Origin of the sequence: Streptomyces sp. NPDC057623 (assembly GCF_042800355.1) — a bacterium.
Taxonomy (GTDB): Bacteria; Actinomycetota; Actinomycetes; order Streptomycetales; family Streptomycetaceae; genus Streptomyces.
On the sequence record NZ_JBHVGZ010000043.1, the window covers coordinates 1 to 55637 of the forward strand.

A 55637-nucleotide genomic window follows, 5' to 3' on the forward strand; every position below is an offset into this window, starting at 1 on the left:
GTCCGGGGAGGTATCCGGCCGCCAGTGGGGAAGCTCGCGGCCACAGAGTGCTAGATAAACGGCCGCCTACGGGGAGTATCCACTGGCCGCCGTCACGGGTGGTCTGAGCCGGCACCCCTCGACGGGGGAAAGATGCTGATCACGTGCGTGGTGACCTCACGCGCGCACGGAGATAGGCCACGACGAAACCGGCATTCGCGCGTGAGGTTGCCACGCTGGGCGGGGTCCAGGGGCGCGCTATAGCGTCCTTGGTACCACCGGCCTCAACGCTCGTATTGGCAGGCACCTAAGCGTCAACTACGGGCAATCCAACGCGTGCAGGACGAACAGTGCCCTAGTCTTGTGTCATGGGCCACAACGAGCGTCCCTCACCCCCCTGGCGGTCTTTTCGTACGCGGGAGCTTCAGGAAGATCTAAACAGGGCGCGAGATGAAGCGCGTTCACTGGCGGCGGGCAGTGCGCCCCAACTGTGGCGCGTACCCCCTCGCAATACGGCGTTCACCGGCCGTGAGCCTGCTCTCGTTGAAGCCCTCCGGAACCGGGATTGGAAGGCCTGGCTAGAGTCCGTCCGATCCCTTCGGACGCAGTCCGATACACCTCCGTTTAAGCAGCACCTCATTCGGCTGCTACTTAGGATCGCCAAGCTGGTTACGGCTCTTCGCGCGGCGCTGCGACCGCCCACGCGCGTCGGCGATGCCGCTGATCACACTTCTTGCGGACGCATGCGACTAGCAGCCCCCCGGGTCCCCCGGGCGCCCGGTCTGCTCCCCTCCCGGCTTGAACGCCAAGGGTGGGGCGGCTCACACATGTGCCTTTCGGGAGAGGCTCAAGCGGCCTAGTCGAGCCGCCCCCGGGTTGTTAACCGGAGGGCGCATCAGTGTCCCAGATCTTCGAACTTCTGCCAGGGACCCCTTGGTGGGCTATCTGGCTTCTTGCCTTCCCTCTCGTTTGCTCCTCGTGTCTGGCGATGATCATCAGGCTCCTCGTTCCTCGGCCGGAGGATCGCACTGAGCTGTGGCGCATCGTCCTGGAACACCGACGGAAGCGAAAGCGGTAGCGGCGGTGTTTTGCCACGGCGAGCGGTGTCGGCCTTGCTGTATGGACCAGCAAGTAAGCGGGCGGAATTGGCGCTCGTGCTGAGGGGAGTGTGGGGCTTGTCGGTCGTGTGGCTCGCCTCGTGACTGACCGAGCAGACGACAAAGCCCCCTGCGACGAAACCGCGGGGGGCTTCTCTGTTTGGTCCGGGGTGGCTTGCGGTGTCGGGCGGCTGGCCGTCCGGACGGGACCGGCCGGAGGCCGCATGCCCGGCCGAGGCGGCCAGGGCCGCCCGGCGCGCCGAAGGCGCGCCCTTGAGCAAGTAAAGAGAAGTTGGACCGATCAGGAACGGCGGCGGACGGTGCGCTTGGCGGCGGCCTTCGTCGGCGTCACGGGGAAGGTGAGCTGACAGGCGGCGGCGGGTGCCTTGAGCTCCTCGCACAGCAGAGGGCGGTCCTGGTCGGCGTCGGCGGTCACGCGGTAGGCGATCAGCAGAGGGCTGGAGTCGCTGATACCGAGGGCGGCGCTCTCGTCCGGGTACGGGGTGCGGGCGGTGACGTGCTCGGTGAAGGACAGGCTGAGGCCGGCGTCGGCAAGCTGCCGGTACAGGTCGGCTACCTCGGCGTCGGGCTGCTCGGCGAGTGTGGGCACGTCGGCTGCGGTGGCGAGCGGGATGAGGACACGGTGAGCGATGCGGGCGCCGGTTGCCGGGTCGTAGAGCATGCGGTCGACGTTGATGGCGTCCTGGTCCTGCTGGTCCAGCAGGACTGCCGGGGGTCCGTCCAGCACGATCCGGCTGACAGCGGGAGCTTCCGTCTGCTTCGTCTCCGGAAGGCTCCAACTCCCCTTTGCCGTACGCTGGATGGACCGTTCGATGCGGGTGGCGGGAAGGACTCCGCTGACAGCAAGAACGATGCTTCCCTTGCCCTGCTGTGACTCGACCAGCCCCATGCGGCGCAGCTCGGCCACGGCGGAGCGCGCGGTGTGCTTGCCGACCCCGTACATCTCCACCATCTGACTCTCCGACGGCAGAAGGTCGCCCGCCTGGTAGCGGCCCTTGCGGATGTCGTCGGCCATGCGCTGAGCCACCTGCATGTACATGGAGGGGGCGCGTTCGATGTGCTCTCGGGCTGCCATGGCTGCTGTCCTTCTGCGTCGTCCAACGCGGACTCGACACCTGCGGGGCGAGTCGTCGTGCCGCGTTCCTTGTCAGTGGGTCGTGCTATAGGGCGCGTGGTGCACTCATGAGGATAAGTGGTTGGTCGACTGGCGCATAGATCGGAACCACTCATCCGGATAAGCGGTTGACTTGATTCCGTCGTTCGGGTGATGATGGGCCGTCTCAACCCATCCGGACAAGTGGTCCGATGGGTGTGTTCTGGGATGAGGTGAACCCCCTTGGAAAACAAGCCGATCGATGTGGCACGGCTGGGCGCCATCCGCTGCCTGATCGCTCCCGAACCGCGTACGACACAGGAAGGTGATCAGCGCAGGGACCGTGAAGGAAACCCGCTGTGGATCACGGGTCTGGTCGTCCGCCAGCAGGAAGGGCGGCGGCTGGAAGAGATCCACGTGACGACCGTTGGTCAGCCGCAGGGCCTCACAGAGGGCGGTGAGGTCAAACTCACGAACCTGTGGGCGCGTGACTGGGCGCTGGAGGGCCGGACCGGTACCACCTACCGGGCCGACTCGATCACACCCGCGACGGGCTCCGGCGGCGGCTCGGCCACGGCAGCTGCGGCGGCTGCTGGTCCGCGCGGGAAGTCGTCGGGCGGTGATTCCTGATGGAACGCTACTTCTGGCACATCAGCGGCCCTCAGGGCGACGGGCTGGCCTGCGTGGTGTGCGGCGCTAGCTTCCTGGACACGCGAGTGACGTCGGTGCAGGTGGGCCGCAACCCGGCCGATGAGTCACCGGTGTTCGCCTGCAAGAAGCCGTGCGCGGTGGTGCTCGCCGAGGATGCCGAACGGATGGCGCGTCAGATGCGGACGGCGGCCGGTCTGGACGACGCGGACGTGCCCGACGGTGATGACGATCCGGTGTTCTGCGTCGACGGTCACTTCGGCTCGCTGCTGCGGGACCTGCGGACGCTCGCCGGTACTGAGGCGCTGCTGACCACGTCCGACGACGTCACCACCATCCGGTTCCTCCTCTCCCTGACGGCCCGTCACGCCGAGACGGCCATGATGCGCGCGCGGCTCGTGCTGGCGCGCACCAAGGCGCCGGACACGAAGGACGGTGACGCCTGATGCCCGCCTCTCTGGTGGTGTGGATCCTGACGGCGCTGATCATCGTGGGCGTGCTCACCCAGAAGTGGTGGGAACCGCGTCTGGAGGCGCGGGGTTTCCCGGTACGGCGGTGGCCGTGGCGCTGGTGGCTGGTCGGCTACCCGGCAACCGCGCTGCGGATCGTGACGACCTGGCGGCGGCTGGCCTACCTCAACCATCTCTCGGTGAGCATGGCGCCGGACCGTCGGGTGATCGGCCGTGACCTCGTGGTGCAGGGCCAGGCCCTCAAGCCGAAGCCTCCCCGGCTGTCCTGGCCCATGCCTACGGCTACCGGGCTGAGGCTGCGGGTGTTGCTGCATCCGGGGCAGACTCCGGCGCCGTTCTACGCGGCGGCCCGCGCCATGGAACACACATGGCGCGTGCACAGTGTGCGCGTCACCTCGCCTCGTCGGGGACAGGTGGTCATCGACGTCACGGCCAGGGATCCGCTCGCCGAGGATGCCCCCTCCGTCCGTTCGCCGGCACACGTGCTCCTCGCCGCTGACGTGGGCGTTTCCGAGGACGGCGGTCCGTGGCTGATCGACCTGCGGCGCACTCCCCACTGGCTCGTCACAGGGGCCACGCAGTCGGGAAAGTCGTCCCTCCTGGCGGCCCTGGTGCTCGCGCTGGCGCCTCAGCGGGTTGCCCTGGTCGGCATCGACTGCAAGGGCGGCATGGAGCTTGGGCTGTTCGGCGGACGCCTTTCCGCCCTGGCGGTCGACCGGACACAGGCGCTCGGCGTGCTCTCCGGCGTGGTCGACGAGATCCAGGCACGCATGAAGTGGTGCCGCTCCTGGGACAAACGATCGGTCTGGGAACTGACCGAGGAACAACAGCCCGTGCCCCTGGTCGTGATCGTCGACGAACTGGCAGAGCTGTACCTGACGGACGGCTCCCGCGAATCACGGGACGAAGCGGAGCAGTGCGGAACCCTGCTGCTGCGCATCGCCCAACTCGGCGCGGCCCTCGGCGTGCACCTGGTCGTTGCCGGGCAACGCGTCGGCTCCGATCTCGGTCCCCGCGTGACCGCGCTGCGCGCTCAGCTCGGCGGCCGCGTCGCCCACCGTGCACATGACGCGGCGTCGGCCGAGATGACCTTGGGCGACATCAACCCGGACGCCGTGATCACCGCGCAGAACATCACCGAGGACGAACAGGGCGTGGCCGTCGTCGCCATGGGCGGCCGGTGGATGCGCGCACGCTCCCGCCCCCTCTCCACCGCCGAGGCGGCCGAGATCGGCCGGACCGATCCGCCCGTGAATCCGTTCCTGACCCAACCCGACCCCGTGACATTCGAGAAAGGGGGAGTAGCGGCATGACACAGACACATATCTGGGTGATCGACTCATTCCTGTTCCTGTACGTCGTCCTGACTTCGCGGTCACGGGAAATCCGGGCCTATCAGGCAACGCTGATCGCCCTCTTCGGGTTTCTTCTCGCAGGAACGCCGTTCTCCTATCCCGTCTGGGCCATCATCCAGGCCATCGGAAGCCTCTTTTTCGGCTGACACCGAAAAAGAACACCAGGGGCGGCACAAGGTCACCTCGAAACACTCTCAAAGGAGCAAACGCAATGCAGATCCGTCGTAACCTCGCCCGCTCTCTCGCGGCAAGCGTGCTAGGCCTGAGCGTTATCGGGGCCGGTATAGCCATCGCCCCGACCGCTTCGGCTGCTTCCCTGCCGAAAGATTGCCTGGAGGTCTATCAGGTCAACAAGAAGATGACGGAAGCCGTGCACCTTCGCAAGGGGCCTGGAAAGAAGTACACGTCTCTCGGAATTCTTTCCAAGGGAACCCGCTTCATCAACTACTGCACAAAGGACTTCTATTGGTACTACGGAAAGGTCACCAGCGGCCCCAACAAGGGACGGAAAGGCTGGGTCACCATCGCCTACATGAAGGACGCATGACTGCGTTGACTGCCATGCGGAAGTCAATCAAGCGGCACGGGTGCTCCGCTTCTGGCTGATCAAAGCTGAGTCGCATTCATAGCTGAGACAAGTCAAAGCAGGAGTTGACCGATGACCGCCGTTCCCGTACCCCGCGAAAGGGGGCCACCGTGTACCCGATATCAGATGAGGCGCGGCGCTCAGTCCTCAATGAGGCTGAGCGTCTGCGCCTTCTCTCTCCCACCGAACGCGACCTTATCCGGCTCGTCCACGAACCTGGATTCCCGCGCTGGCTCGAACAGATCAAATCCATTGGCGGCTGCGCCCACCCGATCTACCTCGCCGGACACACCACCACCCGTGACGCGGTCACGGGCGAGGTCCTGAGGCACTACGACACAAGCGACGAACCCGGTGGCCGTATGCCGGTGCGCTGCCGCAACCGGCGAGAGACGCGCTGCGAACCGTGCTCCTACCTGCACGCGGGCGACACCTTCCACCTGGTCCGCTCCGGCCTCCTCGGCGGCAAGGGCGTCACAGCCGACGTGCAGCGTCACCCCCGGCTCTTCGTCACCCTCACCGCTCCCTCGTTCGGCGCCGTGCACCGTGCGAGCGGCCCTGACGGGGCCCTATGCCGCCCTCGACGGGATCGCGGATTCTGCGAACACGGGCGGCCTCTCGGCTGTGGCCAAAAGCACGACGACACTGATTCTGAGGTGGGTCAGCCGCTGTGCCCGGACTGCTACGACTACGCCGGACACGTCCTGTGGCACGCTTCCGCCGGCGCACTATGGAACCGCTTCTGCCGCACGCTTCGGCGCCATCTGGCAACTGCCGCAGGAATCACGCAAACCCGTCTGCGCGAACACCTGACGGTGTCCTTCGCGAAAGTCGCCGAATACCAAAAGCGGGGGGCCGTCCACTTCCATGCGGTCATCCGCCTCGACGGGCCTGACGGCCCTTCCTCGACCCCGCCCCCGTGGGCCACGACCGAACTCCTCGATGGCGCCGCGCGGTCGGCCGCTGATCAGGTAGAGGTGCGCACACCGTATTCCCCGGCAACCGGTGAGCGCGTCATCAAGTGGGGAAAGCAGCTCGACGTTCACCCGATCCGCAGCGATGCATTCACCGAATCATCGGCAGTGACCGACGACGCCGTTGCGGCGTACGTCGCGAAATACGTCTCCAAGAGCGTCGGCGACGCGGGCGGCATCGACTACCGCATAGACGACTTCGAAAGTATCCGCCTGGCCCCGGTGAATGCCCACCTGCGCGCTCTCATGGCTGCCTGCTGGCGCCTGGGCGGCCTGCTGGAACTGGAGGACTTCAGGCTCCGGGCCTGGGCTCACACGCTTGGCTTCCGGGGCCACGTCCTCACCAAATCCCGCCAGTACTCCACCACCTACGGAGCACTCCGCGCGGTCCGGGCCGACCACCAGGGCGGCGGCCTGCTCGCCCTGGAGGACACAGATACCGTCACCGAATCCGCCTGGCGCTACGTCGGCTCCGGGCACACGCCGGCCGAAGCGGACTTCGCAGTCGGCATAGCCGAAGACCTAGTCAGCCTCCGCGAGATCAGAAGGGACATGATCGCCGAGGGGTGGAAGTATGCCGTGTGAGGACGCGGGTTACTCCCATTCCAATGATGCGATAAACGATTCTGAGGACGGGGCGATAGGGGTGACCCCCGACGCGAGGTCGGGGGTATGGGCCGGAAGGTCTGCTGTCCCGATAGACGAATGGGTTCAGGTTCAGCTAGCAAATGCGCCTGAACCGGGTCCTATGCAACGTCGGAGTTTGAGGGCGATTCTTGGTCTCGACTCTGAGTCTTAGCATGCTTTTCCTTGCGCCAAGAGACTTGCAAGAGGTTGGGATCGAATGGGGCCTTGTCGCCTCGTCCTTCAGGCACTGGCAGAACCACAGAAGATGTGAGGACCTGAGCGATGGCTTCCTTCTTCTCGTCCAGTTCCATTTGGTGCCACTTGTTTCGACTCCAGCCACGAAGGAGATTCCTCTTTGCCTCTGTCCTGAGGTGGTCCAGCTCCTCTTCCTCCAGCGTTTTGATGTTCCTATTGAGACGCGTGATCATGTCATGTACGTCGTCCCAATCGGACTCTCCTTTTACCACGGAGTCTTTGATTTTCTTCCGCTGACTGACGAGCTCGGACAGCTTCTTCTTACCCCGCCATGGTGTGATCTTAGGCTTGGTTCCCGAAAAGTGCTTGTCCAGATAGGACAGTACTAGTTCCTCAAGGTACGCATCTACGGGTGCTACACGGCGGCCAACACCCTTGCAGTTGGCGTCACCGCATCGGTAATAGTCGCCATACTTGGCATTCTTTCCGGTGGCTTTATTGCCGGTCAACTTTGAATAGCACACCTCATCGAGGTCATTGATTCGCCCGCAGCGAAGGATCCCTGAAAAAAGGTACTTTCCAACCCGGGTGTCCTCGCCCTCTGTAGCTTTGGCAGTGTGCGGATTGGCCATTCCTCGGTGCAAGCGGTTCGCGCGCACGTCGGCCATGATCTGTTTCCAGGTTTCGTAGTCGACCTTGTCAGCCTCGGAGTCGGCGTACTCCCACTTGCCTAGTTTGGGCTTTCCTGTATCGGGATCTTTAACGAGTTCCCCGTCAAGGATCCGGCCGCCCCACCAGGCGGGATTGGTGACGGCTCCCTTGACGCCTTGTTCGGACCATTTTCCGCCCCGAGCGGTGAGAATGGGGTTCCCGTTCTCATCTTTCTCCCGGTTGATCCAGCCTGTGATATGCCGCCAAGAACGGCCGTCCTGCCGCTTCTTGATCATCTTGATCAGGTGGGACCATTCGTTGGGGTTCTTGATTTCGTTGTTCAGGCGGCCTTCTCGTTTGTCTGCTCCGAGCCAGCCGAACCGGCGAGGGCCGCCAGGGACGCCCCCTTCCTCGGCCCGGTCCTTGGCGTTGCGCTTTGTCCTCTTCCGAACCTTGCGAACTTCTGCCTCGCCCGTTCCGGAGGTCACCAGGCCGGCGATGATCGTGCCGTCATCGTCTACGAGATTCAGGGGGGTCTTGTCTTCGATGAAGGTCCCTGTCCCGTTCAGGACCAACGCGTCCTGGAGGGCGACGAAGTCACGGGGGAGTCGGTATACCCGCTCGCGTTCCACCGCGACACAGCCCTTGAGCGGGATACCTGTCTCTTCCTCGTGACCGTGGGTGATGTCTTTGATCATTTGGAGGAACGCGGGACGGACGACCTCGCGCTTGGCTGCGGTGATGTTGTTGTCCTCGTAGCACACGACGACGGCGCAGCCGTGCAGGGCTGCGTTACGTGCGTTGTTTTTGTGCTGGCGGCTTACGCCGATCGCGTCACCCTTCAGCCGGTCGGCAGAGATGCGGGCCATGGACGCGATGGGCGTCCTCCCGCCTAGCCACTCCTCAACCGAGCCCCCCTGTGCCAAGTGTGCTTGCAGCTCAGGAGCGACGTAGGAGCGGGAGAACGTCTTTGACGGCCGTGCCGGGTTCCTGGTGTCGATCATGCGTCGGCATCGTAGTGCACCGTGATTAGTGATGCTACGATTCGTCGTATTTCGGCCGGTGGATCAGGCATATCTCCAGCTCACCGTCTACTGGTGAGCGCCGCCACAGGACGCAGCCGGCCGCCTGGACGGTGAGGTCGTTCGCGTGCGTCACCGGGGATGCCTCCTTCTGCTCGGTGGCCCTGATGCGGGGGTGCCTAGGGGGTGCCCACCGTCTGCCGCTGCCAGCACTGCTGGAACGCGAACCGCGCGGCCTCCACCTCGTGCCGCTGGTCGGCGTGCAGTACACCGAGGGCGTACGCCGTCGCCGGCGCGATCCTCGGGGTGCGGGCCGCCTGGGCCGCGGCGGCCGCCGCCTCGGAGGCGTCGCGGTGCCGGTTGAGGGACTGGCCGGTCCCCAGCAGCCGTACGTCCACCGGCTCGCTGTCGCCGTGCAGGACCTCGCGGGCGTAGCGGTGCAGGCGCAGCAGCAGGCGGACCTGGTGCCAGGGCGCGTCCTGCGGATGCGGGGCCGGGTCCGGGGACAGGCCGTGGATCAGGGCCTCCGCGTTGTAGGGGTGGCCCGCGGTCACCAGCGGCAGCGCCGTCACCGCGTCGGTGAGCCGCTCCTCGGCGGCGGCCGCGAGCGGGCGCAGGTCGGCGACGGCCGCGGCCGGGGTGAGGGGGACCTCGCTGGCCAGTACGGCGATGTTGTCGGCCACGGCGTGGAAACGGGAGGAGCCGAGCGCCTGGAGGGCGGTGCTGTGCGCGCGGGTCCGGGCGAGGGTGAGCTGGCGGTCGAGCAGGGCGCCCGCCTTGGCCGCGCCCACGGTGAGGTTGCCGCGGTCCGGGGTGGCCGCCGGGTGGGTGGGGGGCCCGGCGGGGGACGGTGCCCCCTTCTGCGGTGCGGGGACCCCGTCGGTCACGTCGGCGATGTCGGCGACGCCCGACTGCGCCGGCAGCACCGTGGCCCCCGACAACCGGTGCAGTGCCAGCAGCAGGCGTTCCAGGCGGGCCGCGTACGCGTGTTCCATGGCCAGCGTTCCCGACACCCAGGCCAGTTCGGGGCGGATCGCCTCCGACCAGTCGGTGTCCACCAAGGGGCGGAACGTGTGCAGGCTGGCGCTGATGCGGCGGGCCGAGCGGCGCAGGGCCCGGGCCGCGTCGACGGACTCCGCCGAGCCGCCCGCGGCCGCCCCCGCACCGGTCTCCCGGTGCAGGCGCAGGGCTCGCAGGAACTCGGTGGCCTGGGCACGCAGGTAGCCCGCGAGGGCGTCCCCGGTCACAGCCCCGGCCATGGGGTCCGTCGGATCAAGGTGTTGCTGTGCCACGCCGGCGCCTCCGGGCGTCTATGAGCATCTCCTGGACGTTGCGCAGGGGCTGGCCCTCCGCGTCCGTCGCGTGCCGGGTCCACTCGCCGTCCGGGCCGAGATGCCAGGACGCGGTGGTGTCGGACATACCGGTCTCCAGGAGCCGGTTGAGCGCGGCGCGGTGGGCCGGGTCCGTGACCCTGACCAGGGCTTCGATACGGCGGTCGAGGTTGCGGTGCATCATGTCGGCGCTGCCGATCCACACCTCGGGTTCGCCGCCGTTGCCGAAGCCGAAGACCCGGGAGTGTTCGAGGAAGCGGCCGAGGACCGAGCGGACGCGGATGTTCTCCGACAGTCCTGCCACGCCCGGGCGGATCGCGCAGATGCCGCGGACCCAGATGTCGACCGGGACGCCCGCCTGGGACGCGGCGTAGCAGGCGTCGATGAGCGCCTCGTCGACGATGGAGTTGGCCTTGATGCGGACGTGGGCGGGACGCCCGGCACGGTGGTGCTGGACCTCCTTGTTGATCCGCGAGATCAGGCCGTCGCGCAGGGACTTGGGGGCCACGAGCAGCCGGCGGTACGTCTCCCGGCGCGAGTAGCCGGAGAGCCGGTTGAACAGGTCGGACAGGTCCGCGCCGACCTGCGGGTCGGCCGTCAGCAGACCCAGGTCCTCGTACAGCCGTGCCGTCTTCGGGTGGTAGTTGCCGGTGCCGACGTGGCTGTAGCGCCGTAGCGTCTCGCCCTCCTGGCGGACCACCAGCGACAGCTTGCAGTGGGTCTTCAGGCCGACGAGGCCGTAGACGACATGGCAGCCGGCCTCCTCCAGCTTGCGCGCCCACTTGATGTTGGCGTGCTCGTCGAAGCGGGCCTTGATCTCGACCAGGACGAGGACCTGCTTGCCGGCCTCGGCGGCGTCGATGAGCGCGTTGACTATGGGGGAGTCGCCGGACGTCCGGTACAGGGTCTGCTTGATCGCGAGGACGTCCGGGTCGTCGGCCGCCTGCTCCAGGAACGCCTGCACGGACGTGGAGAAGGAGTCGTACGGGTGGTGGAGGAGGACGTCCCGGTTGCGCAGGGCGGCGAAGATGTCCGGCGCGGACGCCGACTCCACCTCGGCGAGATCGCGGTGGGTGCCCGCGACGAACTTCGGGTACTTCAGTTCGGGCCGGTCGATGGAGGCGATGCGGAAGAGACCCGTGAGGTCCAGGGGGCCGGTCAGCGGGTAGACCTCGGCCTCGCTGATCTTCAGCTCGCGCACCAGCAGGTCCAGGACCTCCTGGTTGATGTTCTCCTCGACCTCCAGGCGCACCGGCGGCCCGAAGCGGCGCCGCATGAGCTCCTTCTCCAGGGCCTGGAGCAGGTTCTCGGCGTCGTCCTCCTCGACCTCCAGGTCCTCGTTGCGGGTGACCCGGAAGGCGTGGTGCTCCAGCACCTCCATGCCCGGGAACAGCTCCTCCAGGTGGGCGCCGATGACGTCCTCCAGCGGGACGAACCGGCCGGGGGAGGCCTCCAGGAAGCGGGAGAGCAGCGGCGGCACCTTCACGCGGGCGAAGTGCGGGGTGCCGGTGACGGGGTTGCGGACCCGTACGGCCAGGTTCAGGGAGAGCCCGGAGATGTAGGGGAACGGGTGCGCCGGGTCGACCGCCAGCGGGGTCAGGACCGGGAAGATCTGGTGCCGGAAGAGGGTGAAAAGGCGGGCCTGCTCCTTCTCCGTGAGCTCGTTCCAGCGGACCAGGTGGATGGCCTCTTCCGCGAGGGAGGGGGCGACGTCCTCGTGGTAGCAGGCGGCGTGCCGGGCCATCAGCTCGCGGGAGCGGGCCCAGATCATCTCCAGGACCTCGCGGGGCTGCAGGCCGGACGCGGACCGGGTGGCGACACCGGTGGCGATACGGCGCTTCAGACCGGCCACCCGGACCATGAAGAACTCGTCCAGGTTGCTGGCGAAGATCGCCAGGAAGTTCGCCCGTTCGAGGAGCGGGGTGTTGGGGTCCTCGGCGAGTTCGAGGACCCGCTCGTTGAACGCGAGCCAGCTGCGCTCCCGGTCCAGGAACCGGCCCTGGGGCAGCTGGACACCTTCGATCTCGGTGACCTCGTACGCGTCGAGGTCGGCGTCGATGTCCGGTTCCAGATCGGAGACGACCGCCGAGACCGTGTGCGGGCGGTGCGCCGCTATGGAGCCCACGGAGGGCTGCGCGTGCTGGACCTTTGCCTGGGCGTTGGAGGACTGGCTCATGTGCCCATTGTTCCGCGTTGCGAGCATTACGGGCGCGTCGGAAGCGGCGGGCGGGAGCGTGATCGGGAGGCGTCGGGCCTCCCCGTTCCCCGCGTTCCCCTCAGGGGGCGGCGAAGGCTCTGGCACGGCGGGCGTCATTGACTGAGCGTCGCAAGCCCGTCTGAACCAATGGTTACGGAGACATGGCGTGCGGGATAGCGGGGGGCGGCTCGCGGGCGTCTACGTGACGGGTCGTCTGTCCGGCCCGTACGTCCCTCCCCCCGTGGAGGGACGTACGGGCCGGAGGCCGGGGTCACGGCATACGGCGGCGCAGCAGCCGGAAGGCGGCGAATGTCGCCACCGCGGCCACGGCGAGCAGGATGCCGGTCTCGACGTACTGGAGGGGCCAGAAGTGGGACCGGGGGTGGTACGTCGCCCGGGTGAGGCCGTCGTTCCAGCCCCTCTGCCAGGCCGAGCGGGGTAGCTCGAAGCCGCCCGGTTCGACGCGGGTGACCGTGGGCCAGAGGTCTGCGCGGTAGCGCTCCAGCACGTTGTAGAGGAGCAGCGTGGCTGCGAAGCCCACGCCGGCGGCGGGCAGCGCCCGGCGCCAGAGCAGCCCGGCGAGCGCACCGAGGGCGAGCCCCGCGAGGGGGTAGGCGACGACAGTCGGCCCGGTGACGATGAAGACGTCCGAGTAGTACCAGTCCCCGCCCAGGTCGGGGCCGTCGTGTTGCCGGGCCCACAGGTTCAGCAGGGCGACTCCGCCGGTGCCGGTGGTGAGCAGGACGGCCGGGACGGCGAGCTTGGCCGCCAGCCATCGCGCCGGGGTGACCGATTGGGTCCAGGCGAGCTGAGCGGTGCCGTTCTCCAGCTCGCGGGCGATGAGTGCGCCGCCCGACCAGGCGGCCACGGGGAAGATCACGAACGACAGGCTTGTGGCGAGCAGCCCGATGAAGAAGGTGTACGTGTCGGTGGTGGCCGCATCGATGGACGCGCAGGAGGGCAGGCCCTCGACGGCGACCGGTTCGGCGCACCCGCCCATACCCCTGCGCGCCTCGTCGCCGATGGCGTACATCCAGACCAGGCACCCCGACGCGACGGCCAGGGCGAGCCCCCCGAAGACCAGGGCCGTGCGGTGCAGCCGCAGCACGGTCCAGACCAGGCCGCTCGGCCCGCGCCGGGTGCGGGTGGCCGGGGCGGTCGCGGCGCTGAGCGCGGTGGTCATACGGCGGCTCCGGTGCGGCGCTTGAGCAGCCGGAAGGCGATCGCGACCGCCAGCGCCGCGACGGCGAGGGCGATGCCGGTCTCCACCAGCTGGAGGGGCCAGAAGTGGGAGGACGGGTGGTAGTCGCGGTAGAAGCCGACGATGTCGTGCTCGGCGAGGCACTTGGTGTCGTCGACGCAGATGGGGTCCGCGACGCGGGCGCCGGTGGAGGTGAGGGCGCCCTCGTCGACGACCATGCCGATGTACGCCGGGTACTCGTGCCTGTTCGTGAGCGTCTGCAGCGGCCACAGGTACGGGCGCAGCGTGCCGAGCACGGTCGTCAGGAGCGCCAGGCCGACGACCGCCAGTCCGGCGGCGGGCAGGGCGCGGCGCTGGAGCAGGCCCGCCAGGACGCCGACGGCGAGGCCGAGGAGGGCGTAGGAGATGCCGAGGGTGCCGTTGGCTTCGAAGGTGGTGCCCTCGTACCAGCTGCGCGAGCCCATCGCCGTTCGCAGTTGGCCGTCCGCCGACCACAGCGTGCGGTGCAGCAGCGTGAGCACGAGCATGCCGGTGGTGAGGAGGGCGGCCGGGACGGCCAGCTTGGCGGCCAGCCAGCGGGCCGGGGAGACGGACTGCGTCCACGCCAACTGGGCGGTACCGCTCTCCAGTTCACGCCCGATGAGCGCGGCGCCCGCCCAGGCGGCGGTGAGGAACGGCGCGAGGCCGAGGAGTCCGGCGCCGACGCGGACGGCCGTGTCGTACATGCTGTAGGCGGGGCCCAGGGCGTCGCAGCCCAGGCCGGGGTCGTTCGTGTCGCAGTGCAGGGTGCGGTACTCGGACCAGGCGGCGTCCGCGCCCGGACCGTACGCCCACAGCAGTGCTCCCGCGCCGACGGCCACCAGCAGCACCCAGAACCACAGCGCCCAGCGGTGCAGCCGCAGCATCGCCCAGAGCAGGCCGCGCGGGCCCCGGGCGGGCGTGACGGCGGCGGACGTCTCGATGGTCGTCACGGCGGTCATACGGCGGCCTCCCGCACGTCGTCGAGGCGCAGGGCCGGAGCCCCGGGGACGCGCAGGTGTGCCAGGACCAGCTCCTCCAGGGTCGGGACGGTGCTCTGCCAGCCGTCGCCGAGGGCGCCCTCGGGCCGTACGAGAGCGGTGACCTGACGTCCTGTCGTACGGGACTCGACGACGGTGTGCGGGTCCAGGGACGCGTCGGCCCGGCCCGTGACGAGGCGGTGCGCGGCGAGCACGTCGTCCAGCGGGCCGGAGAGGCGGACGCGGCCGGCGCCGAGCAGCAGGAGGTGGTCGCAGGCGCCCTCCAGCTCGGCCACGACGTGCGAGGACATGACAACCGTGGTGCCGTGCTCGGCGGCGTCGGCCATGAGCGCCGCCATCAGCTGGTGCCGGGCGAGCGGGTCGAGGTCGGCCATCGGCTCGTCCAGGAGCAGCAGTTCGGGGCGCTTGCCGAGGGCGAGCGCGAGGGCGACTCGGGTGCGCTGGCCGCCGGAGAGCGTACGGATCTTCGCGTCCGCGGCGAGGTCGCCCTCGGCGACGATCCGCTCGGCGACCCGGTCGTCCCAGCGGCGCGGGTTCAGCTCGCGGCCGAAGCGCAGGGTGTCGGCGACGGTGAGCTGGGGGTGCAGGGGCTTGTCCTGGGCGACGTATGCGAGCCGCTCGCGGACGGCCGCCGGGGTCTGGCCGAGGACGGTGATCGTGCCCTCGGTGGGCCGCAGCAGTCCGGCGGCGAGGGACAGCAGCGTCGACTTGCCCGCGCCGTTCGGCCCGACGACGGCGCACACGCTGCCCGCCGGGAGGCGGAAGGCGCAGTCGTCCAGCGCGGCCGTGCGGCGGCGCCCGAACCTCCTGGTCAGCGCGGCCGCCTCGATGGCGGTCTCGGTCATGAGTCGTCCCCCTTGAAGTACGTGTCCAGTACGGACGTGAAAAGCGCGTCGACGTCGTCGCGGTCCAGCCCGGCCTCGCGGGCCCGTGCGGCCCATGCGTCCAGGTCGGTGCGCAGCGGCGAGTCGGCCGGTGCGGTGTTCAGCCCGCGCCGTACGAACGTGCCGAGCCCCCGGCGCGCCTCGACCAGGCCCTCGCGTTCCAGTTCGCGGTAGGCCTTGAGGACGGTGTTGGGGTTGATGGCGGTGGCCTCGACGACCTCACGGGCCGTGGGCAGCTTGTCGCCCGGCTCCAACAGGCCCAGGCGCAGCGCCTGTTTGGTCTGCTGGACGATCTGGACGTAGGTGGCGACGCCCGAGCGCCGGTCGATGCGGTACTCGACCATCCGTTCCACCACCCTTTCACTAATTGAGTAGTGAAAGGGTGGTGCAAGAGAAGGGGCGGCGTCAAGGTCGCCGCCCCTTCTGGGAGCTATCTGCGCTTTGAGGGAGTCCCTTTGCTCCGAAGTGTCAGGTCTCCGTGCGGTACATCAGGTCCGTCTCGTACGTCGTGAACCCGAGTCGCTCGTACACCGACACCGCCGCCTTGTTGTCCGCGTCGACGTAGAGCATCGCCGTGGGCAGCCCCTGTGCCGCCAGATGCCGCAGGCCGATCGTGGTCAGCGCCTTGCCCAGGCCGCCGCCCTGCGCTCCCGGGCGCACCCCGAGGACGTACACCTCGCCGAGCCCCTCCTCCGCGTGGACCTTCGTCCAGTGGAAGCCGATGAGCTCGCCCTCCCGTTCCGCCAGGAAGAACCCCGCCGGGTCGAACCACGACTCGGCCTCGCGGTCGTCGAGGTCGCGCTGGGCGAGGGAGCCCTGCTCGGGGTGGTGGGCGAAGGCGGCGGCGTTCACGGCGAGCCAGGCCGCGTCGTCCTCGCCGGGCACGAAGGCGCGGACCGTCACGCCCTCGGGGAGCACCGGGTCCGGCAGCGCCAGGTCCGCCAACGGGCGCCGCATCTGGCGCAGTTCGCGGAAGAGGGTCAGGCCGAGGACCTGGGAGAGGTGACGGGCGGCGGAGTGGCCGCCGTGGGCCCACACCCGCAGCCGCTTGCCGGACGCGGCGAGGAGGGCCGAGCCCAGCGCGCGGCCGTGCCCGTGGCCGCGGTGCGCGGGGTGGACGACCAGTTCGGCGGCCGGGGCCTCCACCGGGTCGGTGTCCTCCAGCTGGGCGTATCCGACGAGTTCGCCGGCGGCGGTCAGCAGCAGATGCGACACGCCTTCGCGCTCGCCCCCGCGCAGCTGGAGCCGTCCCTGCTCGGACACCGCCTGCTGCCCGTCGTTCCGGGCGGCCTCCGTGAGCAGTTCCCGTACGGCCTCGGTCTGCTCCGGGGAGAGCGCGGAGTGGGTCTCGATGGAACGGGTCGGGAGGGGAGGTGCGGTGTCGTCGCTGGTCATGCGTACGAGGGTAAGGCGCGGTTCGGGCAAAGTCCCGGCACAGAAGCAATCAAGGTGTAACCGGGAACCCCCTGTCGCGCTACGCGCGTTGACTCTAGGCTGCCGCCCGACGGGGCCATGTCACTCACGACTCACAGGGGGGCGGATGTCAGCCACATCCCACCAGCACCACAGCAGACGCCGTACGTACGCGTTCGTCGCGGCCGCAGCAGGACTCGCCACCGTCGGCGCGCTGGCCGCGGCGCTCCCCGCCACGGCGACGCCGGAGAGCGCGGGCAAGGGCGGTCACGGGCATCAGTTCAGCCGCTACCAGGACGTCCAACTGCTGTCCTTCAACGACCTGCACGGCAACCTGGAGCCGCCGGCCGGCTCCTCCGGCCGGGTCACCGAACTGCAGCCGGACGGCACCACGAAGACCGTCGACGCGGGCGGCGTGGAGTACCTCGCCACGCATCTGCGCCAGGCGCGCGAGGGTGAGAAGTACTCGATCACCGCGGCCGGCGGCGACATGGTCGGCGCCTCTCCGCTGATCTCGGGCCTCTTCCACGACGAGCCCACCATCGAGGCGCTGAACAAGCTCGACCTGGACGTGACGAGCGTCGGCAACCACGAGTTCGACGAGGGTGCCAGGGAACTGGCCCGCCTCCAGAACGGCGGCTGCCACCCGACGGCCGGCTGCTACACGGACAAGAAGTTCAAGGGCGCCGACTTCCCGTACCTCGCCGCGAACGCCCTCGACGAGAAGACCGGCAAGCCGATCCTCAAGCCCTACTGGGTGTGGAAGAAGAAGGACGTCAAGGTCGGCTTCATCGGCGTGACCCTGGAGGACACCCCGGGTGTCGTCTCCGCGGAGGGCGTGAAGGGCCTGAAGTTCAAGGACGAGGTCGAGACGATCAACAAGTACGCCAAGGTGCTCCAGCGCCAGGGCGTGAAGTCGATCGTCGCCCTCATCCACGAGGGCGGGGCCCCGGCCTCGGCGTCGTACAACTACGACTGCGACGCGCCCGGCGCGGGCGACGGTATCTCCGGCCCGATCGTCGACATCGCCAAGAACGTCACCCCGCAGGTCGACGCGCTGGTCACCGGCCACACGCACGCCGCGTACGTCTGCACGATCGACGACCCGGCGGGCAAGCCGCGCATGGTCACGTCGGCCGCGTCCTTCGGCCGCCTCTACACCGACACGACGCTGACGTACGACCGCTTCACCGGCGACATCGCCCGTACGGCCGTGAAGTCGGCGAACCACGTGGTCACCCGGGACGTCCCCAAGGCGCCCGACATGACCCGGCTGATCGACAAGTGGAACACCCTCGCGGCGCCCATCGGCAACCGCGCGATCGGCTACATATCCGGCGATATCGGCAACATCGGCACCGAGTCCCCGATCGGCGACCTGATAGCCGACGCGCAGCTGGCGCACGGCAAGGAACTGGACCCGGAGACGGATCTGGCGCTGATGAACCCGGGCGGCGTCCGGGCGCCGCTGACCTACGCGGCCAAGGGCGGTGAGGGCGACGGCGTGGTGACCTACGCCGAGGGCTTCACGGTGCAGCCGTTCTCCAACACGGTGAACCTCCAGGACTTCACCGGCGCGCAGCTGATCCAGGTGCTCAAGGAGCAGGTGAGCGGCACGAACGCGGCGGCGCCGAAGGTCCTCCAGCCCTCCGCGGGGCTGACGTACACGCTGGACCTGACGAAGTCGGGCGCCGACCGGGTGGTGACGGACTCCATCAAGCTGAACGGTGCGGCCATCGACCCGACGGCCACCTACCGCGTCGCCACCAACAGCTTCCTCGCGGGCGGCGGCGACGGTTTCCCGACGCTGGGCCAGGGCACGAACGACCTGGTCGGCTCGGACGACCTGACGGCGCTGGAGAAGTACCTGACGGCCAACTCCTCGGCCGCGAACCCGATCGCGCCGCCGGCGGCGAACCGGATCACCGTCGTGAAGTAGTTCAACGCGGTAGTGGGTGAACCGGCGTGAACTAGATCGCAAACCTCCGGTAGAGGTTGCGGGTGGGGGGTGTGCGCATGGTCGGATGGGCCGATGCGTTCCCCCCACCACATAACGACGCATTCCTACCCAAACCCATACGAGGAGCTCGGCAGACTGGACGACCGTCCGACGGGCGACGGCCCGCTGGACGACTTCCTTCACGAGGACATACGGGAAGACCCGGACGGCCGTCCGGACGAGGCGGAGGCCCAGGACGATCCCTGGGCCCCGCCCAACCACCGCCGTAACGGGCGGCGCCGACGCCGAGGCCGCTTCTCGGGGCTTCCGCTCGCGATGAAGGCGGTGGTCGGCGTCCTCGTCCTCGCCGCCTTCCTCACCCTCGCCGACCGCTGGGCCCTCCTCTACGCGGAGCGCAGAGCCGCGGCCACCCTCAAGGACCGCCTCGACCTGGCCGCGGCCCCCGAAGTCGAGATCGGCGGCTTCCCCTTCCTGACCCAGCTCGCCGACGAGCGGCTGGACTCGGTGAAGGTGACGGTCCCCGACGTGGCCGCCGACCGGATCTCGCTCGCCCAGGTGACGGCGACGGCGTCAGACGTACGACTGGACACCGACGGCCCGACCTCGGTGCGCGGCGCCGACGTCCCCCGGCTGGAGGGCGACGTCCTGCTCTCCTTCGCCGACCTGAACCGCGAACTCGGCGCCTCCCAGGTCACGTTCACCGGAGAGGGCCGCGACCGCGTCCGGGCGCGCGGCACCCTGCCGGTCGCCGGACACGACCTCAGCCTGCGCGCCGAGGCCCGGATCGTGCGCAACGGCGACCGCGGCATCGCCACGCACATCGGCGGAATGCGCCTGGACATCGGCGACCTGGCCACGTACCGCCCCGGCGCCCGCACGTCGGAGGGCCTGCACCTGAGCCGCACGTCGGCGGCCCGCCTGGCCCACGAGACCCGCAAGGCGAAGGCACTGCTGTCGATCCCGTCGGTCGTACGGCGCCTGGGAGTGCCCGACGCGATCGTCCGCGAGGCCCTGCGCAACGAGTCCAAGCTGACCGATCTGACCGGCACTCCGCGCTTCGTCCGCCAGGCCATGCGGCTGAACCTCATCGACCTCGCCCTCGACCACCCCCAGCTCCTCAAGCTCCTGGGCTTCGACCCGGCCCTCCTCGACGCCCTTCCCCGTCTCACCCGCCCGGTCCTCGCCGACCAGCTGTCCCTGGGCTTCCGCCTCCCGGAACCGCCGAGCGGGCAGGTGCGGTTGCGGGATGTGCGGGTGGAGGAGGACGGGATCAGGGTGCGGCTGGAAGGGTCCGGGCTGGCCATCGGCGGGAAATAGGTCCGGCGGGTCCGGAAATAAATCCTGTGTGAATTCCGGTTCGGTTCCCGGGTCCCCCTGAAAATCAGTCTCAGGCTCAATTCATCGAGGTCTCAGCCAATTTGGCTTTTCTCGGCTTCCGCGTCCCGTAATGTTTTCCATGTCGAAAGCGAACGACGCGAAAGCGAAGACAGCGAAGAAGGAGAGCCTCATGAGCTTCCACAAGGTCGCCCCGGTGAAGAAGACCCGCAAGCCCGCCGCCCCGGCCCCGGCGCCGAAGAAGAAGGCGGCCAAGAAGGTCACTCCGAAGCGTCGACCCATCGGTCATCGGAACTGACAAAGAATTCACCCAGGTAAATCCGAGTAACTCACAGGAAAGAGAAAAGCATGAGCTTCCACAAGATCGCCCCCGTCAAGAAGAACAACTGCAAGACCGGCGCCCCGGCCGCCAGGAAGCAGAAGGCCCCCGCCGCGCCGAAGAAGGGCGCGCCGAAGCGCCGGCCGGTCGCGCACAAGGGCTGAGGCCGACGGAAGAGGCGGGGTCACCGGAGCGCTCGGGCTCCGGGGCCCCGCCTCCGTCATGTCCGGGAAAGGGACTTGAGCATGAGGGAAGTGCGTACGGCCTTCCGGCGTTTCTGGCCGCTGACGCGTGGGGACCGGAAGTGGCTGGGGGTCATCGTGGCCTGTGTGGTGGTCGCCGCGCTCGCCGAGACCGCCTCGATCCTGCTGTTCGCGGAGCTCACCGACAACGCGCTCAAGGCCGGTTCGGTGGCGGCCTTCTGGGGCCCGGCGGCGGCCTGGCTGGGCGTGGCCGTACTGGGCGCGCTCGTCGGCTACCTCGGCAACTCGCTCGCCACCTGGACCGCCGAGAGATTCGTGCTGCGGCTGCGCGCGAAGGTGTTCCGGCACGTGCAGGACATGCCGCCGCACTTCTTCCAGAAGCACCGGCAGGGAGACCTGGTCGAGCGGCTCACCGGAGATGTCGAGGCCATCGAGGAGATGGTCGTCTCGGGCGTGGTCGGCACGGTCGCGGCGGCGTTCTCGGCCCTCTTCTACTCGGCGGCCGCCCTGTATCTGCGCTGGGACCTGGCCCTGGCGACCTTCGTCCTGGCACCCCTGTTCCTCCTCACCGCCCGCCACCTCGGCGGCCGGATCCGCAGCGCCGCCCAGGACGAACGCGTCGCCGACGGCGCGATCACCTCGGTGGTCGGGGAATCGCTCGGCAACGTGGTTCTCACCCAGGCCTACAACCGCCGCCGCGACGAGGAGAAGCGGCTCGACCGTGAGGCGCGCGCCTGGATGAAGGCGTCCGTGCGGGGCGCGCGACTCAGCGAGATGTACGAGCAGTTCGTCGAGGTCGTGGAGACGGTCTGCGTCCTGGCGGTCATCGGCCTCGGCGTCTGGGAGATCTCGGCCGGCCGTATGACCCTGGGCCAGCTCCTCGCCTTCGCCGCGTTCATCGGCTACCTCTACCCACCCGTCCGCAGCCTCGGGCAGCTGGGCCTCACCCTCACCGCCGCCACCGCGGGAGCCCAGCGTCTCGGCGAGATCCTGGACGCCGAGCCGGCCGTGGCGGACCCCGCCGTGCCGGTCGCCCCGTGGCCGGTCCGCGGCTGGGTCGGCTTCCACGGGGTGTCCTTCCGCTACCCGGGGGCGGCCCGGGAGTCGCTGACCGGCCTGACCTTCACGGCCGGCCCCGGTGAGCTGGTGATCATCACGGGCCCGAGCGGTGCGGGCAAGTCCACGACGGCCAAGCTCCTCACCCGCTTCTACGACCCGGCCGCGGGCGCGATCACCCTGGACGGAATGCCGCTCACGGACCTGTCGCTGGAGTTCCTGCGCGAGAACGTCGCGCTGCTGCCCCAGGAGACGCTGATCCTCAACGGCACCGTGCGCGAGAACATCGCGTGCGGCCGACCGGGCGCGAGCGAGGCGGACATCGAGCGGGCGGCGCGTGCGGCCGCGGCCCACGACTTCATCGCCGCGCTGCCCGAGGGATACGGCACGCACATCGCCCCCGGCACGGCGGCGTTGTCCGGCGGACAGCTGAAGCGGATCACGATCGCCCGCGCGATGCTGCGCGCGGCGCCCGTCCTGGTCCTCGACGAGCCGACGGCCGGCCTCGACTCGGTGGCCGCCCGCCAGGTCGTACAGCCGCTGCGGCGCCTCATGTCCGGCCGTACGACGATCATGATCACCCACGACCTGAGCCTGGCGCCGGACGCGGACCGGGTGCTGGTCGTGGACGGCGGACGACTGGTGGAGGCGGGCACGCACGCGGAGTTGGCGGCGCGGGGCGGGACGTATGCGCGGCTGGCGGGGCCGGGGCCGGGAGCGGTGGCGTGGACGGAGGAGACGCTGGTCCTCCGACGCTGACCGCGGCGCCCGGCCGGCCCCTGCCCGCCAGGCGTCAGACGAGCCGGTTGACCCGCTGGGTCGTCAGGTCGTAGCGGGCGCCCACGACGGCCAGCTTGCCGGCGTCGACCATCGCGGCGAGGTCGGGCTCCGCGGCGAGGCGGGCGCGGACGGCTCGTACGTTGGCGTCGATGGTGGAGGCGATGCGGGCGTCGCCGTCCTTGGTGTGGTCTATGTTCGGGGCTATCTGGTCGGCCAGGTACTGGATGTGGGCCGGCAGCCGTTCACCGGTCTGGTCCGCCTTGACGGCGGCGGTCACGGCACCGCACGACTGGTGTCCGAGCACCACGATCAGCGGTGCCCCCAGTTCCAGCGGTCCGTAGGCGATGCTGCCGAGCACCGCCTCGTCCAGGACCTCGCCGGCGGAGCGCACGACGAACAGGTCACCGAGGCCCTGGTCGAAGACCAGCTCCGGCGGGACACGGGAGTCGATGCAGCCGAGGACGACGGCGAAGGGGTGCTGACCCGACGTCAGGGCCGTCCGTACGTCGGGCGACTCGTCGGGGTGTCGCTCACGGAAGGTGCGCCAGCGCTGGTTGCCCGCGGCGAGCTCACGCAGGGCTTCGGCGGGCGTGCTGGGGCGGCGACGACGCGAGGCGGGAGAAGGCGTGGGGGCGGCTGAGGCGGGAACGGCGCCGAGGGCTGCGGTGGCCCCCAGCGCCGCGGTCCCGGTGAGCCCGAACCGCAGGAGTGCGCGGCGGGCAGGAGAGGGAAGGGCGAACCGCTTGTGGGCGGATGCGGTCGGCTGGGCGCCGACGGCTCTGTCAGAGTTCACGGGGTGGAACGTACGCCCGAAATTCGAACCAGAATCTCACCTTGCGGAATCATGGGCGGGCGCGGGGGATCAATGGTTGATCGATTGACTTCTCTTGACGATTCCCCACGCCGGCCTTGACGTTGAGCGGACGAGCGGCGGCCCGCAGGACTCAGGAAGCCGTGGGAGTCCAGTCGCCCAGCCAGTCCGCGACCTCCTGCCCGGTGGCCTGGGCGTCGGTCAGTTGCGGACGGTTGGAGCTCGCGGAACCAGCACCCGGGCCGGTGTTCCTGTACTCGGCGAAGCGGTCGTCCTTCCAGGAGAAGCCGCCCATGTCGGACCACGGGGTGGTCTTGACGGCCGCGCTGAGGCTGGTGTTGCGGACCGTGGTCTGCGGATCGACGGTCGTGTCGCCGCCGGGGTGCCAGTTGCGGCCGAGGAAGAAACTGCCGTTGCTCACGTCGCCGTTGACGGTCGAGCTGGTGATGAGGATGCCCTTGCGGTTGGCCTCGGTGCTCGGCGCGGTGACGTACCCGGCGGACGAGCCGTCCCAGCGCTTGCGCAGCGTGACGACGGACTGGTCGATGACGGCGCTGGCGCGGCCGAAGATGAAGTCGACGTTGCCGAGGACGTAGGAGTTCTTGACGTAGACGCGGCCGAGGGCGCCCTTGGCGGCCGTCTCCATCTCCAGGGTGTCCTGGTCGCCGGTGATGATGAGACCGTCCAGGAACACCTTGTCGGCCTGGGTCAGCAGGGCCACCGCCTGGTGGCCGGAGAGGGACTGGTTGGCGCCCTCGTTGAAGTCGTTGGTGACGCTGAGGTTGCGCACCTGGGTGTCGTCGGCCTTGACGCTGAGCGTGGCGCTGCCGGGCGTCCCGTACGTGCCGCCTCCGGGCTTGGTCATGCCGGCGGCGTGCCCCTCGACGATGACGGTGTCCTTGCGGCTGGCGCCGGTGCCGACGATCGTCACATGCGGCTTGTTCGACGGCACGGTCACGGCCTCGCGGTACGTGCCCGGCTTCACCTGGATGACGACGCGGGAGGGGTTGTTCGCCGGTACGGCGTTGATGGCGGCCTGCACGGTCGAGTACTGCCCGCTGCCGTCCTTGGCGACGGTGAGGGTCGTCGCGGCCTTGGTGCTCACGGTGGAGCTGCTGGTCGTACCGATCGAACTACGGGGCCCCGCACCGGACTTGAGAAGCGAGGGCACGTTCGCCGCCGGGTCGAGCGTGTACGCGTAGTACGTCTTCGGGTCGAAGGCCGTGCCGCCGCTCTCGTTGCGGCCACTCGTCCCCGAGAAGACGTTGCCGCGCTGGACGAGCGTCGCGGTGCTGTCCTTGGTGACGGGGTTGTTCATGCCCTGGAAGTAGGAGTTCTCCAGGACCATCGCCGTCCTGCCGCGCGAGTAGTTGCCGTACGACGACTTGATGTCGGTGCCCGCCACGTCCTCCAGGAAGTTGTTGTAGAGGTGCGCGTGGGCGGCGTTGTCGGTGGACGGGTTGCGCTGCTCGGTCTCGCGGATCCAGTTGTGGTGGATCGTGATGTCCGTCTTGACGTTCTCGGTCCAGCCGATGCCGAAGGTCTTGTTGTTCTGGCTCAGCTTGTTCCAGGACACGGTGACATTCGTGCTGTCCTTGCGGACGTCGATGAGCCCGTCGGCCATGTGCCGCAGATCGTTGTGGTCGATCCACACATGGTGGGCGCCGTCCATCTGGATCGCGTCGAAGTCGTGGTCCTTGTCGTTCCAGATGCCCTGGTACGCGTCGCGGATGGTCAGGTTCCGGATGATCACGTTGTGCACGCCGGAGCCGAGGAAGAACCCTCCGCCGACGATGTGCCCGGACGTGCCGGACCCGACGATGGTCTTGTCCGACTGGACCTTGATCTCCTTGCCGACCGGGTTCATGTTGATGGTCCCGGCGACGACGATGACGTACGGCTCGGCGGCCGTCGCGTACTTCTCCAGGTCGGCCTGCGTCCTGACGGTGACGGTCTGCCCGTCCCGTCCGCCGTAGGTCCCGTTCTGGCCAAGGGAGTTGACGGAGGCGAAGCCGTCGGCGGTGGCGGTCGCCCAGGCGGGGGCGGCGGCGGTCGCGGCGGACGCCTGCTGGGCGCCGGAGCCGAGGAGGCCGAGGTCGGTGCCGTAGGCGAAGACGCCGGAAGCGGTCAGGGCCAACGGCACTCCGGCCGCCAGGGCCCTCCTGCTCCTGCGGTGACGGGCCTTGCTGTGCTGCTCACTCATGCGGCGATCCGTTCCGTGCGGGGGGATGGTCCGAGGGACGGTTGCCGCCGCGGGCGGAAGGGTTGCCGGGGTGCCGGGCTTCTCTGGGCCGGGGAAGCCCGGCGCGGGAGCCGGCGCGAGCGCCCGGCCTGATTGGGGGGAGTGTCGGGCCGGGCGCCGCACCTCTACTGTCGCGCCACACGCGTCTTGCCCACCTCGGCCGAATGGCCGGGCCTGCCCTGCTTCCCGCCTTGCTCCTCGGCCGAACGGCCGACCCGGGGCCGGGCGGTTGAGGGAGAGCCGGGGCGGCCCGACCCCGGCGGGTTCAGCCCGTGAGACGGGCCCGGCGCAGCAGCTTCAGCCAGTCGTCGTACTCCACCAGGTCGGCGTCGACCAGGGCGAGCCGAACGTATTCCGCCGGAGTGGCCAGCCGTTCCAGGAAGAACGCCTCCAGCCCCGGTGCGAGCAGCTCGAAGCGCTCGGCGTCGGGCCATTCGAGGTGTTCGGCCGGGATGCCGAGGACGCCGCCGCCCGCGCGGTCGAGGTAGACCGGTGTGTCGCCGACGAGCCCGACGCAGAACAGCTTCTCCGGGGACAGCGGCAGCGGGGAGTCGACCACCGGACGGCAGTAGAACTGGTGCTCCACGGCCTCCTCCAGGCCGAACAGCTGAACGGACGCCTCGCAGCTCGCGCCGTCCAGCACACGGCAGAAGTCCAGGAACTCCCGTGGTACCCCGGCGGCCTCCGCCTCGGCCGCCGTCCCCTCGTCGATCGTCCCGCCGAGCATGAACCGGAACAGGTCCGTGCTCCCCGCCAGCGCCAGCCGCAGGGCGTCCACCGTCGTGCGCAGTCGGGACTGCGGGCTCGTGCCGGTCACCCTGCCCACCCTAGGTGCGGCCGAGCCCCGGCTACGGCGCCTCCGGCGGCGGCGTCGGCGCCCCCGGCAGCCGTACCGTCGCCACCGTCCCGCCGCCCTCCGCGCGCGCCAGCGTCACCTGGCCGCCCGCCTGCTCGACCGTACGGGCCACGATCGACAGGCCCAGTCCCGAACCCGGCAGCGCACGCGCGCTCGGCGAGCGCCAGAAGCGGTCGAAGACATGGGGGAGTTCGTCGGCCGGGATGCCGGGGCCGTGGTCGCGGACGGTGAGGACACCGTCGTTCAGGGCGACCTCGATCGTGCCGCTCTCGGGGCTGAACTTCACCGCGTTGTCCAGGACGTTGACCACCGCGCGCTCCAGCGCCGCCGGTTCCGCCCGTACGTACCAGGGCTGGAGGTCGGCGCTGATCGTCAGCTCCGGGCCGCGCAGCCGTGCCCGGCGCAGGGCCGACTCGACGGTGTCCTCCAGGGAGACCACCTGGACGCGCTCGCCCCGTTGCCCCTCCGAGCGGGACAGTTCCTGCAAGTCGCCGATCAGCGAGGCCAGTTCGGTCATCTGCGCCTTCACCGAGGCGAGCAGAGCCTTGCGGTCCGCCTCGGGGATCGGCCGGCCCGTCTCCTCGCTGCGGGTGAGGAGTTCGATGTTGGTGCGCAGGGAGGTGAGCGGGGTGCGGAGCTCGTGGCCGGCGTCCGCGATCAGCTGCTGCTGGAGCTCGCGGGAGCTGGCCAGGGCGGACGTCATGGAGTTGAAGGAGCGGGAGAGCCGGGCCACCTCGTCCTCGGAGTCGTCCTCCACCGGGATGCGGATGTTCAGGTCCTCGGTGCGGGCGACGTGTTCCACGGCGTCGGTGAGTTTGTCCACGGGGCGCAGACCGGCGCGGGCGACGGCGAGTCCGGCGGCTCCGGCGCCCACGACTCCGATGCCGGAGACGATGAGGAGGATGAGGGCGAGTTCGTTGAGGGTGGACTGGGTGCCGGTCAACGGGGCTGCCACGAGGACGCCCACCGGCTTCCCGTCGGAGGCGTCGACGCCCAGGTACACGGTCAGCGCGCGGACCTTGTTGCCTTCCTCGTCGGTGCCGTTGCGCTTGGTGCCCTGGCCGTTGTGCTCCGCGGTCCTGAGCAACTCCCTGTCGGAGTCGGTCACCTTGACGGTGCCCCGCGAGAACCGGCTGACGCAGGGATCGCCCTCCTCCTTGACCAGCTGGATGTAGTTGATCCCGAACCGGCCTCCCTCGGAGCCCTGCTGCGGGGTCCGGGAGCAGGTGCTGATGACCGAGTCGAGCGTGTCCGGCTTGCGCACCATCTGCGCCAGGTCCTGGTCGACCTGGTCGTACAGTTTCCCCTGCACGATGAACCAACAGGTCACCGAGACCGCCGCCACCGCGAACGCCACCGCCGCGGCAACCAGCAGCGCCAGTCGCGACCGGATCGGCAGCGACCGATACCGCCGCAGAACCCTGTTCACTCCGCCCCACCCTGCCGCAGCACATACCCCACACCCCGCACCGTGTGCACGAGCCGCGGCTCGCCGCCCGCCTCGGTCTTGCGGCGCAGGTACATGACGTACACGTCGAGGGAGTTGGACGAGGGCTCGAAGTCGAAGCCCCACACCGCCTTGAGGATCTGCTCACGCGTCAGGACCTGGCGCGGATGCGCCATGAACATCTCCAGCAGCGTGAACTCCGTACGGGTCAGCTCCACCGGCCGCCCACCGCGCGTGACCTCCCGCGTCGCGAGGTCCATGCGCAGGTCCGCGAAGGTCAGCGCCTCGTCCTCCGCCACCGCGCCCGCACCGGCCGCCGCCGCGTAGGAGCTGCGGCGCAGGAGGGAGCGGACGCGGGCGAAGAGTTCGTCGAGTTCGAAGGGCTTGACCAGGTAGTCGTCGGCCCCGGCGTCCAGCCCGGTCACCCGGTCGCCGACGGTGTCGCGGGCCGTCAGCATGAGGATCGGCGTGGTGTCACCGGCGCCGCGGATGCGGCGGGCGGCGGTGAGGCCGTCCATGCGGGGCATCTGGATGTCCAGGACCAGCAGGTCGGGCCGGTAGGCGGTCGCCTTCTCCAGGGCGTCGGCGCCGTCGACCGCGACCTCGGTGTCGTACCCCTCGAAGGCGAGGCTGCGCTGGAGTGCTTCGCGCACGGCCGGCTCGTCGTCGACGATCAGGATGCGCTGGGGGTCACGGTCGCCATCGGCGGGGCTCATGGGCTCGGGATCCTCGGGTGCGGTGGGACAGGGGCTGGGAGAGGAAGGGCTGAGCGGGCTCGAACGCTCTCAGCCTCGCACGTTCTCAGCCACGGACGGTACGGCGGCGGGTGCGGGCCGCGGTGGCCCGGCGACCGGCGCTCCGGCGGACGGTCGCCAGCTCCGGCGCCCGGGAGGAGGCCGTCGGCGCGTGCAGGGCGCCGGCGACCGCGAGGGCCAGGGCGATGTCGGCCGGACCGACGCCGGTCGTGGCGTGCTCGACCCGGCCATGGTGCTTGATCATGACGTACTCCCGCTGGTGTCTCGTGGTTCAGTCGGTGGAACCGGCCCGCAGCTTCGCCAGGTCGGCCTTGACGGTGTTGATCGGGATGGCGAAGCCGAGGCCCACGCTGCCCGCGTCGGACGAACCCGAGCCGGCGGCCGAGTACATCGCGGAGTTGATGCCGATGATGTTGCCGTTCATGTCGATCAGCGCGCCGCCGGAGTTGCCGGGGTTCAGGGACGCGTCCGTCTGGAGTGCCTTGTACGTCGTCGTCGACGAACCGGTGTCGCCGTTGAACTGCTGGCCGCCGAACTCGAACGGCCAACCGCCGCCGCCCTGCTGCTGTTGCTGCTGGCCCTGGCTCTCGTCCGTGGAGACGGTCACGTCACGGTTGAGCGCGGACACGATGCCGCTGGTGACCGTGCCGGTCAGGCCCTCGGGGGAGCCGATCGCCACGACCTGGTCACCGACCTGGACGCCGGCGGAGTCGCCGAGGGTGGCCACCGTCAGCCCGGAGGCGTTCTGGAGCTTGATCAGCGCGAGGTCCTTGCTGCTGTCGGTGCCGACGACCTCGGCGGTGTACGTCTTGCCGTCGCTGGTCGTCACCTTGACCGAGGAGGCACCGGAGACGACGTGGTTGTTGGTGATGATCTCGCCGTCACTGGTGATGATCACGCCGGAGCCGGTGGAGGACCCGGCGTTGGACTGCGCGTTGATCTCGACGATGCTGGGGCTGACCGCCTTGGCGACCCCGGAGACCGTGCCCTTCTGGCTGGAGGGGACGACGTTGGTGCTGGTGGAGCTGGAGGTGGCGACGGTGTCGTTGCCGGTCAGCTCCTGTATGCCGTACGCCGTTCCGCCCCCGATCGCGGCGGCGACGATCGCCACGGCGGCGAGCAGGGCGACCGGGCCGCGGGGCCGGCGCCTGGCTTTCGGCGGCTGGGCGACGGGCTCGGTGAGGAGAGCGGTGGGGGCTCCGCCGCCGGTGGCGCCGCTCCCGTCCCCGGCATCGGCCTGCGCCGACGGCTGGTAGGCCGACTGCTGGTACGCCGGCTGGTAGGCCGGCGGGGGCGGCCACTCGGGGTTCACGGGAGAGGAGGCGTGCTGCTGGGCGCCCTGGTACGGGTTCTCGTTATCGCCGCTGCGGCGGAAGCTCTCGGTCATGGACATGAGCTTGTCGCGTGACCATGAGAGCTTCCTGAGTGCTCCCTGAGAAGCCCGGCAGAAGCTCGTATGCCCGATATAAAGGTCGTTCTCGCGGCTCGCCGAGGTCTCTCAGACGGGCCTCATAAAGGCCCGCCGGTCCTCATGCACAGCCGCAGGACCGCCGTACGACCAGGCGCGACGGGAAGACCTTCAGCCGCTCACGGCGCGAGCCCGCCACCCGCAGACCGTCGTCGAGGACCAGGTCGACCGCGGCCCGTGCCATCGCCGACCGGTCCGACGCGATCGTCGTCAGCGGCGGATCCGCCAGTGCCGCTTCCTTGATGTCGTCGAAGCCGGCGACCGCGAGCTGCCCCGGCACATCCAGGCGGAGTTCCCGCGCCGCGCGCAGCACACCGATGGCCTGGTCGTCGGTGGAGCAGAAGACCGCCGGCGGGCGGTCGGGCCCGGACAGGATGTCGAGCGCTATGCGATACGCGTCGTAGCGGTTGTACGGCGCCTCGAAGAGCCGTCCCTCGGTGGGGATCCCGGCCTCTGCCATGGCGCGCCGCCAGCCCTCGACGTGGTCGGAGACCGGGTCGCCGACCGTCGGGGTCTCCGCGATGCCGCCCACACAGGCGACGTACTCGTAGCCGTGCTCCAGGAGGTGGCGTACGGCGAGCTGGGCGCCGCCCAGGTCGTCGGTGACGACGGCGACGTCGTCTATGGCCTCGGGCCGCTCGTGGAGGAGGACGACCCGGGCGTCCCAGGCCTCGATCTCGGCGGCGGCCAGGTCGTTCAGGGCGTGCGAGACGAGGATGAGCCCCGAGACGCGCATCCCGAGGAACGCCCGCAGATAGTGGACCTCGCGCTCGCCGACGTAGTCGGAGTTGCCGACGAGGACCATCTTTCCGCGCTCGGCGGCGGCCCATTCGACCGCGTGTGCCATCTCGCCGAAGAAGGGCTGGCGGGCGTCCGGCACGATCAGGCCTATGAGGTCCGTGCGCCGCGAGGCCATCGCCTGGGCGACCCGGTCGGGCCGGTACCCCAGCTCCTTGATCGCGGCGAGGACACGCTCGCGCGTGGCCGGGGCGACCGGCCGGGGTCCGTTGTTGATGACGTAACTGACAACAGCAGTCGAAGTCCCTGCCAGCCGCGCCACGTCATCCCGAGTCACCTTGGCCACGCGCGGAGTCTACGCGGATGGACCCGCTCTGGGCAGGGCGTGAAGGAGCTTCCCACTGGCTGGACGGTCGCTCTTCTGTGCGAAAGCAATGCCGAGGGCGCCCTGCCCGAGCGCTCGCCGCGTCTTTCTAGGCCTCGGCCCGGATCTCGACGCCGTCCAGGGCGGTCGTCTCGTCCGCATCCTCCGGCTTTGCCTGGCCCGCCTTGGCCTTCGCCTCCTCGGCGGCCCGCTCGACCTTCTCGGGCGTAACGAATCGATAACCGACGTTCCGGACGGTCCCGATGAGGGACTCGTGCTCGGGGCCGAGCTTGGCGCGCAGCCGTCGTACGTGGACGTCGACGGTCCGGGTGCCACCGAAGTAGTCGTAGCCCCAGACCTCCTGGAGCAGCTGCGCGCGCGTGAAGACGCGGCCGGGGTGCTGGGCGAGGTACTTCAGGAGCTCGAACTCCTTGAAGGTGAGGTCGAGGACCCGCCCCTTGAGCTTGGCGCTGTACGTCGCCTCGTCGACCGAGAGGTCGCCGTTGCGGATCTCCATCGGGGAGTCGTCGTTGACGATCTGCTGGCGCCCCATCGCGAGCCGCAGCCGCGCCTCGACCTCGGCGGGCCCGGCGGTGTCGAGGAGGACGTCGTCGATGCCCCAGTCGGCGGTGACGGCGGCGAGGCCGCCCTCGGTGACGACGAGAACGAGCGGGCAGCCGGGGCCGGTCGAGCGCAGGAGCTGGCACAGGCTGCGCACCTGCGGGAGGTCGCGGCGGCCGTCGATCAGGATGACGTCGGCACCGGGGGTGTCGACGAGCGCCGGGCCTTCCGCCGGAGCCACGCGCACGTTGTGCAGCAGCAGGCCGAGTGCCGGGAGCACCTCCGTCGACGGCTGGAGGGCGTTGGTCAGGAGCAGCAGAGAACTCATACGTCTGGTTCCTCCTCGGTCCCTGCGAGGACGTGTGCGGTACGGAACTGCTCTGCGATCCCGAAGGCCCCGTACACCTGCGGTTTCCCGCGCCGTATACAACGCTTCCGAAAGCACAAAAGGACCCGGGGGCTACGCTGCCCGAGTCCTCTGCCCAGCAGAATAGCCCACATGAGCAACGGTCCGGCAGGTCATGTGGCACGATCCACGGTTCGTCCGCACTCTGAGACAACCAGACGTACACCTTTGCGGACGTTTCTGCACACGGACGACGGCGTGACGATCGATTCCGTATACGACCCGGGTGAGGTTGTATACGACTCCTCGCGTCCATCTGCCGGTGACCTGGTGTTCGTCGTCGCCCACGGCTTCACCGGCGATGCGGACCGGCCGCATGTGCGACGGGTGGTGGCGGCCCTCACCCGGCACGGGGCCGTCGTCACCTTCTCCTTCCGCGGTCACGGAGCCTCCGGTGGCCGTTCGACGGTCGGGGACCGCGAGGTGCTCGACCTCGCGGCCGCGGTGCGCTGGGCCCGTGAACTCGGGCACGCGCGCGTGGCGACCGTCGGCTTCTCCATGGGCGGCTCGGTGGTGCTGCGGCACGCGGCGCTCCACCGCCCGGACGGTTCGGAGCGCGAGGGGCGCGAGGGGCGCGAAAGGCGCGCAGGAGCGCACTCGGACGCGGTGGTGTCCGTGAGTGCGCCCGCCCGCTGGTACTACCGGGGCACGGCTCCGATGCGGAAGCTCCACTGGCTGGTGACCCGCCCAGAGGGCCGCCTGGTGGGCCGCTACGGATTCCGTACGCGGATCCACCACCGTGAGTGGAGTCCGGTCCCGCTCTCCCCGGTGGAGGCCGTGCCGCGGATCGCTCCCACCCCCCTGCTGATCGTGCACGGCGACCGGGACGGCTACTTCCCCCTCGACCACCCCCGCATGCTGGCCGAGGCGGCCGGTGACCACGGTGAACTCTGGCTGGAGCCCGGCATGGGCCACGCCGAGCACGCGGTCGGCGACGCGCTGCTGGCCCGCATCGGGGGCTGGGCCGTCGCACAGGGCGGCTAGCCTGACGGGGTACACAGCCGATCGATTGAGGAACCCGATGCCAAAGGTCACGGTGCGCTACTGGGCCGCCGCGAAGGCCGCGGCCGGGATCGCCGAGGAGCCGTTCGACGCGGCCACGCTCGCCGAGGCGCTCGACGCCGCCCGCGAGCGACACCCCGGTGAACTCGTGCGCGTCCTGCTGCGATGCTCCTTCCTCGTCGACGGTGACCCCGTGGGCACCCGCGAACATGAGACGGTACGGCTGGCCGACGGCGGCACGGTCGAGGTGCTCCCGCCGTTCGCAGGAGGGTGACGATGACCGACCAGCCGTATCAGGGGTACGAGGGGTACGACCCGTACCAGCAGCCCGCGCAGCAACCCGCTCAGCAGCAGAACCAGCAGGCGTGGCCCGGGCAGCAGGCGTACGACGACCAGCCTGCCGCCGCCCAGCAGTACACGCAGCAGTGGCAGGGCCAGACCTGGGAGACGCACGTGCAGCCGCCGGCGGCACCGGGCTCGGCGGCGGAGACGTCCTATCTGCCGTCGCAGGGCGCGGGGACGCCCGGAGTGGGCGCGTACGCCGGGTACGGCGGGGCGGGGCAGGGGTGGGACCGCGGGTCCCAGGCTCAGCCGCACGCGCAGGCATACCCCCAGCAGCCCCACGCTCCGCAGTCCCACGCCCAGGCGCCCCGTCCGCACCCGCAGTCCGAGCCGGAACCGGAAGCGGAGGCGGGTGAGGACTCCGGGTACGGTCCCGCGACCGTCGCCGGCAACGCCCGCATCACGGACGCCCAGCGGGCCCGGCTGGAGGGCCGTTCCCCGATCATCGAGCCGGGGATCCAGCCGGCCGGGCTCACGGCGCTGCTGGGGCTGCTGCTCTCGGGCGCCGCGGCGATCGGGTCGTACGCCCTGCTCGTCCCTCTGGTCGCCCTCCAGGCCGTGACGGCGGCGGGCTGGTTCCGGCTGAACGGCATGTGGCCCGCCCGGCAGGGCATCGCGCTGGCCTTCGCGGGGGCGCTGACGGCGGACGTCGCGCTGCTGGCGTCCGGCCGTGCCCCGGCGGCGATCCTCGGCACGCTGGGGGTCTGGGTGCTGCTGACCCTGGTTCTCCAGCTCCGTTCGCACGCCGATCCGGACGAGCGGATGTACGGGCTGATGGCGACGGTGGCCTCGGCGGCGCTGTCGATCATCGCGGGCGGCTATCTCGCGGCCGAGGCGGACGCGGTGAGTGTGGGCGCGGTGGCGGTCGCCGTCGCGGTGCTGGTCCGTGCGTTGCCGTTGCCGACGCCGGTCTCCGTGGTGGTCGCGCTGCTCGCGGGCGCGGGTGCGGGGGGCGTGGTCGGTGCGATGACGGGTGTGGGGTCCGGTGGGGCGCTGCTCGGGGCGGGGGGCGCGGCGTGTGCGCTGATCGGGCACCGGGTGGCCGCCTACGACTATCCGTCGCGGTTCGTGCACTTCACGGCGGGCGTCGCGCTGCCGTTGGCGGCCGCTGCGCCGGCGGTGTACTTGCTGGGACGGGCACTGGCCTGAGACCGGGGTTTCCTCGCCCCCGCCGCCCCTGCCCGTCCCATCCTTTCAGCCCGTCCGGCGTTTGAGGACGAGGCCCCTTCAGGGCCGAAGCGGGGGTCTGGGGGCGGCAGCCCCCGGAGATGGGACGGGTAGGGGCGGCGGGGGCGAGAAATGTCTTGCTGTCACAGGTGATCGACAATTCGCCGGGTCAGGTCTTCCGCAGAGTTAGGCTCGTCGTCCTTGATGACTCTGAGGTGGGGGAACACCACGACATGCGAGCCCTTCGGATACTGCTGATAACCGTCGTGATCCTGGGCGGCCTCTTCGTACTGGCCGACCGCATCGCCGTGGGGTTCGCCGAGGACGAGGCGGCCGGCAAGCTCCAGACCTCCGAGAACCTCGCCGCCGCCCCGGACGTGTCCATCAAGGGCTTCCCGTTCCTGACGCAGGTCGCCGGCGGTTCACTGGACGACGTCGAGGTCGGCATCAAGGACTACGAGGCCGCCACCGGCACAGACGGCAAGACGATCCGGATCGACGACCTCACCGCCAGCATGAAGGGCGTCGAGTTCTCCGGCGACTACAGCTCCGCCACCGCGGCCACCGCCACGGGCACCGCGTCCATCACCTACGCCGAGCTGCTGAAGACCGCCAAGTCCGAGCCCACCGAGGTCGCCCCGGGCGTCAGCGCCAGCGTCATCGGCCTGTCGGACGGGGGCAACGGCAAGATCAAGGTCGCCGTCGAGGCCACCGTCCTGGGCACCAAGCTGCCGGACCCGGTCTACGTCCTGAGCTCGGTCACCACCGAGGGCGACACCGTGAAGGTGCACGCCGACACCCTGCCGAACTTCGGCAGCGCCGCCATCGCCGAGAACAAGGCCCGCGCGATCACCGACTTCGAGCAGAAGATCGACGGTCTCCCCGGCGGCATCCAGCTCGACAAGGTCCAGGCGGCGAAGAACGGCGTCGAGATCACGGTGAAGGGTTCCGACGTCCGCCTCGCCGGGTAGTACGGCTAGGGCCGTGATGGACGCCCCGCGTCCAACTGGCGAGACGGAGCCGTCCGTACCGTAGGTGTGACCGCCGATACATCCGCCCGGGAACCGTGCGGGACCGGCCTCGGCGGTCCTCCCTTCCCGAATCCCGGACAATCTCGTCTCACTATGCGACACGCCGGTGACACGCCCGCATGTCCGTCCCTACGATCGAGCCCATGAAGCGTCAGGCGGATCTCACGAAGCGGCGGGCAGTAGACCTCTGCCGCGTTGCCGCCATGCTCTGTCGCCCCTTCTGAGCGGAAGCTCCGACTTCTGCGTTTCCCCGCTGCCCTGACCAGGGCACAGGTGCGTCGTCTCGGCCTTGAGCGCGCACCCCTCACACTCGCACGCCCCGCCGTAACTGCCCCGGAGGAGAGAAGAGCATGAGCCGCAGCGACGTCCTGGTAGACGCCGACTGGGTCCAGGAGAACCTGGACAACCCGAGCATCGCGATCGTGGAGGTGGACGAAGACACGTCCGCCTACGAGAAGAACCACATCAGGAACGCGATCCGTATCGACTGGACCAAGGACCTCCAGGACCCGGTCCGCCGGGACTTCGTCGACCAGGAGGGCTTCGAGAAGCTGCTGTCGGCCAAGGGCATCGCCAACGACACGCTGGTGATCCTCTACGGCGGCAACAACAACTGGTTCGCGTCGTACGCCTACTGGTACTTCAAGCTCTACGGCCACGACAACGTCAAGCTTCTCGACGGCGGCCGCAAGAAGTGGGAGCTGGACGCCCGCGAGCTGGTCGAGGACGTGCCCGAGCGCGCCACGACCGACTACAAGGCCAAGGCCCAGGACAAGTCCATCCGCGCCTTCCGTGACGACGTCGTCGCCGCGATCGGCTCGCAGAACCTGGTCGACGTGCGCTCGCCCGACGAGTTCTCCGGCAAGCTGCTCGCCCCGGCCCACCTGCCGCAGGAGCAGTCGCAGCGTCCGGGCCACGTCCCGTCCGCCCGCAACATCCCGTGGTCGAAGAACGCCAACGACGACGGCACCTTCAAGTCGGACGACGAGCTCAAGGAGCTCTACGCCGACGAGCAGGTCGACCTGGCGAAGGACACCATCGCCTACTGCCGTATCGGCGAGCGCTCCGCGCTGACCTGGTTCGTCCTGCACGAGCTGCTCGGTGTGGAGAACGTCAAGAACTACGACGGTTCCTGGACCGAGTACGGCAGCCTGGTCGGCGTTCCGATCGAGCTCGGCGCCAACAAGTAGGACCAGCAGCAAGCCATCGCAGCAAGCGAGCAGACCCGCAAATCCCGACCGGCCTTCCTCCGGTCAGACCCCTCTTGGAGAAAGACATGTGTGGAGCGAAGGCCGGCGGCCCGGACGCCTCGACGATCAAGCCCGGTGAGACCACGATCCAGGGCCAGGTGACGAAGGACGGCGAGCCCGTCGTCGGTTACGTCCGCCTGCTGGACTCGACCGGCGAGTTCACCGCGGAGGTCCCCACCTCCGCCACGGGCCAGTTCCGCTTCTACGCGGCCGAGGGCACCTGGACCGTGCGGGCCCTGGTCCCCGGCGCCACCGCCGACCGCACGGTCGTCGCCGAGCAGGGCGGCCTGGCCGAGGTCGCGATCGCGGTCTGAGGAACATCCTGATCGGTCGAAGGGCCGTACCCCGTGGGTTGGACGCCCGGGGTGCGGCCCTTCGGTCTGTTCCGGCCTACCCTGAAGTCATGTACGCGCGGCGACGGCACGTCTACTTCGCCATGATGGGGACGTGCATCACGCTCTTCGTCCTGGCCTGGGGCGTCGTGCGCCTCTGGTCGGTTCCGGTGGCCGTGGGCATGTGCGTGGTGGCCATGGTCATCCCGCCGCTGGCCGCGATGGTCGCCAACCGGCGGGGCCCGGAGGACCGCTGGTGGGACGACCCCTCCGGCGACCCGAAGTCCGACGAGTGGTGGGACGAGCTGGACGGCAGGAAGCGGCCCCGATAGGACCTGTCGCCGCTGGGCCCGGCCGTCTCAGTAGACGAGCGCCTGCGTCCCGTCCCCGAGTGCCTCCTGGACGAAGACCTGCGCGCCCGCGATCCGTACGCCCTCGATGACGTCCTTCTCCGTGATGTCCCGGCGGGCCGCGCACTGGGTGCACAGGGTGAGGCGGCCGGTCGCGAGGACGGAGTCGATCAGGTCGGGGAGCGGGGCCGCGTGCGGGAGTTCGAACTCGGCGGCGCGGCCCGGGAGGGCGAACCACGCGGACTCGCCGGTCAGCCAGACCGAGACGTCGACGCCGCTGGCCACCGCCACCGCCGCGACCGTGAACGCCTGTGAGCAGCGTTCGGGGGCGTCGGCCCCCGCCGTCACCTTGATCACCAGCTTCTTCGCCATGGCCGAATCGTAATCAACTCCCCTGCAACCTGAGGCGTGGGCCATGGGTCTCCTGTGCGCGCGCATACGGAATGCGCGCTTCACGTTCCGTGGGGGGACGTCTTGGATGTACCTGAAGAAAGAGGCGAGGCCACGCCCCTGCCTCGCCGTCGTGGGCGCACGGCCCTGCTGATCGCCGGGTCGGTCGTGCTCGGGCTCGTCGCGGGGACCTGCGCCGGTTACCTCGTGCAGGCCGACCGGGAGCCCACCAAGCTGCCCTCGCTCTCCCAGCCGACGCTGAAGCAGTCCGCGGGCGAGGCGCCCGAGCCGCTGTCGGCCGCGCGGGACCGTCGGGTCAAGACCGACGGCGACCTGCGCAAACTGCTGCTGAGGAAGCCGGCCGGGGCGAAGGACCTGGAGTGGCTGTCGGGCCTCGACGGCTGGCAGGACATGGCCTCGTTCGCCGGCAACTACGAAAAGCCCGACGTGATGTTCACCGAGCTCGTCAGTGACGAGTTCCGCCGGGCGGCCGTCACCGGCTGGCAGGTCGGCAGCTCGTACACCGTGGAGATCCGGCTGGTCCAGTTCCGGCAGGAGGAGCGGGTCTCGGCCCCTGGTACCACCGACAACGACCAGTACTGGGCGGCGGACGAGGACTCCACCGACAGCTGGCCCGTCCCGGGCACCGGGGACGGTATGGCGTACGTCCACAACAAGCCCGAGGCCGAGGCCGGCTACCTCCCGGTGTACAGCGCGGAGGCGCACGCCTGGCGCGGCGACATCGCCATGCAGATCTGGGTCTACGCCGACGAGCCGGTCAGCAAGAAGAGGATCATGGATCTGGCCCAGCGGCAGATGGGGCGCCTGTGAGCGAGAACCAGAACGCGACGGAGCCGACGGCACAGCCCGCCGACCCCACGCAGGACGCGCCGCAGGCCGATCCGCCCGCCACCGCCAGGAAGCCCCTCCGCCGGGGCCGTATCGCCGTCGTCGCCGGTTCCCTGCTCCTGGCCGGGGCGGTCGTCGCCGGGGTCGGCTTCACGGTCGTCACCGTGCGGGACGCCGACCGGGACGCGGGCGCACCAGTGTGGAGGTTCCCGGCGGCGGACAAGGCCGACGACGAGAAGGCGGCGTCCGCTTCCGGGCTCGCCGGGATGCTCGTGCCGTACGGCACCGACGGCTGGGTGCGGGGTCCGGACCTCGGTGAGTTCGGCTCGGACGCGCAGCTCAGCGGTGCCCAGGCCACGGCCCTGCGCAAGGAGTCGCTGCGCGACCTGCCCCGCTCCCAGCGCCGTGAGCTGCAGAAGCAGATGGACAAGCGGCCCATCAAGGGCATGGCGATGCGCAGCTACTTCAACACGGAGGGCACCAGCTACTACGAGGACGACGTCAAGGACACCTACACCGTGAGCATCGTGCTGAGCCGGCTGGAGAGCCGGGCGGCCGTCCGGGACACGTCGACGTTCGAGAGCGAGTTCCTCGACGCCCTGGACATCTTCCGCGAGGGCCCGAAGGTCAAGGGGCACAAGGACGCCAGATGCTTCCTGCCGCCCAAGGACGTCGACGAGGACCTCGAAAGCATGTACTGCACCGCCTACGTCGGAGACGTCCTGGTCACCGCCACAGCGGATGGCATCAGGCCACTCGACGCCAAGGGGGCCGCGTCGCTGCTCGCCACGCAGCTCGACCGCATCACAGAGCCGGGGAAGGCGATATGAGCGAGCAGCAGCACACCGTCGTCCCGCCGCACCCGGCAGACGCACCACCAGCCACACCCCCGTACCTGCCGCCGGCCCTGCCGCCGGACCTGACGACGGCCGTACCACCACCGCCCTCCGCAGCACCCCAGGTGGAACCCCCGGCTCGGAAGGACCGCCGCGTCCTGCGCGCGGCGCTGCGCTGGACCGCCGCCGTCGTCGTCTTCGCAGCGGTCGGCGCGGGCACGGCGTACGGGATCACGCGCATGGAGCGCACCGACGTGCCGGGTCTGGCGACGGAGTCGGACGGGCGGTGGGAGTACCCGACGCTCACCGGGCCGCCGCTGCCCTCCGGCAGCCCGGGGCCCTTCGCCCCGGAGAACAAGGCCGGCACCCACTACGCCGACCTGCGTGCCCTGCTGCTGCCCGCGCCCGAGGGGGCCAGGCAGGACAAGGTGCTGCGCGGCGACGACGGCTGGCTGGCGACGAAGGACTTCCTCGCGGAGTACGCCGACAAGGTGGAACGTGACATGTTCCGCCAGGAGCTCGTCGACCGCGGCCTGCGGCACGTCGCCGCCCGCGGCTGGACCACCCAGGACGGCACGCACACCCGGATCTACCTGCTCCAGTTCGACACCGCGGCCGTCGTGGACGAGCTGATCGCCGACGTCGCCGTCTACGGCAGCCCCGCCTACCGGGTCCGCGGCACCGAGACCTCCGCCCAGGACGAGGACTTCTCGGAACTGCCCTGGCCCGGCGAGTCGCTCCGGGTCGCCTACGTCGAGGCCGAGCCGTACGGCGCCGAGCAGGTCCGCCAGGCGTACCTGTCGGCCGGCGACGTGATCGGCGTGATCGTCCAGTCCAGGAAGGGCAGCGCGCGGGCGGTGCCCTTCCAGCAGACCGTGACGCTCCAGAGCCAGCTGCTCGGCTGAGCCCGCGAGGGCGTACCTCACACAGAGGGCCGGGCCCCGGCCGCGTAAGCTGGGGCCCGGCCCTGTGTACGCAAAGCATTCCCCACGCTCAATCGAGGAGCACCCCGTGGAGATCTTCTTCGAAGCCCTGCTGGTCCTGGTCTGCGTCGGCGTTCTCGCCTTCGCCGGACTGACCGTGAAGAAGCTGTACCAGGGCCAGCGCTGACCGCCATCACCGACGTACGAGACTTCTGAGCTGCTCATGATCGAGATCCCGTCCGACCTCCACAAGGACCTCGTCCCCCTCGCCTTCCTGCTCGGCAACTGGGTGGGCGCGGGTGTGCACGCCCCTGTCGGAGACAGTAATGAACGCAGCCCCGGCTCCGAGAAGTGCAACTTCGGACAGGAGGTCGCCTTCACGCACGACGGCCGGGACTTCCTGGAGTACCGGTCCCACACCTGGGTGCTGGACAACGACGGCAACAAGGTGCGGCCGCTGGAGTCCGAGCACGGCTTCTGGCGCATCGACGCCGACCGCAAGGTCGAGGTGACGATGGTCCGCGACGACGGCGTCGTCGAGATCTGGTACGGCGAGCTCGCCGACAAGAAGCCCCAGATCGACCTGGTGACGGACGCGGTGGCGCGCACGGCCGCCTCCGGCCCCTACACCGGCGGCAAGCGGCTGTACGGCTACGTCAAGAGCGACCTGATGTGGGTCGGCGAGAAGCAGACCCCCGAGGTCGAGCTGCGCCCCTACATGTCGGCGCACCTGAAGAAGGTCGTCACCCCGGAGGAGGTCGAGCGCTGGGCCAAGGCCCTGCCCGACGACATGCCGGACGACGGCATCGCTTTCTTCAAGTAGTCCTAGACTTCCAGTGTGGTGAGCACCGACTGGAAGAGCGACCTCAGGCAGCGCGGCTACCGGCTGACGCCGCAGCGCCAGCTTGTCCTCGAAGCTGTGGACACCCTGGAGCACGCGACCCCCGACGACATCCTCGTGGAAGTGAGGAAGACGGCGTCGGGGGTCAACATTTCCACCGTGTACCGGACCCTGGAGCTCCTGGAGGAGCTCGGGCTGGTCAGCCACGCCCATCTGGGGCACGGCGCCCCGACGTATCACCTGGCCGACCGCCACCATCACATGCACCTGGTCTGCCGGGACTGCCAGAACGTCATCGAGGCGGACGTCCAGGTGGCCGCCGAGTTCACGGCCAAGCTGAGCCGGACCTTCGGCTTCGAGACCGACATGAAGCACTTCGCGATCTTCGGCCGTTGCAAGGACTGCTCTCTGAAGGGTTCAACTACCGAGTCGTAGGCTTAGGCGTATGAAGAGCCCCCTGCTGACCCTGCCCGGCGCCGTGCCCGCCGAGGGCGTGGACGAAGGCGTCGCCGCCCACTACGGCGAACTGTTCCGCGAGCAGCGCGCCCTCGCCGACGGCACCGGTTTCGTCGACCTCTCGCACCGCGGGGTCGTCGCCGTCACCGGCCAGGACCGGCTGAGCTGGCTGCATCTGCTGCTCACCCAGCACGTCAGCGACCTCCCGGTGGGCGAGTCCACCGAGGCGCTGATCCTCTCCGCGAACGGCCACATCGAACACGCGCTGTACCTGGTGGACGACGGCACGACCGTCTGGGCCCATGTCGAGCCGGGCACCCAGGACGCGCTGATCGCGTACCTGGAGTCGATGAAGTTCTTCTACCAGGTCGAAGTCGCCGACCGGACCGCCGAGTTCGCGGTCGTGCACCTGCCCGCCGGATCCATCGCCGAGGTGCCCGAGAACGCCGTCGTACGCGAGACGGCGTACGGCCGTGATCTGTTCCTCCCGCGCGCCGAACTGGAGTCGTACGCCGGGAAGGCGGGCCCGGCGGCCGGACTCCTGGCGTACGAGGCCATGCGCGTCGAACACCACCAGCCCCGCCTCGGCTTCGAGACCGACCACCGCACCATCCCGCACGAGCTGGGCTGGATCGGCACCGCGGTGCATCTGCAGAAGGGCTGCTACCGCGGCCAGGAGACGGTCGCCCGCGTCCAGAACCTCGGCAAGCCGCCGCGTCGGCTGGTCTTCCTGCACCTGGACGGCAGCGAGGTCCATCTGCCCGCGCACGGCACGGAGATCCAGCTGGCCGACGAGGGCCCCGACGGTCGCAAGATCGGTTTCATCACGACGTCGGTCCGCCATCACGAGCTGGGCCCGGTCGCGCTCGCACTGGTCAAGCGGAACGTGCCGGTGGACGCGCGGCTCCTGGCCGGAGAGACGGCGGCGGCGCAGGAAGTGGTCGTCGAGCCGTAATTCGGTTGACCGGGGCAGGGGCCGACGCTGCATGGTGTCCCGGCACCGCCAGTCGTGGTGCCGGCATCCCGAGGAGGCGGCGGCAGCGATGGAGATACGTCCCACCACCGACAAGGATCTCGACGTCTTCGTCGACACGCTCCATGCCGCGTTCGGACAGTTCCCGCAAACCCCGGTCGAGGGCGGCGGGCTCTGGTGGTCGGCGCTCGAAACGGACCGCTGCCTGCTCGCCCTGACGGCGGACGGGCGGCCCGTCGGCACCGCCGCCACGCACTCCTTCGAGCTCACCCTGCCCGGTGAGACCCTCGCCCCGGCCCCCGGGGTGACCGCCGTCGGCGTCCTGCCCTCGCACCGGCGCCAGGGCGTGCTCAGCGCGATGATGCGGCATCAGCTCACCGAGCTGCGGGCCGGCGGGGAGTTCCTCTCCGTGCTGCTGGCCTCAGAGGCCACGATCTACGGCAGGTTCGGCTACGGACCGGCGACCTACACGACGCGGCTGACGGTGCCGCGCCACCGGGCCGCCCTCTCCGCTCCCCGGGCGCGCACGGTGGCCGGCGCACCGGCGACCGGCTCGGACGACGGCTCCGTCGAGGTGCTGCGGCGGGCCGAATGCGGCGAGCTCCTGGAAGAGGTCTACGACCGGTACCGCCGCGCCCAGCCCGGCGCGCTGTCCCGGCCGCACCGCTGGTGGGCCCTGCGTGCGGGGCAGCCCCCGATCTCACCGGCGCCGCGCCACGTCGCCGTCCACCGGGACGCCGACGGTGTCCCGGACGGGTACGCCAGCTACGCGGTCGAGTCCGGCACCCTGACGGTCGACGAGACCATCGCCGGCGACGACGCCGTCTTCACGGCCCTGGCCCGGTTCGTGCTCGGCCACGACCTGGTCTCCCAGGTCGTGTTCCAGCACGTCCCGCCCCAGCACCCGCTGCGCTGGCAGCTCGCGGACTTCCGCGGCGGCGAGGTGGGCGGCGACATGGACTGGCTCTGGGTACGGCTGCTGGACGTACCGCGTGCGCTGACCGCGCGCGGCTGGTTCACGGACGGCGAGCTCGTCCTCGACGTCGAGGACCCGTTCCTCGGCGAGCACGGCCGCTACCTGCTGACCGTCCGGGACGGCAAGGCCGACTGCGTCCCGACGGACCGGGACCCCGACCTGTCCCTGGACGTGCGCGACCTGGGTTCGGTCTACCTCGGCGGCACCACCCCGAGCACACTCGTGCGTGCCGGGCACATCCGGTCCCACCACCCGGACGCGGCCACCCGCGCGGACGCCCTCTTCCGCGCCGACCGGCCCCCGCACTGCCTGCACTGGTTCTGACCGCGCGGGGAGCGGCCCTAGATCTCCAGCAGCACCGTGAACGGGCCGTCGTTCGTCAGCGCCACCCGCATCTGGGCGCCGAACCGGCCCGTCGCCACCGTCGCCCCCAGGGCGCGGAGTTGGGCGACGACCTCGTCGACGAGCGGCTCGGCGACATCGCCGGGGGCGGCGGCGTTCCATGTGGGCCTGCGCCCCTTGCGGGCGTCGCCGTAGAGGGTGAACTGGCTGATGACGAGGAGCGGGGCGTCGATGTCGCTGCATGACTTCTCGTCGTTCAGCATGCGGATCGACCAGAGTTTGCGGGCCAGTTGGGCCGCCTTCTCCTTGGTGTCCTCGTGTGTGACGCCGACGAGGACGCACAGCCCTTCGCCCACGACCTCGCCGACGGTCTCCCCGTCCACGACCACACTCGCGCCGTCCACCCTCTGCACCACAGCTCGCATGCCGCCATCATGCCGTGCGCGTGGGTCCCGCTGGTCAAGAGCCCTGCTCGGGCCCTGTCCGGGGCTCCTTTGGAGGGACTCTTTTTTGATCCTTAAGCCCCCATCTGGGGCTGTTCATGGGCACTCGGTCACATAGCGGCCACTTGGGATGGCACCATGCTTCCACACGCCGGTCGAGGGGACGGTAGAGGCATATGAGCACACCGAGTACCGGGCAGCCCCCTGGGGCTGTCGTGTTGAACCACGCGGGCCAGCCGGCCGGCCTCCGGCCGCCCACACAGCGCACCGCGGACGATCCGGGCCCGGGAGCGGATCCGAGGCTGCCCGCGGATCCGCCCGAGCACGATCTGGCCGTGCTCAGCCTGCCAGAGCTGCGCACCCTGCGCCGGGACGCGCAGAGCGACGAGGCGGACCTGAGTTATGTACGCCGGCTGCTGCAGGGGCGGATCGACATCCTGCGGGCGGAGTTGGCGCGGCGCTCCCCGGCGGGCGCGGCGTCCGTCGTGGAGCGCCTCTCGGAGATCCTGACCGACGCCCCGGCCCGCCACCGCTCCTCCGCCCGCCATGTGACCCTGGGCACCCCGCAGAGCGAGGAGTACCGGCGGCTGGCGGCCGACATGCTGGCCGAGGTGGAACTGTCGGACCTGGAGGCGCGCACGGACGTCGAACTGAACACCGCGATGGGACGGCTCGTCCGGTACGAGCAGCAGGTGTCCCGCCGCCGCCAACGCCTGCAGCGGACCGCGGACGACTGCAGCGGCGAGATCGCCCGGCGCTACCGGGACGGCGAGGCCGTGGTCGACGACCTGCTGACGTAGCCGCAGGATCTCTCAGTGCCGTGCGGGCACTCTCAGCCCGTCCGGCGTTTGAGGACGAGGCCGCAGGCCGATGGGGGTCCAGGGGGCGGAGCCCCTTCAGGGGATGGGACGGGTAGGGGCGGCGGGGGCGAGGAAAATCGGGAGCACCCCCGCCGCCCGCCCACCTACCGTGGCGCCATGAGCCGTCCCGAACCCCACATCGACGTCCGGCCGATCACCGAGGCCGACGTCCCCGACTGGATCAGGGCCGTGAACACCGGCTTCCTGCGCACCCCCTACGTCTCGGCCGAGGAGATCGCGGACCGCGGCTCGTACATCGACCTCCCCCGCACCCTCGGCGCCTTCGACGCCGGCCGTTGCGTGGCCACCTTCCGATCCTTCGCGCAGGAGATCACCGCGGTCGGCGGCGCCCCCGTCCCCGCCGACGCCATCTCGAACGTCACCGTCACCCCCACCCACCGCCGCCGCGGCCTGCTCACCCGCATGATGGACCACGACCTGGCGGCCGCGAAGGACCGCGGCGACGTCGTCGCCACCCTGATCGCCGCCGAGTACCCGATCTACGGCCGCTACGGCTTCGGCCCCGCCACCTGGACGACCCAGTGGACGGTCGACGTCCCCCGGACCGGCCTCGACCCGAGGTGGGCCGGTCCCGAGGACGGCGGCCGTATCGACATCGTGGACGGGGCGGACGTACGCAAGACGGGCCCGGAGCTGTTCGAGCGGGTGCGCCGCGCGCAGCCGGGTGCCGTGGACCGGGACGAGCGGTGGTGGCAGGTCAACACGGGGGCGCTGCGCCTGGACAGGGTCCCGTGGACCGACCCCTTCTTCGCCGTGTACCGCTCGGCGGGCGGCGAGGTCCAGGGGCTGGCGTCGTACACGGCGGACGACCACTGGAGCGAGGGCAAGAAGCAGCCGTTGAACACGGCGAGCGTCCAGTGGCTGATCGCGGTGACCCCGGATGCGGAGCGCGCGCTGTGGCGCTATCTGTGCTCGATCGACTGGGTCATGACGGTGAAGAGCAACTGGCGGGCCCCCGACGACCTGCTGCCGTTCCTCCTGCCCGATCCGCGGTCCGCCGGGGTCACCTCGCACGCGGACTGGTTGTGGGTGCGGATCCTGGACGTCGTACGGGCGCTGGAGGCGCGGACGTACGAGGGGCAGGGGGCGTTGGTGATCGAGGTCGTGGACGCGGGCGGGCTGACGGGCGGGCGGTACCGGCTGGAGGCGTCCGCGGGCGGGTCCTCGTGCACGCCGACCACGGCCGCCGCCGAACTCTCCCTCGACATCGCCGACCTGGGCTGCCTCTGGCTGGGCGACGAGTCCGCGGTGCGGCTCGCCGCGCTGGGCCGGGTCCGGGAAGAGCGAGCGGGCGCCGCCTTGGTGGCCGACGCCCTGCTGCGTACGTCCAGGCGACCTTGGTGCCCGGACACCTTCTGAACCTCCTCCCGGCCGACGACAGGTCTGCTCATCCGTAGCGAGCTGTGCGGTTGTGGTTGTGGTTGTTCTTCAGTTGTGGCTGTGCGATCGCTGTTCGGTTGTCGATGTGAAGTTGTGGCTGTGCTGACCGACCGGGCTCCCGGCTCCCCTCCGGAAGGGAGCCCGATCAGCCGAACCTGGTCCCTACTGGGCCAGCAGCATGACGAGGATCACCGCGCCGATACCGCTGATCATGGTGTTCTTGGCCTTGATGCCGATGGACAGCGCGAGGAAGGCGATGATGCCCATCGGCCCGTACTTCCACTGGACGAGCTGCTCGAATCCGATGGCGAGCGCGGCGACGGCGAGGTAGATCAGCGGCATGCCGTCCTCCTTGGGGACGATGGTCGACAGAACTGGTTCTGGTGGCCAACCCCTCAGGAAGTTTGACCATGTTGCCTAAGTTGGCGACCAACTTCACTGTACTTATGTCCACTTGGAAGCGTCTCATAACCATCTACCTTTGAACTGCCGGAAGATGGCGGGAAGTTGTACTGTTTTGGTTGTGGACCCGGAACACGCCTCCGTCAATGGACGGAAGAGGACACAGCGGCCACAGAAAGCACACCTGGAGGTGGCCGACGAGCTGCGCGCGCGGATCAGGTCCGGAGTGCTGCGGCCGGGCCAGCGCATGCCCACGCAGGCCAAGCTGTCGGACGAGTTCGGCGTCGAGCGCGGTGCCGTGCGGCAGGCGCTGCGCATCCTCCAGTCGGAGCAGCTGCTCACCAACGTCTCCAAGGGGAGCCCGGCCACCGTGGCCTCGGTGCCCGGCGCAGGTCCCGGCCTGCTCCCGACCGGGCCGGGCGCCCCGCCGATGCCCACCACCGCGGCCCTGGCGCCGCGCATAGCGACCGCGTTCGCGGCGCCCCACGTCGAGGTCGACGCCCTGTGCCTCACCTCGATCTCCCTCACCCTCGCCATCGGCGAGCCGCTGCGCCGTATCCACGCCGGAGAACTGAATCCGGCCAAGGTCGACGTCCGTGTCCTGCTGCCGTCCCGGGACATCGAACTGGCCTTCCCGACCCCGGTGGACGCCCCGGCCGAGCACGGCCGGCTGCAGCGCCGCTGGCTGGCCCACCGCAACGCGCAGGGGCAGGTCCTGCGGCACAACCTGCTGGCCCTGCGCTCCTCGCACGGCATCGACGTGAACGTGACCTTCCGCGCCCTGCCCTTCACACCGCCGGTGAAGCTCTACCTCCTCAACGGCGTGGAGGCGCTCTTCGCGTACTACACGGTCACGCGGCGCGAGGAGGAGGTCGACCATGAGCAGCTGGAGATGTACGACGCCGAGGGCACCCGCTCGATGCTGTTCTCCTTCGAGCAGGGCGCCGGGCTGCGGGACGCGGCGTTCGTGAAGCAGTCACATCTCTGGTTCAACGCACTGTGGGAGACGATCAGTTCGGAGCTGGTGCTCACGACCTGACCTCTCCCACGGTGTCTGACAGGGGTACTCGCCGGTCACAGCGCGGGACGCGTGACCAGGGCGGCGAGCACCAGGGCCCCGATGGTGCTGAGGGCCGGGCTCTTGGCCTTGATGCCGATGGTGAGCAGCAGCAGGCCGATGATGCCCATGGGGCCGTACTTCCACTGGACGAGTTGCTCGAAGCCGAGAACGAAGACGGCGGAGATGAAAGTGATGGCAGGCACGGTCTTTCCCCCTTCGGGCTGCCGGACAGGACGGGCGTCAAGCGACGGGGGTTGGGCGACAAGAAGGCAAATGTTCCGCCAACTTGATCGAGTTGGTAGCCAACTCTAATTAAGTTGTCCCCACTTGGTACCTAGTTATAAACAACCTGCGGACAACTCCCCGTAGATGGATCGAAGTTGTAGCGTTTGGTCGTGACCCAGGAGAAGGTGGCAGTGAACGGCAGCAGGAGACCCTCGTCCCAGGAGATCGCCGACATCCTGCGGGAACGCATCCGCGCCGGCGAGCTCAGGGCCGGGGACCGCCTGCCCACCCAGGGCGAGCTCGCCGAGGAGTTCGGCGTGGAGCGCGGTGCCGTCCGCCAGGCCCTGCGGGAACTCCAGGAGGACGGGCTCCTCAGCAATGTGAGCAAGGGCAGCCCGCCGCGTATCGCCGAGTCGACGCCGACGTGGCAGGAACCCCGGCCGACGATGGTGGCGCTGGCCCCACGGCTGGCCGAGGCGTTCGCCGCCCCGCGGGTGCGGTTCGACGCGGTCTGTCTCACCGCCGAGACCCTGATGCTGGCCCTGAGCGAACCCCTCCGCCTGATCCACGAGGGCCGTGTGTGTCCCGAGGCGATCGAGGCCCGGATCCTGCTGCCGTCCCGGGACATCAACCTCGCCTTCCCCATCTCGGTCGAGGGCCACAGCGACGACGATCCGGTCCACCAGGACTGGCTGGCCCGGCGCAACGCCCAGGGGCAGGTCCTGCGCCACAACCTCCAGGTGCTGCGCTACTCGCACGGCATCGACGTCCACGTCGCCTTCCGCGCCCTGCCCTTCACGCCCCCGCTGAAGCTGTACCTCCTCAACGGCGTGGAGGCGCTGATCTCCTACTACATGATCGGCCGGCGCGAGGGGCCCCTGGAGTCCGGGCCCACGGACGTGTACGACGTGGGTGCCGAGTCCCTCCTCTTCTCCTTCGAGGAGGGGGCCGACCGGCGCGACGCCGCGTTCGTGACGGAGTCCCAGAAGTGGTTCGACGCCCTGTGGGAAACCATCACCACGGACCTGAAGCTGAGTTGAGGGGGGAACCGGCATGCCCGACCGGTCCGCGGACACCGCACAGCCATGCACCTGACCCGGGAGAACGACGTAGTGACCGGCAGCGACAAGGGGTCGCCTCAGGACATCGCGGACACCCTGCGGGGCCGTATCCGCGGTGGTGAGCTCAAGAAGGGCGACAAGCTGCCGACCCAGGCACAGCTCGCCGAGGAGTTCGGTGTCGAACGCGGCACCGTGCGGCAGGCGCTGCGCATCCTCCAGCAGGACGGACTGCTCAGCAACACGGGCAAGGGCAGCCCGCCCCGGGTCGCCGAGGCGGTCCCCGAGCCCGATGTGCCCCAGCCGACGACAGCGATCCTGCACACCTGCCTGAAGCGGGCGTTCGAGACCCGGGACGTGCTGATCGACGTCATCTGCTTCACCGCCGAGACCCTGATCCTGGCGCTCGCCGAACCGCTCCGGCTGATCCACGAGGGCCGGCTGCGCCCCGAGTCGATCCGGCTCCGCTGCCTGGTGCCCGCCCGCGGCCTCGCCCTGGCCTTTCCCGTGCCGGTCGAAGAGGCGGACGCCCCGCGGGCGCAGGCCATCCACCGGGAGCTGATGGACCAGCGCGACAGCCAGTTGAGGGTTCTGCGCAGCACGCTGATGAGGCTGACGAGGCAGGGCGGGAACAGGGTCGCCGACGTGCGCGTGACCTACCGGGAACTTCCCTTCACGACCCCGGTGAAGCTCTACCTGCTCAACGGGGAGGAGGCGGTGTTCGGCTACTACCAGGTCGGTGAGCGTCCGAGGGGGACGGCGGGCGGTGAGATCCGGACCTACGACGTCAGCGGGCACAAGGCGATGCTCTTCCCCTTCCCCCGAAGCAGGGACGGCCGCGACGGGGCCTTCGCCGAGGAGTCCCAGAAATGGTTCGACGCGCTCTGGGAGACGATCGCAACGGATCTGACCCCCTCCGAATGACCTCTGGTACTCGAATGTCCTCTGGTACTCGACAGACGCAGCGGTCGCACGTGTTTCCGCCCACGGGCTCCTGGGGATGGAAGTAGTGATTCTGCCAACTTGGCCAACTCGGGCCAACTGTCATCAAGTTGTTGCAGATGGAGGGCAGTTGTAGGTTGGTTGTGACCCAGGAGAGCGTGGCCGTGAAGGGCAGCAAGAGACACTCGCCCCAGGAGATCGCCGAGGTTCTGCGGGAGCGGATCCGCCTCGGCGAGCTCAAGGCGGGCGACCGCCTGCCCACCCAGGCCGAGCTCGCCGAGGAGTTCGGCGTGGAGCGCGGCACCGTACGCCAGGCTCTGCGCACTCTCCAGCAGGACGGTCTGCTCACCAACGTGAGCCGGGGGAGCCCGCCGCGGATCGCCGTGTCGACAGCGGAGAGGCAGGGGCCACAGCAGACCGTGGTCGGGCTGGCGCCCCGGCTCATGGAGGCGTTCTCCGCGCCGCACGTCCGCATCGACGCGGTCTGTCTCACGGCCGAGAGCCTGATGCTGGCCCTCGGGCAGTCCATCCGCCTGATCCATGAGGGCACCCTTCGCCCCGAGTCGATCGACGTCCGCATCCTGCTGCCGTCCCGGAAGATCAACCTCGCCTTCCCGGTCCCGGTCGAGAGCGGCGAGGGCGACCTGGTCCACCAGCGCTGGCTGGAGATGCGCAACGCCCAGGCGCAGGTACTGCGGCACAACCTGCGCGCCGTACGCTCCACGCACGGCATCGACGTCCGTGTCACCTTCCGGGCACTGCCGTTCACACCACCGGTGAAGCTGTACCTGCTCAACGGCGCGGAGGCGCTGATCGGTTACTACGTCCTCACCGAGCGCCAGGAGGAGTACGAGAGCGAGGTGCTGGACATGTACGACGCCCTGGGCTCGAAGTCCGTCCTCTTCTCCTTCGAGAAGGAGACCCGGGAGCGCGACGCCGCGTTCGTGGCCGAATCCCAGAAGTGGTTCGACGCCCTCTGGGAAACCATCACGACGGACCTGACACTCTCCTAGTGACTCCTGAGACGAAGCAGACGGAACCGGTGGCGTCCCCCACCGAGGACGAGACCGCGAAACTGCGGGACTCGATCAGGCGTGCCCGAGTCATCCTCTGGGACTTCGACGGTCCGGTCTGCCGGCTGTTCGCGGGGCACACGGCGGATCGGGTGGCGACCGATCTGGTGGAGTGGCTCGCGGGACGCGGCCTGCACGGCCTGCTGACCGAGCGTGAGCGCAAGTCCCTCGACCCGCATGTCGTCCTGCGTGCCGTCGATCGCCGGCGCCCCGGCAGCGACCTGGTGGCGGAGCTGGAGGAACGTCTCACCAACGAGGAGCTCCGGGCCACCGCCACCGCGATGCCCACCGCGTACGCCGACCCGTTGATACGCACCTGGACGGCGATGGGCTTCCGTCTGGCCATCACCACCAACAACTCCCCCCGCGTGGTGCGCAGGTATCTGAAGAGCCGCGACCTCGTCTCCTGCTTCAGTCCCCATATCTACGGCCGCACCCAGAACCTCCACCACCTCAAGCCCGACCCGCACTGCCTCAACCGCGCCCTGAACGCGATGGGCGCCGCGCCCTCCACCGCCCTGATGATCGGCGACACCCCCTCCGACTTCCTCGCCGCACAGCAGGCGGAGGTCCCGTTCCTCGGCTACGCGCGTAACGCGGACAAGGAGAGACTGCTGCGCGAGGCCGGGGCCAGGTCGATCGTGGCCTCGCTGGAGCCGATCCTCGAAGTGCTGCGGGGCCTGGCCTGAGCATCGGCCCGGTGGGTGCCTTGCGAGAAGGCGCGGGCGCGTGCGCTAGCATCTGCGCACCGCCTGAGCGACCGCTCTGTTCCGTGCGTATGAGGTGGCGAACAAGCCAATCCCGAACGCTCGAAGGAACGACTCAGTAGAAGAGTGGCACAATCGTCCGTTTTGGCTATGCGAGCTTGACTCCGGTCGTGCCTGTTACCCCTGGCAACTACTGTTGCCGTACCTTCCGTGTTCTGCGCGAATCACCCGGAGCGGCCCGTGGGTCCACCGCCTCTTCCCCGTCCCTACCTCGGGGAACGTGCCGCCACTGCCGTCGCCCTGCGGTGGTTCCTGGCGCGGGCCACGCGCGAAGGCCAGCTGACCGGCGGGCACCACAACCTGAACTACGTGCTGCCCCTGACGGACGACGTCGCCCGCCTGTTGGGCCGTGAGGCCGGTACGTCCGTGACCGTGCGGATGCGGCGTACCGAGACACTGCCCGTGGTGATCAGAACCTGGCAGGACGAGGCGGAGATCCTGGGGGCCATCAGGGGGATCCTGCCCCACGTTCCGCAGTGCCTCTTCAAGGGGGACGACTTCGCTGTCCACAGCTATGTGGAGGGCGTGCCGCTCTCCAGCGTCTGCGGCGACGGCAAGCCCGTCGACACCCTGCTCATCAAGGCGCTGGCCGGGCTGCTCGCCCAGATGGCCCAGGTGCGCAGGGGGGCGCTCCCACCCCTTCCGGCCGGCTGGCCCAACAAGGACGACACGGACAGCCAGGGCTTTCTCCAGACGCTGGCCACCATGGCGGACCGCCAGATCAGACAGCCCAACTGGGCCGAGTTCGGTGGACTGTTCGCGGCCCTGGGCATTCCCGAGGACGCCCTGATCCGGTTGGCGGAGCGGGTACCCGCGATGACCCGACGGCCCTACAGCCTGCTCCACGCCGACCTGCACCGGGACAACCTGATCATGACGTACGGCGGTGACCCGCCGCTCATCTGCGTCGACTGGGAGCTGGCGACCTACGGCGATCCGCTGCACGACCTCGCGACGCACCTCGTGCGCATGCGGTACCCGGTCCACCAGTGGGACGAGGTCATCGACGCGTGGGCGGCGGCGATGCGGCGGGTCCGTCCCGCGGCGGTCAACGGCCTTGCCAAGGACCTGCGTCACTACGTCGCGTTCGAGCGGGCCCAGTCCGTCTACCCGGACGTGATGCGGGCCGCGAACTCGCTGCAGGGTTCGCGCGACCAGAAGAGCCTGGACGAGGCCATCGTGTCGGTGCGCCGGGCGCTGGAGGCGGCAGCCGAGCCGCTCAGGCTCGGGAACCTGCCGGACGAGCCCGAGATCCAGCGGATCCTGTTCCGGTGGCGGGCCGCACGCAACGGAGGGGTCGGCCTGTCCGCCGAGATGAAGGCGTGCGAGGACTGGCATCCGGACCTACGCGTTCCGGAGCATCCCGACTTCCCGCTGTCCGCCGTCCGGCACGCTCTGTTCGCGGAGGGAGCGGCACCGGCCCGACGGGTCTTCAAGGGCACGGGGCATCTCAATTCGGTGGTCCGGGTCCCGGGCGTCGACTTCTCGGTGGTGGTGCGGCGCAAGGTCGCGAACGTCTGCCGCCGTGAGCGCGGCTTCCTCAGCGAGCACGCGGTGCTGCGGGCCATCGAGGTGTCGCGGATCAGAGTGGCGGCACCGAAGTTCCTCGCCCTCGGTACGGGCTATCAGGGGGAGCCCTTCGCCATCCACACCTACGAAGGGCCGCACGACATCGACCGGCCGCCCGGCCATCCGGTGCACGGCCTGCTGCCGCACGAGGCCGACAGGCTCGTCGACCAGCTCGTGGAGCTGACGGGGGTGGACTACAAGCAGCTCGACCCGGCGGCCGGCGACGGTCGCTACTACGCCTGGCTGAGCGAGCAACTCGTCCATCTGGTCGCCGAGTTGCCGAAGGAGTCGCAACAGCTGGCCCGGCTGCTCGGCCTTCCGGACGCGCCCAGGCTGCGGGAGATCCTGTCCCGGCACCGGGTGAGCGAGCGCAGGCCCGCCCTGCTGCACGGCGACCTGAACCCGTGGAACCTGGTGCGCCGCGACGACGAGCTGGCGCTGACCATCATCGACTGGGAGATGGCGGTGGTCGGTGATCCGCTCTACGACCTGGTCCGGCACATGCACCTGACGCCCACCCGCCCGGAGATCCGCGACCGCATGTTCCGTCGCTGGGAGCTGCGGCTGGCGCCCGAGTGCACCACCGACTGGCGCCGGGACTGGCGTGTCTACCGCTGGATCGAGATCGTGCGCTCCGCGTATGTGGACCTCGACCGGCTGGTGACCGGCGCGAGCCTGGACGCGCCCAATGTCCGGCGGGCCGTCGACTCCTACGCGATGACACTGGCGGCGGCCACGGGATCGCTCGGCATGCCGGCCCGCTCCACGGCGAACCCCTATCTGGCTCGCGCCCTGGTGTGAGGTGAGGAGCATAGGCTCACGGGCATGAGCGAGACAGGCACCGGCGGGCTCGGCCTCCGCGAGCGCAAGAGGCAGCGGATGTACCAGACCGTCTCGGACACCGCCATCCGCCTCTTCCTGGAGAAGGGCTTCGACGCCGTGTCCGTCGCCGACGTCGCCGCCGCGGCCGAGATCTCCAAGCCGACGCTGTTCCGGTACTTCCCGGCGAAGGAGGACCTCGTCCTGTACCGGTTCGCCGATCACGAGGACGAGGCCGCGCGGATCGTGCGGGAGGGGCCCTCGCCGGTGCGGGCGCTGCACCGGCACTTCCTCGACGGGCTGGAGCGCTGTGACCCCATCACGGGGCTCAACGACCATCCCGAGGTGCTCGCCTTCCAGTCGCTGCTGTACGGGACTCCCGCGCTGGTCGCCCGTATGTACGGCTATCTGGAGCGTTCGGAGGCCGCGCTCGCCGAGGCGCTCGGCGGCGGGCTGGAGGCGCGGCTGGCCGCGGGGCAGATCGTCGCCGTACAGCGGATCCTCGCGCAGGAGAACTGGCGGCGGATCGCGGCGGGGGAGCGAGTGGCCGAGGTGCGGGGGGACGCGGTGGCGGCCGCTGAGCGGGCGTTCGGACTGTTGGAGGCCGGGTTGCCGGGGCTGGCCGCCCACTGAGCCGAGGCTGAGGCTGGGTAATAAATTTAACTCGGTTACGTTATTTCGGTACGCTCCATGGAATGACGTCACCCGACCCTGCCCTCCACGGCACTCTCCACGACGCCCTCGACCGGGAACGCGCCCACCACGAACGCTGCCGCACCGCCCTCGCCGCCATGATCGACGGCGCCGACGAACAGGTCGTCATCGGCGAGAACGCCTCCGCCTCCGGTGCCGACGCCGAGGTCCTCGGCTACCAGCTGCGCAGCCAGGCCAAGG

At 69.7% G+C, this 55637-nt stretch carries 58 protein-coding genes and 1 pseudogene (1 of these 59 running past the window's edge); 36 read left to right on the top strand and 23 right to left on the bottom strand.

The window, feature by feature from the left end:
• Window positions 1–1377: 1377 nt before the first annotated feature.
• Window positions 1378–2172, bottom strand: a complete 795-nt coding sequence (locus ACFU95_RS32855; RefSeq protein WP_383835133.1) for a GntR family transcriptional regulator — start codon at window positions 2170–2172, stop codon at window positions 1378–1380.
• 261 nt (window positions 2173–2433) lie between these two features.
• Here ACFU95_RS32855 and ACFU95_RS32860 point away from each other — a divergent pair, with 261 nt between their 5' ends.
• From ACFU95_RS32860 to ACFU95_RS32885, 6 genes are all read left to right on the top strand, one after another.
• A complete protein-coding gene (locus ACFU95_RS32860; protein WP_383835136.1) occupies window positions 2434–2820 on the top strand; it encodes a hypothetical protein in 387 nt (128 codons plus the stop codon).
• Window positions 2820–3284 carry a hypothetical protein gene (locus ACFU95_RS32865; RefSeq protein ID WP_383835139.1) on the top strand — a complete coding sequence of 155 codons (465 nt, stop codon included), beginning with the start codon at window positions 2820–2822 and terminating at the stop codon, window positions 3282–3284. The genes ACFU95_RS32860 and ACFU95_RS32865 overlap by 1 nt, the downstream gene beginning before the upstream one ends.
• Window positions 3284–4621 (top strand): FtsK/SpoIIIE domain-containing protein, encoded by a 1338-nt coding sequence (locus tag ACFU95_RS32870; protein ID WP_383835142.1) that lies wholly within the window; start codon window positions 3284–3286, stop codon window positions 4619–4621. The genes ACFU95_RS32865 and ACFU95_RS32870 overlap by 1 nt, the downstream gene beginning before the upstream one ends.
• Window positions 4618–4809, top strand: coding sequence for a hypothetical protein (locus ACFU95_RS32875; protein ID WP_383835145.1), 192 nt, complete (start codon window positions 4618–4620; stop codon window positions 4807–4809). The genes ACFU95_RS32870 and ACFU95_RS32875 overlap by 4 nt, the downstream gene beginning before the upstream one ends.
• Window positions 4810–4874: 65 nt before the next feature.
• Window positions 4875–5210: an SH3 domain-containing protein gene (locus ACFU95_RS32880; protein WP_383835148.1), complete on the top strand. Its 336-nt coding sequence runs from the start codon at window positions 4875–4877 to the stop codon at window positions 5208–5210.
• A 149-nt stretch (window positions 5211–5359) separates the two neighbouring features.
• A complete protein-coding gene (locus ACFU95_RS32885; RefSeq protein ID WP_383835150.1) occupies window positions 5360–6808 on the top strand; it encodes a replication initiator in 1449 nt (482 codons plus the stop codon).
• Between the two features lie 161 nt (window positions 6809–6969).
• On the opposite strand, the gene ACFU95_RS32890 is transcribed toward ACFU95_RS32885, so the two are convergent.
• From ACFU95_RS32890 to mshD, 9 genes and pseudogenes are all read right to left on the bottom strand, one after another.
• Window positions 6970–8700, bottom strand: coding sequence for a recombinase family protein (locus ACFU95_RS32890; RefSeq protein WP_383835153.1), 1731 nt, complete (start codon window positions 8698–8700; stop codon window positions 6970–6972).
• Between the two features lie 40 nt (window positions 8701–8740).
• Window positions 8741–8854, bottom strand: a pseudogene (locus tag ACFU95_RS32895) (DNA mismatch repair protein MutT); the annotation flags it as partial.
• Window positions 8855–8897: 43 nt separating this feature from the next.
• Entirely contained in the window at window positions 8898–10010 is a 1113-nt protein-coding gene (locus ACFU95_RS32900; protein WP_383835156.1) for a CHAD domain-containing protein, read from the bottom strand.
• Window positions 9991–12225, bottom strand: a complete 2235-nt coding sequence (locus ACFU95_RS32905; protein WP_383835159.1) for an RNA degradosome polyphosphate kinase — start codon at window positions 12223–12225, stop codon at window positions 9991–9993. The genes ACFU95_RS32900 and ACFU95_RS32905 overlap by 20 nt, the downstream gene beginning before the upstream one ends.
• A 292-nt stretch (window positions 12226–12517) precedes the next feature.
• Complete coding sequence (locus ACFU95_RS32910; protein ID WP_383835162.1) at window positions 12518–13429, bottom strand: hypothetical protein; 912 nt, start codon at window positions 13427–13429, stop codon at window positions 12518–12520.
• A complete protein-coding gene (locus tag ACFU95_RS32915) occupies window positions 13426–14427 on the bottom strand; it encodes an ABC transporter permease (protein WP_383835165.1) in 1002 nt (333 codons plus the stop codon). Before ACFU95_RS32915 ends, ACFU95_RS32910 begins: the two co-directional genes overlap by 4 nt.
• Window positions 14424–15311: an ABC transporter ATP-binding protein gene (locus ACFU95_RS32920; protein ID WP_383835168.1), complete on the bottom strand. Its 888-nt coding sequence runs from the start codon at window positions 15309–15311 to the stop codon at window positions 14424–14426. The genes ACFU95_RS32915 and ACFU95_RS32920 overlap by 4 nt, the downstream gene beginning before the upstream one ends.
• On the bottom strand, window positions 15308–15694 hold the full coding sequence (locus ACFU95_RS32925; RefSeq protein WP_383835171.1) for a GntR family transcriptional regulator: 387 nt from the start codon (window positions 15692–15694) through the stop codon (window positions 15308–15310). Before ACFU95_RS32925 ends, ACFU95_RS32920 begins: the two co-directional genes overlap by 4 nt.
• A gap of 124 nt (window positions 15695–15818) precedes the next feature.
• On the bottom strand, window positions 15819–16745 hold the full coding sequence (mshD, locus tag ACFU95_RS32930) for a mycothiol synthase (protein WP_383835174.1): 927 nt from the start codon (window positions 16743–16745) through the stop codon (window positions 15819–15821).
• Between the two features lie 145 nt (window positions 16746–16890).
• Between mshD and ACFU95_RS32935 the strand changes: the two genes are divergently transcribed.
• From ACFU95_RS32935 to ACFU95_RS32955, 5 genes are all read left to right on the top strand, one after another.
• Window positions 16891–18702 carry a bifunctional metallophosphatase/5'-nucleotidase gene (locus ACFU95_RS32935; protein WP_383835177.1) on the top strand — a complete coding sequence of 604 codons (1812 nt, stop codon included), beginning with the start codon at window positions 16891–16893 and terminating at the stop codon, window positions 18700–18702.
• Between the two features lie 93 nt (window positions 18703–18795).
• Window positions 18796–20040 carry a DUF2993 domain-containing protein gene (locus ACFU95_RS32940; RefSeq protein ID WP_383835180.1) on the top strand — a complete coding sequence of 415 codons (1245 nt, stop codon included), beginning with the start codon at window positions 18796–18798 and terminating at the stop codon, window positions 20038–20040.
• 190 nt (window positions 20041–20230) lie between these two features.
• The gene (locus tag ACFU95_RS32945) at window positions 20231–20356 is read left to right on the top strand and encodes a hypothetical protein (RefSeq protein WP_383835183.1); all 126 of its coding nucleotides are present in this window, start codon (window positions 20231–20233) and stop codon (window positions 20354–20356) included.
• Window positions 20357–20406: 50 nt separating this feature from the next.
• The gene (locus tag ACFU95_RS32950; protein WP_383835186.1) at window positions 20407–20541 is read left to right on the top strand and encodes a hypothetical protein; all 135 of its coding nucleotides are present in this window, start codon (window positions 20407–20409) and stop codon (window positions 20539–20541) included.
• A gap of 81 nt (window positions 20542–20622) precedes the next feature.
• The gene (locus ACFU95_RS32955; protein ID WP_383835194.1) at window positions 20623–22395 is read left to right on the top strand and encodes an ABC transporter ATP-binding protein; all 1773 of its coding nucleotides are present in this window, start codon (window positions 20623–20625) and stop codon (window positions 22393–22395) included.
• A 34-nt stretch (window positions 22396–22429) separates the two neighbouring features.
• Here ACFU95_RS32955 and ACFU95_RS32960 read toward each other — a convergent pair whose 3' ends face one another.
• The 9 genes from ACFU95_RS32960 to ACFU95_RS33000 form a co-directional block, all read right to left on the bottom strand.
• Window positions 22430–23209, bottom strand: a complete 780-nt coding sequence (locus tag ACFU95_RS32960; protein WP_383835197.1) for a carbonic anhydrase — start codon at window positions 23207–23209, stop codon at window positions 22430–22432.
• Window positions 23210–23360: 151 nt separating this feature from the next.
• The gene (locus tag ACFU95_RS32965) at window positions 23361–25430 is read right to left on the bottom strand and encodes a pectinesterase family protein (RefSeq protein ID WP_383835200.1); all 2070 of its coding nucleotides are present in this window, start codon (window positions 25428–25430) and stop codon (window positions 23361–23363) included.
• A 304-nt stretch (window positions 25431–25734) separates the two neighbouring features.
• The gene (locus ACFU95_RS32970; RefSeq protein WP_383835203.1) at window positions 25735–26286 is read right to left on the bottom strand and encodes a hypothetical protein; all 552 of its coding nucleotides are present in this window, start codon (window positions 26284–26286) and stop codon (window positions 25735–25737) included.
• Between the two features lie 31 nt (window positions 26287–26317).
• Complete coding sequence (locus ACFU95_RS32975) at window positions 26318–27754, bottom strand: sensor histidine kinase (RefSeq protein WP_383835206.1); 1437 nt, start codon at window positions 27752–27754, stop codon at window positions 26318–26320.
• Window positions 27751–28488 (bottom strand): response regulator transcription factor, encoded by a 738-nt coding sequence (locus tag ACFU95_RS32980; RefSeq protein WP_383835209.1) that lies wholly within the window; start codon window positions 28486–28488, stop codon window positions 27751–27753. The genes ACFU95_RS32975 and ACFU95_RS32980 overlap by 4 nt, the downstream gene beginning before the upstream one ends.
• Window positions 28489–28573: 85 nt before the next feature.
• Complete coding sequence (locus ACFU95_RS32985) at window positions 28574–28771, bottom strand: hypothetical protein (RefSeq protein ID WP_383835212.1); 198 nt, start codon at window positions 28769–28771, stop codon at window positions 28574–28576.
• 27 nt (window positions 28772–28798) lie between these two features.
• A complete protein-coding gene (locus ACFU95_RS32990; RefSeq protein ID WP_383835215.1) occupies window positions 28799–29914 on the bottom strand; it encodes a S1C family serine protease in 1116 nt (371 codons plus the stop codon).
• A 142-nt stretch (window positions 29915–30056) separates the two neighbouring features.
• Window positions 30057–31079, bottom strand: a complete 1023-nt coding sequence (locus ACFU95_RS32995; RefSeq protein ID WP_383835218.1) for a LacI family DNA-binding transcriptional regulator — start codon at window positions 31077–31079, stop codon at window positions 30057–30059.
• 127 nt (window positions 31080–31206) lie between these two features.
• A complete protein-coding gene (locus ACFU95_RS33000) occupies window positions 31207–31986 on the bottom strand; it encodes a winged-helix domain-containing protein (RefSeq protein ID WP_383835221.1) in 780 nt (259 codons plus the stop codon).
• Window positions 31987–32157: 171 nt separating this feature from the next.
• Here ACFU95_RS33000 and ACFU95_RS33005 point away from each other — a divergent pair, with 171 nt between their 5' ends.
• The 8 genes from ACFU95_RS33005 (at window position 32158) to ACFU95_RS33040 (ending at window position 37520) form a co-directional block, all read left to right on the top strand.
• Window positions 32158–33048: an alpha/beta hydrolase gene (locus ACFU95_RS33005; RefSeq protein ID WP_383835224.1), complete on the top strand. Its 891-nt coding sequence runs from the start codon at window positions 32158–32160 to the stop codon at window positions 33046–33048.
• Between the two features lie 37 nt (window positions 33049–33085).
• Window positions 33086–33340, top strand: a complete 255-nt coding sequence (locus tag ACFU95_RS33010; protein ID WP_383835227.1) for a MoaD/ThiS family protein — start codon at window positions 33086–33088, stop codon at window positions 33338–33340.
• Between the two features lie 2 nt (window positions 33341–33342).
• Window positions 33343–34557: a hypothetical protein gene (locus tag ACFU95_RS33015; protein WP_383835230.1), complete on the top strand. Its 1215-nt coding sequence runs from the start codon at window positions 33343–33345 to the stop codon at window positions 34555–34557.
• A gap of 251 nt (window positions 34558–34808) precedes the next feature.
• Window positions 34809–35546 carry a DUF2993 domain-containing protein gene (locus tag ACFU95_RS33020; RefSeq protein ID WP_383835233.1) on the top strand — a complete coding sequence of 246 codons (738 nt, stop codon included), beginning with the start codon at window positions 34809–34811 and terminating at the stop codon, window positions 35544–35546.
• Between the two features lie 203 nt (window positions 35547–35749).
• Window positions 35750–35830, top strand: coding sequence for an Ms5788A family Cys-rich leader peptide (locus ACFU95_RS33025; protein WP_350751515.1), 81 nt, complete (start codon window positions 35750–35752; stop codon window positions 35828–35830).
• Window positions 35831–35956: 126 nt separating this feature from the next.
• Window positions 35957–36796, top strand: a complete 840-nt coding sequence (locus ACFU95_RS33030) for a sulfurtransferase (protein WP_383835236.1) — start codon at window positions 35957–35959, stop codon at window positions 36794–36796.
• 86 nt (window positions 36797–36882) lie between these two features.
• Window positions 36883–37170: a DUF1416 domain-containing protein gene (locus tag ACFU95_RS33035; RefSeq protein ID WP_030052146.1), complete on the top strand. Its 288-nt coding sequence runs from the start codon at window positions 36883–36885 to the stop codon at window positions 37168–37170.
• 89 nt (window positions 37171–37259) lie between these two features.
• Window positions 37260–37520 carry a DUF3099 domain-containing protein gene (locus ACFU95_RS33040; RefSeq protein WP_383835239.1) on the top strand — a complete coding sequence of 87 codons (261 nt, stop codon included), beginning with the start codon at window positions 37260–37262 and terminating at the stop codon, window positions 37518–37520.
• A gap of 27 nt (window positions 37521–37547) precedes the next feature.
• Here ACFU95_RS33040 and ACFU95_RS33045 read toward each other — a convergent pair whose 3' ends face one another.
• Entirely contained in the window at window positions 37548–37910 is a 363-nt protein-coding gene (locus ACFU95_RS33045) for a DsrE family protein (protein WP_383835242.1), read from the bottom strand.
• 102 nt (window positions 37911–38012) lie between these two features.
• On the opposite strand from ACFU95_RS33045, the gene ACFU95_RS33050 reads away from it, so the two are divergent.
• The 7 genes from ACFU95_RS33050 to ACFU95_RS33080 all read left to right on the top strand — a co-directional run bounded on the left by ACFU95_RS33050 (window position 38013) and on the right by ACFU95_RS33080 (window position 44106).
• Complete coding sequence (locus ACFU95_RS33050; protein WP_383835245.1) at window positions 38013–38759, top strand: hypothetical protein; 747 nt, start codon at window positions 38013–38015, stop codon at window positions 38757–38759.
• Window positions 38756–39607 (top strand): hypothetical protein, encoded by an 852-nt coding sequence (locus tag ACFU95_RS33055; protein WP_383835248.1) that lies wholly within the window; start codon window positions 38756–38758, stop codon window positions 39605–39607. The genes ACFU95_RS33050 and ACFU95_RS33055 overlap by 4 nt, the downstream gene beginning before the upstream one ends.
• The gene (locus ACFU95_RS33060; protein WP_383835251.1) at window positions 39604–40518 is read left to right on the top strand and encodes a hypothetical protein; all 915 of its coding nucleotides are present in this window, start codon (window positions 39604–39606) and stop codon (window positions 40516–40518) included. The genes ACFU95_RS33055 and ACFU95_RS33060 overlap by 4 nt, the downstream gene beginning before the upstream one ends.
• 241 nt (window positions 40519–40759) lie before the next feature.
• Window positions 40760–41359 (top strand): FABP family protein, encoded by a 600-nt coding sequence (locus tag ACFU95_RS33065; RefSeq protein ID WP_383835254.1) that lies wholly within the window; start codon window positions 40760–40762, stop codon window positions 41357–41359.
• Window positions 41360–41374: 15 nt separating this feature from the next.
• Complete coding sequence (locus ACFU95_RS33070; RefSeq protein ID WP_383835257.1) at window positions 41375–41812, top strand: Fur family transcriptional regulator; 438 nt, start codon at window positions 41375–41377, stop codon at window positions 41810–41812.
• A gap of 10 nt (window positions 41813–41822) precedes the next feature.
• On the top strand, window positions 41823–42788 hold the full coding sequence (locus ACFU95_RS33075) for a YgfZ/GcvT domain-containing protein (protein ID WP_383835260.1): 966 nt from the start codon (window positions 41823–41825) through the stop codon (window positions 42786–42788).
• A gap of 88 nt (window positions 42789–42876) precedes the next feature.
• A complete protein-coding gene (locus tag ACFU95_RS33080; protein WP_383835263.1) occupies window positions 42877–44106 on the top strand; it encodes a GNAT family N-acetyltransferase in 1230 nt (409 codons plus the stop codon).
• 17 nt (window positions 44107–44123) lie between these two features.
• On the opposite strand, the gene dtd is transcribed toward ACFU95_RS33080, so the two are convergent.
• Window positions 44124–44549: a D-aminoacyl-tRNA deacylase gene (dtd, locus tag ACFU95_RS33085; RefSeq protein WP_030052154.1), complete on the bottom strand. Its 426-nt coding sequence runs from the start codon at window positions 44547–44549 to the stop codon at window positions 44124–44126.
• 194 nt (window positions 44550–44743) lie between these two features.
• Between dtd and ACFU95_RS33090 the strand changes: the two genes are divergently transcribed.
• The gene (locus ACFU95_RS33090; RefSeq protein WP_383835267.1) at window positions 44744–45367 is read left to right on the top strand and encodes an aerial mycelium formation protein; all 624 of its coding nucleotides are present in this window, start codon (window positions 44744–44746) and stop codon (window positions 45365–45367) included.
• Window positions 45368–45544: 177 nt separating this feature from the next.
• Window positions 45545–46807 (top strand): GNAT family N-acetyltransferase, encoded by a 1263-nt coding sequence (locus ACFU95_RS33095; protein ID WP_383835269.1) that lies wholly within the window; start codon window positions 45545–45547, stop codon window positions 46805–46807.
• Window positions 46808–46990: 183 nt separating this feature from the next.
• On the opposite strand, the gene ACFU95_RS33100 is transcribed toward ACFU95_RS33095, so the two are convergent.
• Window positions 46991–47170 (bottom strand): hypothetical protein, encoded by a 180-nt coding sequence (locus ACFU95_RS33100; protein ID WP_030052156.1) that lies wholly within the window; start codon window positions 47168–47170, stop codon window positions 46991–46993.
• A 175-nt stretch (window positions 47171–47345) separates the two neighbouring features.
• Here ACFU95_RS33100 and ACFU95_RS33105 point away from each other — a divergent pair, with 175 nt between their 5' ends.
• A complete protein-coding gene (locus ACFU95_RS33105; protein ID WP_383835272.1) occupies window positions 47346–48269 on the top strand; it encodes a winged helix-turn-helix domain-containing protein in 924 nt (307 codons plus the stop codon).
• Between the two features lie 35 nt (window positions 48270–48304).
• Here ACFU95_RS33105 and ACFU95_RS33110 read toward each other — a convergent pair whose 3' ends face one another.
• Window positions 48305–48493: a hypothetical protein gene (locus ACFU95_RS33110; protein WP_383835276.1), complete on the bottom strand. Its 189-nt coding sequence runs from the start codon at window positions 48491–48493 to the stop codon at window positions 48305–48307.
• Window positions 48494–48679: 186 nt separating this feature from the next.
• Here ACFU95_RS33110 and ACFU95_RS33115 point away from each other — a divergent pair, with 186 nt between their 5' ends.
• The 7 genes from ACFU95_RS33115 to ACFU95_RS33145 all read left to right on the top strand — a co-directional run.
• Complete coding sequence (locus ACFU95_RS33115; RefSeq protein ID WP_383835278.1) at window positions 48680–49555, top strand: winged helix-turn-helix domain-containing protein; 876 nt, start codon at window positions 48680–48682, stop codon at window positions 49553–49555.
• Between the two features lie 45 nt (window positions 49556–49600).
• A complete protein-coding gene (locus ACFU95_RS33120) occupies window positions 49601–50497 on the top strand; it encodes a GntR family transcriptional regulator (RefSeq protein ID WP_383835281.1) in 897 nt (298 codons plus the stop codon).
• Window positions 50498–50652: 155 nt separating this feature from the next.
• A complete protein-coding gene (locus ACFU95_RS33125) occupies window positions 50653–51528 on the top strand; it encodes a winged helix-turn-helix domain-containing protein (protein ID WP_383835284.1) in 876 nt (291 codons plus the stop codon).
• On the top strand, window positions 51528–52277 hold the full coding sequence (locus ACFU95_RS33130; RefSeq protein ID WP_383835287.1) for an HAD family hydrolase: 750 nt from the start codon (window positions 51528–51530) through the stop codon (window positions 52275–52277). The genes ACFU95_RS33125 and ACFU95_RS33130 overlap by 1 nt, the downstream gene beginning before the upstream one ends.
• A 258-nt stretch (window positions 52278–52535) precedes the next feature.
• Window positions 52536–54725: a phosphotransferase family protein gene (locus tag ACFU95_RS33135; protein ID WP_383835290.1), complete on the top strand. Its 2190-nt coding sequence runs from the start codon at window positions 52536–52538 to the stop codon at window positions 54723–54725.
• A 24-nt stretch (window positions 54726–54749) separates the two neighbouring features.
• Window positions 54750–55376, top strand: a complete 627-nt coding sequence (locus ACFU95_RS33140; protein WP_383835293.1) for a TetR/AcrR family transcriptional regulator — start codon at window positions 54750–54752, stop codon at window positions 55374–55376.
• Window positions 55377–55438: 62 nt separating this feature from the next.
• Window positions 55439–55637, top strand: the 5' portion of a protein-coding gene (locus ACFU95_RS33145) for a HelD family protein (protein WP_383835296.1). 1853 nt of this gene lie beyond the right edge of the window; the window shows 199 of its 2052 coding nt (coding positions 1–199); the start codon lies at window positions 55439–55441; its stop codon lies beyond the right edge, outside the window.

Coding starts and splice junctions, on each gene's coding strand:
- ACFU95_RS32855 (WP_383835133.1), bottom strand. CDS start 2,172: ATGGCAGCCCGAGAGCACATCGAACGCGCCCCCTCCATGTACATGCAG.
- ACFU95_RS32865 (WP_383835139.1), top strand. CDS start 2,820: ATGGAACGCTACTTCTGGCACATCAGCGGCCCTCAGGGCGACGGGCTG.
- ACFU95_RS32870 (WP_383835142.1), top strand. CDS start 3,284: ATGCCCGCCTCTCTGGTGGTGTGGATCCTGACGGCGCTGATCATCGTG.
- ACFU95_RS32875 (WP_383835145.1), top strand. CDS start 4,618: ATGACACAGACACATATCTGGGTGATCGACTCATTCCTGTTCCTGTAC.
- ACFU95_RS32880 (WP_383835148.1), top strand. CDS start 4,875: ATGCAGATCCGTCGTAACCTCGCCCGCTCTCTCGCGGCAAGCGTGCTA.
- ACFU95_RS32890 (WP_383835153.1), bottom strand. CDS start 8,700: ATGATCGACACCAGGAACCCGGCACGGCCGTCAAAGACGTTCTCCCGC.
- ACFU95_RS32905 (WP_383835159.1), bottom strand. CDS start 12,225: ATGAGCCAGTCCTCCAACGCCCAGGCAAAGGTCCAGCACGCGCAGCCC.
- ACFU95_RS32910 (WP_383835162.1), bottom strand. CDS start 13,429: ATGACCACCGCGCTCAGCGCCGCGACCGCCCCGGCCACCCGCACCCGG.
- ACFU95_RS32915 (WP_383835165.1), bottom strand. CDS start 14,427: ATGACCGCCGTGACGACCATCGAGACGTCCGCCGCCGTCACGCCCGCC.
- ACFU95_RS32920 (WP_383835168.1), bottom strand. CDS start 15,311: ATGACCGAGACCGCCATCGAGGCGGCCGCGCTGACCAGGAGGTTCGGG.
- ACFU95_RS32925 (WP_383835171.1), bottom strand. CDS start 15,694: ATGGTCGAGTACCGCATCGACCGGCGCTCGGGCGTCGCCACCTACGTC.
- mshD (WP_383835174.1), bottom strand. CDS start 16,745: ATGACCAGCGACGACACCGCACCTCCCCTCCCGACCCGTTCCATCGAG.
- ACFU95_RS32935 (WP_383835177.1), top strand. CDS start 16,891: ATGTCAGCCACATCCCACCAGCACCACAGCAGACGCCGTACGTACGCG.
- ACFU95_RS32940 (WP_383835180.1), top strand. CDS start 18,796: ATGCGTTCCCCCCACCACATAACGACGCATTCCTACCCAAACCCATAC.
- ACFU95_RS32945 (WP_383835183.1), top strand. CDS start 20,231: ATGAGCTTCCACAAGGTCGCCCCGGTGAAGAAGACCCGCAAGCCCGCC.
- ACFU95_RS32950 (WP_383835186.1), top strand. CDS start 20,407: ATGAGCTTCCACAAGATCGCCCCCGTCAAGAAGAACAACTGCAAGACC.
- ACFU95_RS32955 (WP_383835194.1), top strand. CDS start 20,623: ATGAGGGAAGTGCGTACGGCCTTCCGGCGTTTCTGGCCGCTGACGCGT.
- ACFU95_RS32965 (WP_383835200.1), bottom strand. CDS start 25,430: ATGAGTGAGCAGCACAGCAAGGCCCGTCACCGCAGGAGCAGGAGGGCC.
- ACFU95_RS32980 (WP_383835209.1), bottom strand. CDS start 28,488: ATGAGCCCCGCCGATGGCGACCGTGACCCCCAGCGCATCCTGATCGTC.
- ACFU95_RS32985 (WP_383835212.1), bottom strand. CDS start 28,771: ATGATCAAGCACCATGGCCGGGTCGAGCACGCCACGACCGGCGTCGGT.
- ACFU95_RS32990 (WP_383835215.1), bottom strand. CDS start 29,914: ATGACCGAGAGCTTCCGCCGCAGCGGCGATAACGAGAACCCGTACCAG.
- ACFU95_RS33000 (WP_383835221.1), bottom strand. CDS start 31,986: ATGAGTTCTCTGCTGCTCCTGACCAACGCCCTCCAGCCGTCGACGGAG.
- ACFU95_RS33005 (WP_383835224.1), top strand. CDS start 32,158: ATGAGCAACGGTCCGGCAGGTCATGTGGCACGATCCACGGTTCGTCCG.
- ACFU95_RS33010 (WP_383835227.1), top strand. CDS start 33,086: ATGCCAAAGGTCACGGTGCGCTACTGGGCCGCCGCGAAGGCCGCGGCC.
- ACFU95_RS33015 (WP_383835230.1), top strand. CDS start 33,343: ATGACCGACCAGCCGTATCAGGGGTACGAGGGGTACGACCCGTACCAG.
- ACFU95_RS33020 (WP_383835233.1), top strand. CDS start 34,809: ATGCGAGCCCTTCGGATACTGCTGATAACCGTCGTGATCCTGGGCGGC.
- ACFU95_RS33025 (WP_350751515.1), top strand. CDS start 35,750: ATGAAGCGTCAGGCGGATCTCACGAAGCGGCGGGCAGTAGACCTCTGC.
- ACFU95_RS33030 (WP_383835236.1), top strand. CDS start 35,957: ATGAGCCGCAGCGACGTCCTGGTAGACGCCGACTGGGTCCAGGAGAAC.
- ACFU95_RS33035 (WP_030052146.1), top strand. CDS start 36,883: ATGTGTGGAGCGAAGGCCGGCGGCCCGGACGCCTCGACGATCAAGCCC.
- ACFU95_RS33040 (WP_383835239.1), top strand. CDS start 37,260: ATGTACGCGCGGCGACGGCACGTCTACTTCGCCATGATGGGGACGTGC.
- ACFU95_RS33045 (WP_383835242.1), bottom strand. CDS start 37,910: ATGGCGAAGAAGCTGGTGATCAAGGTGACGGCGGGGGCCGACGCCCCC.
- ACFU95_RS33060 (WP_383835251.1), top strand. CDS start 39,604: ATGAGCGAGCAGCAGCACACCGTCGTCCCGCCGCACCCGGCAGACGCA.
- ACFU95_RS33065 (WP_383835254.1), top strand. CDS start 40,760: ATGATCGAGATCCCGTCCGACCTCCACAAGGACCTCGTCCCCCTCGCC.
- ACFU95_RS33075 (WP_383835260.1), top strand. CDS start 41,823: ATGAAGAGCCCCCTGCTGACCCTGCCCGGCGCCGTGCCCGCCGAGGGC.
- ACFU95_RS33080 (WP_383835263.1), top strand. CDS start 42,877: ATGGAGATACGTCCCACCACCGACAAGGATCTCGACGTCTTCGTCGAC.
- dtd (WP_030052154.1), bottom strand. CDS start 44,549: ATGCGAGCTGTGGTGCAGAGGGTGGACGGCGCGAGTGTGGTCGTGGAC.
- ACFU95_RS33090 (WP_383835267.1), top strand. CDS start 44,744: ATGAGCACACCGAGTACCGGGCAGCCCCCTGGGGCTGTCGTGTTGAAC.
- ACFU95_RS33095 (WP_383835269.1), top strand. CDS start 45,545: ATGAGCCGTCCCGAACCCCACATCGACGTCCGGCCGATCACCGAGGCC.
- ACFU95_RS33100 (WP_030052156.1), bottom strand. CDS start 47,170: ATGCCGCTGATCTACCTCGCCGTCGCCGCGCTCGCCATCGGATTCGAG.
- ACFU95_RS33120 (WP_383835281.1), top strand. CDS start 49,601: ATGCACCTGACCCGGGAGAACGACGTAGTGACCGGCAGCGACAAGGGG.
- ACFU95_RS33140 (WP_383835293.1), top strand. CDS start 54,750: ATGAGCGAGACAGGCACCGGCGGGCTCGGCCTCCGCGAGCGCAAGAGG.